The sequence below is a fragment of the Streptomyces sp. NPDC058221 genome, from assembly GCF_042882365.1.
Taxonomy (GTDB): domain Bacteria; phylum Actinomycetota; class Actinomycetes; order Streptomycetales; family Streptomycetaceae; genus Streptomyces.
This window is the reverse complement of the sequence record NZ_JBHVWF010000006.1, coordinates 51,069-108,739: the sequence shown is the minus strand read 5'-3', so window position 1 is coordinate 108,739 and position 57,671 is coordinate 51,069. Positions and strand designations below refer to the sequence as shown.

At 69.2% G+C, this 57,671-nt stretch carries 45 protein-coding genes, 1 tRNA gene, 1 pseudogene and 1 riboswitch (1 of these 48 only partly in view); of the genes and pseudogenes, 23 read left to right on the top strand and 24 right to left on the bottom strand.

Annotation, left to right across the window (positions count from 1 at the left end; genetic code table 11):
• Together ACFVW8_RS04015 and ACFVW8_RS04010 are read left to right on the top strand one after the other, a co-directional pair.
• Positions 1-1,614: the 3' portion of a beta-galactosidase gene (locus ACFVW8_RS04015; RefSeq protein ID WP_389685996.1), read on the top strand. 363 nt of this gene lie to the left of the window's left edge; only the last 1,614 of its 1,977 coding nucleotides appear in the window; its start codon lies off the left edge, out of view; it ends in the stop codon at positions 1,612-1,614.
• Positions 1,611-3,863, top strand: coding sequence for a glycoside hydrolase N-terminal domain-containing protein (locus ACFVW8_RS04010; RefSeq protein WP_389685995.1), 2,253 nt, complete (start codon positions 1,611-1,613; stop codon positions 3,861-3,863). Before ACFVW8_RS04015 ends, ACFVW8_RS04010 begins: the two co-directional genes overlap by 4 nt.
• 287 nt (positions 3,864-4,150) lie before the next feature.
• Here ACFVW8_RS04010 and ACFVW8_RS04005 read toward each other — a convergent pair whose 3' ends face one another.
• Positions 4,151-5,158 (bottom strand): LacI family DNA-binding transcriptional regulator, encoded by a 1,008-nt coding sequence (locus ACFVW8_RS04005; RefSeq protein ID WP_389685994.1) that lies wholly within the window; start codon positions 5,156-5,158, stop codon positions 4,151-4,153.
• A gap of 375 nt (positions 5,159-5,533) precedes the next feature.
• The gene (locus ACFVW8_RS04000) at positions 5,534-5,689 is read right to left on the bottom strand and encodes a hypothetical protein (RefSeq protein ID WP_389685993.1); all 156 of its coding nucleotides are present in this window, start codon (positions 5,687-5,689) and stop codon (positions 5,534-5,536) included.
• A 123-nt stretch (positions 5,690-5,812) separates the two neighbouring features.
• On the opposite strand from ACFVW8_RS04000, the gene ACFVW8_RS03995 reads away from it, so the two are divergent.
• Together ACFVW8_RS03995 and ACFVW8_RS03990 are read left to right on the top strand one after the other, a co-directional pair.
• Positions 5,813-6,286 (top strand): recombinase family protein, encoded by a 474-nt coding sequence (locus tag ACFVW8_RS03995; RefSeq protein ID WP_389685992.1) that lies wholly within the window; start codon positions 5,813-5,815, stop codon positions 6,284-6,286.
• Between the two features lie 43 nt (positions 6,287-6,329).
• Positions 6,330-8,660, top strand: coding sequence for a protein kinase (locus ACFVW8_RS03990; RefSeq protein WP_389685991.1), 2,331 nt, complete (start codon positions 6,330-6,332; stop codon positions 8,658-8,660).
• 219 nt (positions 8,661-8,879) lie between these two features.
• On the opposite strand, the gene ACFVW8_RS03985 is transcribed toward ACFVW8_RS03990, so the two are convergent.
• The 5 genes from ACFVW8_RS03985 to ACFVW8_RS03965 all read right to left on the bottom strand — a co-directional run bounded on the left by ACFVW8_RS03985 (position 8,880) and on the right by ACFVW8_RS03965 (position 15,352).
• Complete coding sequence (locus ACFVW8_RS03985) at positions 8,880-9,773, bottom strand: TIGR03854 family LLM class F420-dependent oxidoreductase (protein ID WP_389685990.1); 894 nt, start codon at positions 9,771-9,773, stop codon at positions 8,880-8,882.
• 69 nt (positions 9,774-9,842) lie between these two features.
• Positions 9,843-11,099 carry a cytochrome P450 gene (locus tag ACFVW8_RS03980; protein ID WP_389685989.1) on the bottom strand — a complete coding sequence of 419 codons (1,257 nt, stop codon included), beginning with the start codon at positions 11,097-11,099 and terminating at the stop codon, positions 9,843-9,845.
• Complete coding sequence (locus tag ACFVW8_RS03975; protein ID WP_389685988.1) at positions 11,096-12,391, bottom strand: cytochrome P450; 1,296 nt, start codon at positions 12,389-12,391, stop codon at positions 11,096-11,098. The genes ACFVW8_RS03980 and ACFVW8_RS03975 overlap by 4 nt, the downstream gene beginning before the upstream one ends.
• Positions 12,392-12,592: 201 nt before the next feature.
• A complete protein-coding gene (locus ACFVW8_RS03970; RefSeq protein ID WP_389685987.1) occupies positions 12,593-12,985 on the bottom strand; it encodes a hypothetical protein in 393 nt (130 codons plus the stop codon).
• Positions 12,986-13,035: 50 nt separating this feature from the next.
• A riboswitch (SAM riboswitch) is annotated at positions 13,036-13,145 on the bottom strand.
• Between the two features lie 140 nt (positions 13,146-13,285).
• Positions 13,286-15,352 carry a phosphocholine-specific phospholipase C gene (locus tag ACFVW8_RS03965; protein WP_389685986.1) on the bottom strand — a complete coding sequence of 689 codons (2,067 nt, stop codon included), beginning with the start codon at positions 15,350-15,352 and terminating at the stop codon, positions 13,286-13,288.
• A 443-nt stretch (positions 15,353-15,795) separates the two neighbouring features.
• On the opposite strand from ACFVW8_RS03965, the gene ACFVW8_RS03960 reads away from it, so the two are divergent.
• The 4 genes from ACFVW8_RS03960 to ACFVW8_RS03945 all read left to right on the top strand — a co-directional run bounded on the left by ACFVW8_RS03960 (position 15,796) and on the right by ACFVW8_RS03945 (position 19,705).
• A complete protein-coding gene (locus ACFVW8_RS03960) occupies positions 15,796-16,380 on the top strand; it encodes a hypothetical protein (RefSeq protein ID WP_389685985.1) in 585 nt (194 codons plus the stop codon).
• 65 nt (positions 16,381-16,445) lie between these two features.
• Entirely contained in the window at positions 16,446-17,063 is a 618-nt protein-coding gene (locus ACFVW8_RS03955) for a hypothetical protein (protein WP_389685984.1), read from the top strand.
• 239 nt (positions 17,064-17,302) lie between these two features.
• Positions 17,303-17,782 (top strand): hypothetical protein, encoded by a 480-nt coding sequence (locus tag ACFVW8_RS03950; RefSeq protein WP_389685983.1) that lies wholly within the window; start codon positions 17,303-17,305, stop codon positions 17,780-17,782.
• Positions 17,783-18,331: 549 nt separating this feature from the next.
• Positions 18,332-19,705, top strand: coding sequence for a hypothetical protein (locus ACFVW8_RS03945; RefSeq protein ID WP_389685982.1), 1,374 nt, complete (start codon positions 18,332-18,334; stop codon positions 19,703-19,705).
• Between the two features lie 53 nt (positions 19,706-19,758).
• Here the strand turns inward: ACFVW8_RS03945 and ACFVW8_RS03940 are convergent, their stop codons facing one another.
• Complete coding sequence (locus tag ACFVW8_RS03940) at positions 19,759-21,918, bottom strand: tetratricopeptide repeat protein (RefSeq protein WP_389685981.1); 2,160 nt, start codon at positions 21,916-21,918, stop codon at positions 19,759-19,761.
• A gap of 215 nt (positions 21,919-22,133) precedes the next feature.
• Here ACFVW8_RS03940 and ACFVW8_RS03935 point away from each other — a divergent pair, with 215 nt between their 5' ends.
• From ACFVW8_RS03935 to ACFVW8_RS03910, 6 genes and pseudogenes are all read left to right on the top strand, one after another.
• Positions 22,134-23,933, top strand: coding sequence for an AAA family ATPase (locus ACFVW8_RS03935; protein WP_389685980.1), 1,800 nt, complete (start codon positions 22,134-22,136; stop codon positions 23,931-23,933).
• A gap of 163 nt (positions 23,934-24,096) precedes the next feature.
• The gene (locus ACFVW8_RS03930; RefSeq protein ID WP_389685979.1) at positions 24,097-24,822 is read left to right on the top strand and encodes a response regulator transcription factor; all 726 of its coding nucleotides are present in this window, start codon (positions 24,097-24,099) and stop codon (positions 24,820-24,822) included.
• Positions 24,809-27,013, top strand: coding sequence for a sensor histidine kinase (locus ACFVW8_RS03925; RefSeq protein ID WP_389685978.1), 2,205 nt, complete (start codon positions 24,809-24,811; stop codon positions 27,011-27,013). Before ACFVW8_RS03930 ends, ACFVW8_RS03925 begins: the two co-directional genes overlap by 14 nt.
• A gap of 125 nt (positions 27,014-27,138) precedes the next feature.
• The gene (locus ACFVW8_RS03920; protein WP_389685977.1) at positions 27,139-27,513 is read left to right on the top strand and encodes a sortase-dependent protein; all 375 of its coding nucleotides are present in this window, start codon (positions 27,139-27,141) and stop codon (positions 27,511-27,513) included.
• A 102-nt stretch (positions 27,514-27,615) separates the two neighbouring features.
• Entirely contained in the window at positions 27,616-28,257 is a 642-nt protein-coding gene (locus tag ACFVW8_RS03915) for a class F sortase (protein WP_389685976.1), read from the top strand.
• Between the two features lie 175 nt (positions 28,258-28,432).
• Positions 28,433-28,585: pseudogene (locus ACFVW8_RS03910) on the top strand (sphingomyelin phosphodiesterase); the annotation flags it as partial.
• Positions 28,586-28,996: 411 nt separating this feature from the next.
• On the opposite strand, the gene ACFVW8_RS03905 reads toward ACFVW8_RS03910, so the two are convergent.
• The 6 genes from ACFVW8_RS03905 to ACFVW8_RS03880 all read right to left on the bottom strand — a co-directional run bounded on the left by ACFVW8_RS03905 (position 28,997) and on the right by ACFVW8_RS03880 (position 36,971).
• Positions 28,997-29,194 carry a hypothetical protein gene (locus ACFVW8_RS03905; RefSeq protein ID WP_389685975.1) on the bottom strand — a complete coding sequence of 66 codons (198 nt, stop codon included), beginning with the start codon at positions 29,192-29,194 and terminating at the stop codon, positions 28,997-28,999.
• 87 nt (positions 29,195-29,281) lie between these two features.
• Positions 29,282-30,487, bottom strand: a complete 1,206-nt coding sequence (locus tag ACFVW8_RS03900) for a helix-turn-helix domain-containing protein (protein ID WP_389685974.1) — start codon at positions 30,485-30,487, stop codon at positions 29,282-29,284.
• Positions 30,488-30,816: 329 nt separating this feature from the next.
• On the bottom strand, positions 30,817-35,241 hold the full coding sequence (locus tag ACFVW8_RS03895; protein ID WP_389685973.1) for a hypothetical protein: 4,425 nt from the start codon (positions 35,239-35,241) through the stop codon (positions 30,817-30,819).
• Complete coding sequence (locus ACFVW8_RS03890; protein WP_389685972.1) at positions 35,241-35,441, bottom strand: hypothetical protein; 201 nt, start codon at positions 35,439-35,441, stop codon at positions 35,241-35,243. Before ACFVW8_RS03890 ends, ACFVW8_RS03895 begins: the two co-directional genes overlap by 1 nt.
• 150 nt (positions 35,442-35,591) lie before the next feature.
• Positions 35,592-35,948: a hypothetical protein gene (locus ACFVW8_RS03885; protein WP_389685971.1), complete on the bottom strand. Its 357-nt coding sequence runs from the start codon at positions 35,946-35,948 to the stop codon at positions 35,592-35,594.
• Positions 35,949-36,653: 705 nt separating this feature from the next.
• A complete protein-coding gene (locus ACFVW8_RS03880; RefSeq protein ID WP_389685970.1) occupies positions 36,654-36,971 on the bottom strand; it encodes an HNH endonuclease in 318 nt (105 codons plus the stop codon).
• Between the two features lie 51 nt (positions 36,972-37,022).
• On the opposite strand from ACFVW8_RS03880, the gene ACFVW8_RS03875 reads away from it, so the two are divergent.
• Positions 37,023-37,283, top strand: coding sequence for a hypothetical protein (locus ACFVW8_RS03875; RefSeq protein WP_389685969.1), 261 nt, complete (start codon positions 37,023-37,025; stop codon positions 37,281-37,283).
• Positions 37,284-37,316: 33 nt separating this feature from the next.
• On the opposite strand, the gene ACFVW8_RS03870 is transcribed toward ACFVW8_RS03875, so the two are convergent.
• From ACFVW8_RS03870 to ACFVW8_RS03850, 5 genes are all read right to left on the bottom strand, one after another.
• A complete protein-coding gene (locus ACFVW8_RS03870; protein WP_389685968.1) occupies positions 37,317-37,556 on the bottom strand; it encodes a hypothetical protein in 240 nt (79 codons plus the stop codon).
• Positions 37,553-37,930: a hypothetical protein gene (locus ACFVW8_RS03865; RefSeq protein ID WP_389685967.1), complete on the bottom strand. Its 378-nt coding sequence runs from the start codon at positions 37,928-37,930 to the stop codon at positions 37,553-37,555. Before ACFVW8_RS03865 ends, ACFVW8_RS03870 begins: the two co-directional genes overlap by 4 nt.
• Before the next feature lie 14 nt (positions 37,931-37,944).
• On the bottom strand, positions 37,945-38,829 hold the full coding sequence (locus tag ACFVW8_RS03860) for a hypothetical protein (protein WP_389685966.1): 885 nt from the start codon (positions 38,827-38,829) through the stop codon (positions 37,945-37,947).
• Positions 38,830-38,908: 79 nt separating this feature from the next.
• Positions 38,909-39,169, bottom strand: coding sequence for a hypothetical protein (locus tag ACFVW8_RS03855; RefSeq protein WP_389685965.1), 261 nt, complete (start codon positions 39,167-39,169; stop codon positions 38,909-38,911).
• A gap of 990 nt (positions 39,170-40,159) precedes the next feature.
• Positions 40,160-40,804 carry a hypothetical protein gene (locus tag ACFVW8_RS03850; protein ID WP_389685964.1) on the bottom strand — a complete coding sequence of 215 codons (645 nt, stop codon included), beginning with the start codon at positions 40,802-40,804 and terminating at the stop codon, positions 40,160-40,162.
• Positions 40,805-40,951: 147 nt separating this feature from the next.
• Here ACFVW8_RS03850 and ACFVW8_RS03845 point away from each other — a divergent pair, with 147 nt between their 5' ends.
• Complete coding sequence (locus ACFVW8_RS03845; RefSeq protein WP_389685963.1) at positions 40,952-41,149, top strand: hypothetical protein; 198 nt, start codon at positions 40,952-40,954, stop codon at positions 41,147-41,149.
• A gap of 58 nt (positions 41,150-41,207) precedes the next feature.
• Here the strand turns inward: ACFVW8_RS03845 and ACFVW8_RS03840 are convergent, their stop codons facing one another.
• Entirely contained in the window at positions 41,208-42,785 is a 1,578-nt protein-coding gene (locus ACFVW8_RS03840) for a recombinase family protein (protein ID WP_389685962.1), read from the bottom strand.
• Positions 42,786-42,822: 37 nt separating this feature from the next.
• Here ACFVW8_RS03840 and sph point away from each other — a divergent pair, with 37 nt between their 5' ends.
• A complete protein-coding gene (sph, locus tag ACFVW8_RS03835) occupies positions 42,823-43,662 on the top strand; it encodes a sphingomyelin phosphodiesterase (protein ID WP_389685961.1) in 840 nt (279 codons plus the stop codon).
• A 212-nt stretch (positions 43,663-43,874) separates the two neighbouring features.
• On the top strand, positions 43,875-45,440 hold the full coding sequence (locus ACFVW8_RS03830) for a hypothetical protein (protein ID WP_389685960.1): 1,566 nt from the start codon (positions 43,875-43,877) through the stop codon (positions 45,438-45,440).
• An 80-nt stretch (positions 45,441-45,520) separates the two neighbouring features.
• On the opposite strand, the gene ACFVW8_RS03825 is transcribed toward ACFVW8_RS03830, so the two are convergent.
• Positions 45,521-45,608 (bottom strand) — tRNA-Leu (locus tag ACFVW8_RS03825).
• A 247-nt stretch (positions 45,609-45,855) separates the two neighbouring features.
• Between ACFVW8_RS03825 and ACFVW8_RS03820 the strand changes: the two genes are divergently transcribed.
• Complete coding sequence (locus ACFVW8_RS03820; protein ID WP_389685959.1) at positions 45,856-47,160, top strand: DUF2254 domain-containing protein; 1,305 nt, start codon at positions 45,856-45,858, stop codon at positions 47,158-47,160.
• A 17-nt stretch (positions 47,161-47,177) separates the two neighbouring features.
• Here the strand turns inward: ACFVW8_RS03820 and ACFVW8_RS03815 are convergent, their stop codons facing one another.
• The 3 genes from ACFVW8_RS03815 to sucC form a co-directional block, all read right to left on the bottom strand.
• Positions 47,178-48,722, bottom strand: coding sequence for an aldehyde dehydrogenase family protein (locus tag ACFVW8_RS03815; RefSeq protein ID WP_389685958.1), 1,545 nt, complete (start codon positions 48,720-48,722; stop codon positions 47,178-47,180).
• A gap of 145 nt (positions 48,723-48,867) precedes the next feature.
• The gene (gene sucD / locus ACFVW8_RS03810; protein WP_389685957.1) at positions 48,868-49,779 is read right to left on the bottom strand and encodes a succinate--CoA ligase subunit alpha; all 912 of its coding nucleotides are present in this window, start codon (positions 49,777-49,779) and stop codon (positions 48,868-48,870) included.
• 11 nt (positions 49,780-49,790) lie between these two features.
• Positions 49,791-50,924, bottom strand: coding sequence for an ADP-forming succinate--CoA ligase subunit beta (sucC, locus tag ACFVW8_RS03805; RefSeq protein ID WP_389685956.1), 1,134 nt, complete (start codon positions 50,922-50,924; stop codon positions 49,791-49,793).
• 166 nt (positions 50,925-51,090) lie between these two features.
• Here sucC and ACFVW8_RS03800 point away from each other — a divergent pair, with 166 nt between their 5' ends.
• The 4 genes from ACFVW8_RS03800 (at position 51,091) to ACFVW8_RS03785 (ending at position 57,624) form a co-directional block, all read left to right on the top strand.
• Positions 51,091-52,773 (top strand): thiamine pyrophosphate-binding protein, encoded by a 1,683-nt coding sequence (locus tag ACFVW8_RS03800; protein WP_389685955.1) that lies wholly within the window; start codon positions 51,091-51,093, stop codon positions 52,771-52,773.
• Positions 52,774-52,789: 16 nt separating this feature from the next.
• Entirely contained in the window at positions 52,790-54,019 is a 1,230-nt protein-coding gene (gene frc / locus ACFVW8_RS03795) for a formyl-CoA transferase (RefSeq protein WP_389685954.1), read from the top strand.
• 2 nt (positions 54,020-54,021) lie between these two features.
• Positions 54,022-56,160, top strand: a complete 2,139-nt coding sequence (locus ACFVW8_RS03790; protein ID WP_389685953.1) for an acetate--CoA ligase family protein — start codon at positions 54,022-54,024, stop codon at positions 56,158-56,160.
• 69 nt (positions 56,161-56,229) lie between these two features.
• Complete coding sequence (locus tag ACFVW8_RS03785; protein ID WP_389685952.1) at positions 56,230-57,624, top strand: OFA family MFS transporter; 1,395 nt, start codon at positions 56,230-56,232, stop codon at positions 57,622-57,624.
• Positions 57,625-57,671 lie beyond the last annotated feature (47 nt).

The window sequence follows — 57,671 nt, the reverse complement described above, 5'->3', positions numbered from 1 at the left end:
CCCGTCTACCGGCGCTACGCCGCCGCCCTCACCGAGGACCTCGCGGCACGGTACGCGAACCATCCGGCGCTCACCGTGTGGCACATCAACAACGAGTACTGCACCCACTGCTGGTGCGACGGGACGGCCGCCCACTTCCGGCGCTGGCTGCGGAGCCGGTACGGCACGGTCGGCGCGCTCAACGAGGCCTGGGGCACGGCGTTCTGGAGCCAGCGCTACGACGCCTGGACGGAGATCCTGCCGCCGCGCAAGGCGCAGTACATGAAGAACCCGGTGCAGGTCCTGGACTTCAAGCGGTTCACCTCGGACGCGCTGATGGAGTGTTACGTCGCCGAGCGGGACATCGTCGCCCGGCACACCCCGCACATCCCGGTGACGACCAACTTCATGCCGCTGTGGTCGGGGCAGGACGCCTGGGCCTGGTCGGCCCAGGAGGACATCGTCTCCGTCGACATCTATCCGGATCCGAGGGACCCGCAGGGCGGCCAGTACAACGCGATGCTCGCCGACATGACGCGCTCACAGGCCGCCGGGCCGTGGATGCTCATGGAACAGGCGGCAGGTCCGGTCAACTGGCGGGGGGTCAACCACCCCAAGCCCGCAGGGCTGAACCGGCTCTGGTCGCTCCAGTCGGTGGCGCGCGGGGCGGACGCCGTCTGCTACTTCCAGTGGCGCCAGTCCCGGCAGGGCTCGGAGAAATTCCACTCCGGGATGCTCACGCACGCCGGTGAACAGGGCCGTACCTTCCGGGAGATCAAGCGCATCGGGGCCGAACTGGCCATGATCGGCGCGGCCGTCAGCGGCAGCGACGTGCCCGCCGATGTGGCGATCCTGCACGACTGGGGCTCCTGGTGGGCGGGCGCGCAGGAGGGCCGGCCGTCCACGCTGCTGGACTACACCGAAGTGGTGCAGAGCTGGCACCGGGCCCTGTGGGAGAACGGCGTGGTCACGGAGTTCGCCCGGCCCGATGCCGATCTCGGCCGCTTCAAGGCGGTCGCCGTGCCGCACCTGTATCTGCTCGACGACACCGCGATCGACAACCTGGTCGCGTACGTGTGCGGCGGGGGCAGGCTGGTCTGCGGCTTCTTCAGCGGGGTCGCGGACACGGACGACCGGATCAGGCCGGGCGGCATGGACGTGCGGCTGCGCGAGCTCTTCGGCATCCGCACGCTCCACGAGTGGTGGCCGCTCGACGCGGGCACGGCGGTGGAGTGCGACGGTTTCCGGGGCGGTCTCTGGTCGGAGGAACTGGAGGCGGAGCCGGGCACCGAGGTGGTGGCCGCCTACCGCGACGGTGAGCTGGCCGGGCTGCCCGCGGTGCTGCGCCGGGGCCGGGCCTGGTATCTGTCGACACTGCCCGAACCGGACGCGCTGCGCGCGCTGCTCGGCGAGGTGGTGCGGGAGGCCGGGGCGGAGCCGGTGCTGGAGGGGCTGCCCGCCGGTGTGGAGGCGGTCCGCCGGGGCGAGCTGCTCTTCCTGCTCAACCACGGGCGGGCCGCCGTCGGCGTGCCCGTGCCCGGCGACCGGGAGGACCTGCTGACCGGAAATGCGGTGCGCGGCCGCGTGGAGCTGGGCCGGCACGGTGTGGCCGTACTGCGAAGAGCCACGCCATGACCGGCCGCGCACACATCGACGGCACCTGGGAGCCGCGTCCCGCCACCCGCTGGGAGGACGCCTTCCTCGGCGGGAACGGCCGGCACGGGGCCATGGTGTACGGGGATCCGGCCGACGACCGGGTCATCGTCAACCACCACACCCTGGTGCGGCCCAACGGCAGCGAGCACACCCGTCCGCCCGAGCTGGCGGACCGGCTGGACCGGCTGCGGGACTCGCTGCTGGCCGGGGACGCCACGGCCGGTGAGCAGTTCGGCGCGGAGCGGCCGCTGGTGTGGGTACAGCCCTTCCACCCGGCGTTCCAGACCAGGATCCGGACGGCCCCCGCCTCGGCCACTGCCCCCGATGACGAGGCGCCGCCCACCGGCTACCGCCGCTCGGTCGACTTCGCCACGGGTGAGATCACGGCCGTCTGCGAGGGCAGGCGCAGCCAGGTCTTCGTATCCCGCGCGGACGACGTGATCGTCCAGTGCGTCACCGGCCCCGGGCTCGGGGTGGATCTGAGCCTGGACCACACCCTGCCCGGAGCGCCGCCCCGGCTGGCCATCGGCCGCAGCACCGTGCTCACCCCGGGCGGCGGCCGGCTGACGCTGCGGGTGGGCTACCCGGACAGCGAGACGGCGTACACAGGGATGACGGTCGTCCGGGCGGACGGCGGCAGGATGTCGGTGTCAGGTGAGGGCATCCGCGTCGAGGGCGCGCGGAGCCTGCTGCTGATCACCCGGGTGCGCCGCCATGCGGGCGGTCTCGACCTCGCTGCAGAGTGCGCCGCGCTGCCGCGGGGCGACTACCCGACGCTGCTGGCCCGCCATCTCCCACTGCACCGGCCCGCCTTCGAGCGAGCATCTCTGACGCTGGACGCGGATCCGGCCGAACGCGCCCTGTGCGGAAGCGATTTGCTCCGACGGCCGGGTAGCCCGGCACTCCTGGAGCGACTGTTCGCGGCCGGCCGCTACCACCTGCTCTCCGCCTCCGGGATGCTGCCGCCCCGGCTGACGGGGCTGTGGACGGGCGACTGGAACACCGCCTGGTCGGGAGCGTTCACCACCAACGCCAATCTCAACCTCCAGATCGCCTCGGCAGCGGCGGCGGCGCTACCGGAGGTCTCCGAGGCCCACGCCGCTCTGGTGTACGGACAGCTCAGCGACTGGCGGGACAACGCGCGCGCGATCTTCGGGGCGCGCGGGATCGTCGCCCCGTCCCACACCGACGGCGAGTCCGGCCACACCCGCCACTTCCAGCGCGCGTACCCGCTGCATCTGTGGACGGCCGGTGCGGACTGGCTCCTGGAGCCGCTGCTCGATCACGCCGAGACCAGCGGCGTGATCGACCCGCGGCTGGCCGGCGCACTGCATGAAGCCGCCCTGTTCTACGAGGACTTCCTGACTCGGACCGCGCCTGACGGAACCGTCCCCTTCGTGCCCTCGTACTCGCCGGAGAACAGGCCCGCCAACGCGAGCTGGGTCACGGTGAACGCGACGATGGACCTGGCCGCCGCCCGGCATGCGCTGACCGCATCGGCCGACCGCTCCCCCGCCCGTCCGGCGTCCGCCCGCCGGCGCGCCCTGGCGGACCGGCTGCCCGGGTACGTCGTCAACGAGGACGGCGCGCTCACGGAATGGGCCTGGCCGGGACTGCTGGAGAACTACGACCACCGCCATCTCAGCCATCTCTACCCCGTGTGGCCACTGGACGCGATCAACCCGTACGACACCCCGGAGCTGTCGGCCGCCGCGCATCGCGCACTGGAGCTGCGCGGACCGGAGAACGACTCCGCCCACGGTCATCTGCACCATGCGCTGATCGCCGCGCGGCTGCGGGACGGCGGACGGGCATCCGCGGCACTGGAGGCTGTGCTGGCGGGCGACTTCTTCCACAACTCCCTGATGAGCGCGCACTATCCGGGCCGCGACGTCTACAACGCGGACGCCGCGCATGCGCTGCCCGCGGCGGTGATCGAGTCACTCGTCCAGTCGGCCCCGCGACGGCTGGTCCTGCTGCCCGCGCCACTCACCGGCTGTACCGGCGGTGAACTGCGCGGCATACGAACCCGGTTCGGCGCCGGTCTCGACCTGTCCTGGTCCGCCGACGGCACCGCGACCGCGATGCTGTACCCCACGCGTGACGTCCGCGTCGATGTCCGCACCGGGGACGACAGGGCACTCACCGATTCCTCCGCCGGAACCACCGAGGCTCCACTGGAGCTCACGGCCGGCGTGGACCGCGTCCTGCATCTTGGGCCGCGGTAGCACTCCCCCCACCCTCAGCAGGTTCGCAACGGCACCGGCGGCATCAAGTCCTGCCCCAACGCCAAGAAAGTCGTCGGCATCCTGCCCATCCTCAAGTGGATCAAGGACACCAAGGACTGGTGGGCGACGAGACCATCGGCGACGTCCAGTCCGGCTACGAGATCACCTCGTCGGCGGGTGGCCTGGGCTTCGCGACGAACAGGTTCGGTGTCTCCGCGAGCTGAGCCGGACGCACAAGGAGCCGGCCCCGCGCGGGGGCCGGCCCGTCCGCATGCCGCCGCCAGGGTTCACCTCGGTGCGGGGCCGGTGCTCTCCCGTACCGTCAGCTCCGGTGCCAGCAGCTCCACTTCGTCCGTGCCGCGGCCGGAGAGCTTGGCGACGACGTGTTCGACCGAGCGGCGTCCCATCTCCTGCGCGGGTATGGCCACCGAGGTCAGCCGCACCGAGGCCTGGGCGGCCACCTGCTCCGGACAGATCGCGACCACGGACACGTCCTCGGGCACGGCCCGGCCCTGCTGCCGCAGCAGGTTGAGCAGCGGCTCCACCGCCGACTCGTTCTGCACGATGAACCCGGTCGTGCCGGGGCGCTCGTCGAATATCCGCGACAGGGTCTGGGCCATCGCCGGATAGCCGCCCTCGCAGGGCCGGTGCAGGACCCGCACACCGGTCTCCCGCGCCTTGGCCCGCACCCCGTCGACGGTCCGCTCGGCGAATCCGGTGTGCCGCTCGTACACCGCCGCCGCTTCGCCGATCACCGCGACCTCGCGGTGCCCGAGGTCTGCGAGGTGCTCCACACAGAGCGCCCCGGTCGCCTCGAAGTCCAGGTCCACACACGTGAGTCCATCGGTGTCGGCGGGCAGCCCGATGAGTACGGCCGCACGGTCGCTCTCGCGCAGCAGCGGCAGACGTTCGTCGTGCAGCTCGACGTCCATGAGGATCATGGCGTCGGCGAGCGAGCTCCCGGCGATGCGGCGTACCGCGGCGGGGCCCTCCTCACCGGTCAGCAGCAGGACGTCGTATCCGTGGGTGCGGGCCGTGGTGGCGACCGCGATGGCGATCTCCATCATCACGGGGACATACATGTCGGTGCGCAGCGGCACCATCAGGGCGATGATGTTGGACCGGCTGCTGGCGAGCGCCCGTGCACCGGCGTTGGGGTGGTAGCCGAGCTGCTTGATGCTCCGTTCCACCCGCTCCCGGGTGGGCACCGAGATGGACCGCTTCCCACTGAGGACGTAGCTCACCGTGCTTGCGGAGACTCCGGCGTGCTGTGCGACCTCGGCAAGGGTGACCATTCAGCTCTCCATCACAGGACGACGGCGGACACCGGCACACACCGGCCTGCACCAGCAGTCACGAGCAGATGCGGCGAAGCGCTTCGACTTCCCTCATCTGCCTGTGACATGCACGGATAATGCCAGCCTAGACCCGCACGCACAGCGTGTCCATAGTCCAGTCGAAGCGCTTCGACTCACCATCCCGGCCGCCGTCCGAGCCGCTTCCGGCCTTGGCGGCCGCCCGTACGGCTACCGCCACGATATGCCGGACAGCCGGCCCGGAACATCAGCGGGACCGGTGCGTCCGCGGTTCGGGAGGCCGCGGGGGTCCAGTCGCCCAGCCAGTCGGCGATCCCCTGCCCGGCATCCTGGGAAGCCGTGAGCTGCGGCCGGTCACTGCTCTCCGATCCCGCACCCGGCCCGCGGCAGGTTGCGGGTCATCGCCCGCGGAGTGGGTCGTGCGGCGCCGGCGTGGAAGCGCCCGGAGGGCAGGTGGGCCAGGGCGGAGGCCTTGCTGTCCGCGATGACGATGACCTGCTCGATGACCACGTGGTGGCGGTGTTCCCGCTCGGCCTGCGACGTTTCGGCGGGCTGGCCGGTGAAGGACGGGTGGTAGCGCCGGAATACTCGCGCATACTCCCGCGCGGAGCCGAATTCCGGTAGGGTCCGGCAATGACAGCCGAGTGCCACCCCGCGGCCGGCCTCGCACTCGCTTGCGCCCGGGGCTCCACTGCTGAACAGGGCCTGAAACGTCGGCTCGACGCACTGAGTGGCGCGGGCATCCCCGATGCGCAGGTCTACGTCGACGAGAAGAGCGGCGTTGCCGTGGAACACGTCGGCCTTGATGACCTGCTCGCCGCCGCCCGCCCCGGGGACACCACCGACGGAGGTACCGGCCGCATCGCCTTCCTGCTGTTGGCTGACGCATCACCAGCCCTGTTCGCCGAGATGGAACGCACCTTCACCACTGAAGGCGCCGCCCGTACCCACGCCGCCGCCGGTCGCCGCATGGGCCGCCCCCTCGCCCACCCCGCCGACAAGATCGAGTACGCCGGGCGCCTCAAGGAGCAGGGCAGCAGCCTCGGCCGGATCACGACCGAAACCGGCGTCCCCAAGACCTCCCGGCACCGCTACCTTCAGGGGTGATCGTCGTGGTGCAGGAGCAAGCCGGAGTCGACGGGGGTGAACCATGCAACGCGGCGAACTGATCGCGGGCCGGTACGAGTTGGGAAAGCGGCTCGGCCGGGGCGGTATGGGCGAAGTGTGGTCGGCACGGGACCGCAGCCTCCACCGCGACGTCGCACTCAAACTGCTCGACCTCGACCGGGCCGCCCACCCGGAGCTGCCTCAGCGGTTTGAACGCGAGGCGGTGGCCGCCGCACAGATCAACCATCCGAACGTGGCAGCCCTCTACGACCGGGGCATCCACGAGGACATGCTGTTCCTGGTCATGGAGAAGGTCGAGGGAGCTACGCTCACCGAACACATCCGTGCCGAGAGCCCTATGCCCTTGGCGCGAGCCCTGGAGATCACCAGCGGGATCTGCACAGCCCTGGCCGCCGCCCACCGGGCCCATATCGTCCACTACGACATCAAGCCGCACAACGTGATGCTCACCCCCGACGGGGACGTGAAGGTCGTCGACTTCGGGATCGCGGGGTTCGTCCAGTCCACGTTCTCCGTGGCGCGCTCCTCGCAGCTCTCCCCGGCCGGCACCCCGGAATACGGCGCGCCGGAACAGTTCCTCACCGAACGCGGCGACGAACGCTCCGACCTGTACGCGCTCGGTGGCGTGCTGTTCACCCTTCTCGCAGGCCGGCCGCCGTTCACCGGCAACAACGGGCTCGCGGTCATGCGGCGCAAACTCGACGAAGAAGCGCCACACCTCGATGTGCTCCGCCCCGGCCTGCCGCCCGCGGCGACGGCCCTCGTAGCCGAGCTGCTTCAGCGCGATCGCGAACGGCGCCCCCGGTCGGCACAGCAGGTCGACGAACGCCTCCAGCAACTCCGATCAGCTCTCGGCTCGAGCAGTACAAGTGCAGCGACCGTGCCGACCGTGCCGACCGTGCCGACCGTGCCGACCGTGCCGACCGTGCCGACCGTGCCGACCGTGCCGACCGTGCCGACCAGAGTGGAGCAGCCTCCAACGGCGAACACAACAGCGGGCGACACGCAGCAGCCGACCAAACGGGCAGTTCCCTTCGCCATCTCGTGGACGGGGAAGGCTCCCCTGTCCACCTACACCGATTCCTCGAACAAAGGCTGCCTCGCCGGCTTGTCCAAGACAGCGCTGGTGCTGACGCCGCCGGGCATCGTTGTGCCGTTACTGCTGCACCGCACCGAGTTCGGAGAGCAGGGCGAAGGCTGGACGGCCTGGTTCGTTCTGTCAATCGTCTTCGGGCTGTTCGCGCTCGGGACTCTTCTCTGGCTCTCCACGGTGACTTACCGCCTCAGGACATCAGACTGGTCCCTGCGTATTGAGCCGCAGGGCATCACAACCACCGGCTCCGGCGGCAGACGTGCATACCGATGGGACCAGGTTCACGGGGTCACCATCGAAGAGATCGATGCCCCCGTAACGTACCTCCAAGGCAGTTTCAACATCTATCAGTACACCGGCCTGTACGTTCAGTTCGCCATCGACGCGGCGCGCTCGGCACCATCTCGCCCGGCCGGGTGGCCCCCATCGCACCCAGGAAAGATCGCCGTCCGCAAGAACGGGCTGATCCCGGCCTGCGTCCTCGGACCGATGACGGGCGATCAGCGCGACGAACTGCGGACGGCGCTGAAGACGCATGCCGGGAACCGGTATCACGAGGTGCCGACACAGCCGATGCCGAACCTCGTCAGCGTAGTTGGCGGGGGACACATCTTGGCAGTGGACCGGTCGGGGAATCTATGGAGGTACTCGGCGCCGAACTACTACGGTTCCGAGAAGACTCAGGTCGGCACCGGCTGGGGCGTGATGAAGAAGCTTGTCCCCATCGGGGACTCAGCCGACGACATCCTGGCGATCGACAGTTCCGGGAACATGTACCGCTACCGCGGCCCGAAATACCACGGTTCCCAGAGGTACCAGGTCGGCACGGGCTGGAATTCCATGAGCCAGGTCACCGCTGCCGGCGACGGCACTGGCGACATCTTCGCCGTCGATGGCTCGGGCAACCTGTTCCGCTACTACGCACCCCGCTATCACGGGTCGCAGCGCAAGCAGATCGGCACCGGCTGGAACAGCATGAAGGCCGTCGTCGGCATCGGCGACATCTCCGGCAATGGCACCGCCGACATCCTCGCCGTCGACGGGTCGGGCGGCCTGTTCCGCTACTACGCGCCGCACTATCACGGGTCGCAGCGCAAGCAGATCGGCACCGGCTGGAACAGCATGGCCAACCTCGTCCCGATTCCCGGCACCGGCACTACCGACCTGCTCGCCACCCATGTCACCAGTGAGATCTTGTACCGCTACGCCGGCCCCGCCTACTCCGGCACGCAGCGCAAGCAGATCAGCATCAACTGGTAACACAGCGTCGGCGACGACAAGGGGCGCCGGTGCCCATGGCGCAGATCGCCGCGGTGTTCGCCACCGCCTCGCCCCATACCATCTGCCGCCGTAGGTGAGGCACCTGGCGGGTAGCCACCTCCATTACCGATGATCCGCAGGTGGGGGCCAGGTGCGCTGTCGAAGCCCGGTTCGGGACTCGACACGGCGCTGGTCCTGCGCACGTCGGCCCCGCGGTGCTCAGTTCTGCCGGGGCAGCAGTTCCGTCTCGAACCGGGCCAGGAAGGAATCGAAGGGCTGGGCCCCGGCCCCGGCCCCGGCGGGATAGATCACGAACTTGCTGAGGCCCGCCTCGATATAGCCGTCCAGCAGCCGGTGGAGTTCCGGCCATCCGTCGGCGACGAGATCCCGCGGATCGCTCTGCGGGGCGCGCCGGTGAACCGCCCGGGCCAGCTCCTGAGGGATGCCGTCCTCCGCCACGGTGAGACTGATCCCGAAGTGGTCGGACTCGATCTCCCGTCCGGCTTCCCCGGCCGCCGCCTGGATCGTCTCGCGGGCCCGACCCGCCGCTTCGGGCGTGAGGAAGGACCCCAGCCAGCCGTCCCCGTACCGCCCGACCCTGCGGAGGCCTGCGGGTGCGCTTCCCCCGAGCCAGATGTCCAGGGGCCTGGCGGGCAGCGGCGCGATCCGCGCGGACCCGACCGCGAGGTACTCCCCGTCGAACCCGGCGACCTCCCCGCCCAGCGAGGCCCGCAGCAGCTCCAGGGACTCGTCGAACAGCGCACCGCGGCGGCCCTCCGGCGCGGGGAACAGTTCCCGTTCGTCGGGCCGGGCCGGCTGCAGCCCGAACACCGGCAGCACGCGACGTGGTGCCAGACCGGCCAGCGAGACCAGCTGCTTCGCGACCAGCACCGGATGGCGGCCCGGCAGCACCGCGACCGAGGTGCCCACCTTGAGCCGGGTCGTGCGGGACAGGGCGTGGGCCATTCCGATGAAGGGGTCCACGGCGTCCGAGTAGATGTGCTCGGACAGCCAGAGCGAATCCACGCCGTCACTCTCGAGACGGTCGACGATCCGGCTGAAATCCGACAGGGACGAACCGGCGCCGAGCCCCACTCCGAAGCGGATCTTCATGCCCACCACAGTACGCGCGCCACCGGCCGGCCGGGCGCGGCTACCGGCCTGCGTCCGGCCGGCCCGAGCTCACGCTTCGAGCAGTACGGGGAAGGCCTCCATGTCGTTCTGGGTCATCACCGGAAGCTTGCGGATCTCCGCGTCCGGCACCGCGAGCCGCAGCCCGGGGAAGCGCGCGAAGAGGGCGGGCAGGGCTATCCCCGCCTCGACCCGGGACAGCGCGGCGCCGGGGCAGATGTGCGGGCCGTGGCCGAAGGTCATGTGCCGGATGGGGGTGGGGCGGGTGACGTCGAAGGCGTCCGCGTCCGCGCCGTGCTGCTCGACGTCACGGCCGATCACCCGGTAGGAGATGACCACGCCCTCGCCCTTGGCGATGACGTCGTCGCCCACCTGGATGTCCTCGGTGGCGAACCGCATCAGCAGATGGGTGGTCGGGGTGTCCCACCGCAGTGTCTCCTCGATCACGGTGTCCCAGGAGACCTCCCCGTCGAGGACCATCCGCAACTGGTCCGGGTGGGCCAGCAGGGCCCGTACGGCATTGAGGATGAGCCCGATGGTGGTCTCGTGCCCGGCCGCGACCATCGCCTTGAGGTTGCCCACCACCTCCTCCTCGGTGAGCGGCTCGCCGCCCTCGTCGGCCAGGATGAGCCCGGAGGTGATGTCGTCGGTGGGACGTGCGGCCTTCTCGCGGACCAGCCCGGCGTAGAAGACGTCCAGCTCGGCCAGCAGGGCGAGGCGTTCGTCCTGCGGGGTGAGCATCGAGAAGAAGGCCTTGTACTGCTTGGTCAGCATGGCGTTCTCCGCGGGGTCCACGCCCATCAGCATGCCGACGACCCGCATGGGCAGCGGCTGCGCGAACACCGACTTGAGGTCGACGACCGCCCCCTCCCTGCCGCCTTCGGCGAGGGCGTCCAGCAGCTCGTCGGTGAACTTCTCGATGTCGGGCCTGATGGCCTCCAGCCGGCGGGGGGTGAGTGCCTGGGAGGTCTTGGTGCGCAGCCGGCGGTGCTCGGCGCCGTCCACGGTGAACATGGAACGCCCGGCGTCGACCATCCCGATGAGCGGCCAGGCGTGCGTCACCTCGCCGCTCTGCCACAGCCCCCACGCGTCGAGGTCCTTCACCAGCCGGGGGTCCACCAGGAGCTGGCGTGCGTCTGCGTGCCGGGTGATCGTCCAGGCGGGTACGCCGAGCAGCTCGATCCGCGCGAGCCGGCCGGCCCCGCGCAGTCTTTCCGTCTCCCCGTCCAGGTCCTGGACCATGGGGTCGATGACGACGGTCCCGGCGTCCGGGGCTGCTGCGCGCGCGGCGGCGTGAGGGCAGTTCACGAGAGGTCTCCTGTCGTACGAACGGGGGTGAACCGGACGGGGAGCGAGGTGGTCCCGCGCAGAAAGGCGGAGGGCCGCCGTACGAGGTCGGCGACGGCCACACCGAGCTCAAGGTCGGGCAACCGGTCGAGCAGCACCTCGATGCCGGTACGGGCGATGATCTCGGCGATCTCCTGGGCGGGGAAGGGGCACCGGTACTCGCCGTGACTGAAGGCCAGATGCGCGCCGTTGCCGCCTTGGGCCGAGGCGCCGCCGCCCGACAGGTTCTGCCGGATCAGCGGGTCGGTGTTGGCGGCGCCGAGTCCGAGCAGCAGCATGTCACCCGCCTTGATCCGCTGCCCGCCGAGCTGGGTGTCCCTGGCGGCCCAGCGTCCGGCGAGGATCTGGGTCGGACCGTCCTCCCAGAGCACCTCGTTCATGGCCTCCGCCACGCTGCGCCGGCCACCGGCCATCGAGTCGGCGAACTCGTCCTCGGTGAGCATCAGCCGCAGCGAGTTGCTGATCCAGTCGGCGGTGGTGAGGTGCCCGGCGGCCGTGATGGCCATCAGGTCGAGCATGTACTCCTCGTCGGTGAAGGCCTCGGGAAAGGCCAGCATCCGGGAGGTCACGTCGTCCCCGGGCTCGGCGCGCCTGGCTGCCACCAGCCGCTGCATGTGCTCCCCGAAGCGCAGATGAGCCTCCTGCGCACCCGGGCCGCCGTCGGCCAGGTCCTTCAACACCTGGGCGATGTCCGCGCCTTCGTCATCGGGGAACCCGACCAGACGCGCGAGGACGAGCACGGGAAGGGGCTCACAGAACTCGGCGACGAGGTCCGCGGTACCCCGGCTGCACACGCTGTCGATCAGCCGGTCGGCCAACTGCTCGCAGTGGCTGCGGATCTCGAACGGGTCGGCCCCTTCCAGCGCGGGACCGACCATCCTCGCGTGCCGCCGGTGCTCCTCCCCCGCACTGAAGTAGATGGACGGCAGGGGCCGTCCCACCATGGGCAGCAGGGGCCAGTCCTCGGGTATGTACTCCCACTGGTTCCACAGGCCGACATCGCGCGGGAACAGCTCGCCGTCGCTGGTGACGTGGTGCAGTTCGCGGTACCCGATGACCAGCCAGGCAGGGAATCCGCCGGCCAGCTCCACGGGGACGACCGGCCCGTGATCACGCCGCATCGCGCGATAGACGGCGCGCGGCTCGGTCTGGAAGGAGGGGCCGCTGAGCGGCACGGCGCCCGGCCCCACGTGCGCGGGGCACTCCGAAGGGGGCGAGGCGGGCGCGGGCTCTGCGGAGGATGGGCGCGTCATCGTCCTGACTCCTGTGGCGGAAGCTTCACGCGTCACGATCATGCGATCAACGCACGTTCACTATAAGGATTTTATGTGACGCCACATCGGTCAACACCGATCAAATCTGCAAGCCCAGCCAAGCAGTCCGGCGCAACTGCCTGACATCTCGCCATAATTGACCATCGCCTCGCCTCACAACCACGCCCGCCGGGCCCCGGGCTACTCCCGCCCGGAGCCGGATACGCCGCACAACTCCCCGCCCTCGAACGCGACGTTGACAAGCCCTGCGACCCGGCTGTCGCCGACCACGAGCTTCAGCGCATGCCACCGGGGCAGCCAGTACACGCGTCCGCGATGACCGGAGAGCGCCTCCCGCAGCACATCCGGGGCATGGGTCCACACCGGCGGGAGGTCACCCGCGTAGTCGAAGGCGGCACGCAGTTCCACCCACCCGCCGTCACTGACGTCGCCGGCCGTCAAGAGGATCTCGACGGCCTGCCCCGGCTCCTGGCGGCACTTCTTGGCGTGGATCCAGTGCACCTGATGGCCCGCGGCGTAACGGTCGCAGCCGTCGCTCCGGACGGAACCGTTCTCGGTGAGGTGACGCAGCATGGTGAGGTCTCGCCTTCCGGGGATGATGGACCCCGAGCGCTCTGCACCGCGGTCCGCTGTTCCCCGCACCTCGCGCACGGGGCAGGTCGTCACCCGGAGCACCCGCAGCGGAGCGGGGTGCCGTCCAGCCAGCCGGGGCTACACGCTGGAACTCATGACCCGGCGAAAACTCTAACGCACACTCTGACGCACGGGGGCGCAGCCCCCACGAGCGGCACCGCACAGCGGACGGACGGTCAGGGGTGCACAGGGCCGGGCCCCGTGCACCCCTGACACCGCGCCATCCCGGCGTCGGTCCGGTCAGGCGGTGACGAGGCCCGGGTCGCTGGAACCGGCCTCGCCCGTCTCGACATGCCCGGCGAACCGGCGAAGAAACGTCTCGTCCGTGTCGGAGACCACCGTGACGTCGTACCAGCGCTTGCCGGCCCGCAGGTCGACTGTGTGCTTCACGGTCGCGCCCGCACGGACCGCGAAGGTCTGCACCCCTCCTCCGTAGGCGTCGGCGCTGCGCACGGTCAGCTGCACCGTCCCGGCCGCCGCATTGGTGAAGGTCAGCTCAAGCCCCCCGCTCACGGCATCATGACGTGCCGTCACCTCCGGCCCCGCCGCCTTGCCGGGCCCCCGGAACGCACGCAGGAAGCCGTTCGGGCCGTGCACCGCGAGGTCGGTCGTCTCCCCGGAGTAGTCCGTGTTCCAACTGTCCGAGAGTGATTTGCCCGCCTCGGTGGTGTACGTCCACGGCCCGTCGGTGCGGTTCGCGGACGTCACGAGGAACTGCGCACCGGCCGCGTCGCCACCGCTGAAGGTGAGCTGGTACTTCCCGGTGGCCGGGTCGGCCACCCCATCCACGAGGGGCGCGTACCGCAGCGGCCGGGTGGGCCGCCCGCCCGGCTCCTGCTTCGGCACACTGCCGGTGGCCGGCGGCACCGGTACGTAGTCGGGATGCCGGTCGGCGTCCGGCGGCGCGTACCCGTCCGTGGAAGGCAGCGAGACCGGCTCGATGTCCGAACGGCCGAAGTCGAAGGCCGAGGTCAGATCGCCGCAGACGGCGCGGCGCCAGGGCGAGATGTTGGGCTCGTGCACGCCGAAGCGTTCCTCCATGAACCGGATGACGGAGGTGTGGTCGAAGACCTCCGAACACGAGAAGCCGCCGGTGCTCCACGGGGACACGACGGTCATGGGCACACGCTGGCCGAGCCCGTACGGCCCGGCGCCGTTGCCGATGTCGCCGGGGAAGTAGTCGGCGGAGGTGTCCACTGTGGACAGCCCCTGCGCGGCCCCGGACGGCACGAACGGCGGCACGACATGATCGAAGAAGCCGTCGTTCTCGTCGTAGGTGACGAAGAGGGCGGTACGCCCCCACACCTCGGGGTCGGATGTCAGCGCGTCCAGCACCTGTGAGATGTACCAGGCCCCGTAGTTGGCAGGCCAGTTGGGGTGCTCGCTGTATGCCTCGGGAGACACCACCCACGAGATCTTGGGCAGCGTCCCGGCCTGGACGTCCGCCTTCAGATCGTCGAGGAGCCCGTCGCCGTTCTTGACATCGGTGCCGGTGCGCGCCTTGTCGAAGAGCGGGTCGCCGGGTTTGGCATCGCGGTAACTGTTGAAATAAAGCAGCGAGTTGTCGCCGTAAGTCCCCCGGTAGGCGTCATCGATCCATCCCCAGGACCCGGCGGCGTCGAGTCCGTCACCGATGTCCTGGTAGACCTTCCACGACACCCCTGCCTGCTCCAGCCGCTCGGGGTAGGTGGTCCAGCCGTACCCTGCCTCGGCGTTTCCGAGCACAGGACCGCCACCGGTGCCGTCGTTGCCGGTGTACCCGCTCCACAGGTAGTACCGGTTCGGGTCGGTCGAGCCGAGGAACGAGCAGTGGTACGCGTCGCAGACGGTGAACGCGTCGGCGAGCGCGTAGTGGAACGGGATGTCCTCCCGGGTGAGATGGGCCATCGTCGTCGCCGTCTTGGCGGGCACCCACTGGTCGTACGCACCCTTGTTCAAAGCGCGGTGCCCACCGGCCCAGTCGTGGTTCAGATCCTGGAGGAACTGCAGCCCGAGATCATCGGCCGGCGGCCGGAACGGCAGCACCTCCTTGCCGAGCCCGTCCTTCTGGTGCCAGACCGGCTTCCCGCCGGGCAGCGTCACCGGACGAGGGTCACCGAAACCCCGCACACCCTTCATGGTGCCGAAGTAGTGATCGAAGGAACGATTCTCCTGCATCAGCACGACGATGTGCTCGACATCCTGGATCGTGCCGGTGCTGCCCTTCGCGGGAAGCGACGCGGCACGGGCGATGCTGCTCGACAACCCGGAGAAGGCGACTGCGCCTCCGGCGAGCTGCAGGAGGCGGCGACGGTTCAGTTCTGCCATGAGTGGGGGCCTCTGTGGGGTGAGGGGACATGGGGTCGAAAGCGACTGGAGTGTTCCAGAACGGGCGGGTGGTACGGAAGACCCTTGCAGTGTGCACGCGATGGCCTTCGGCCGAACAGCCGGCGACGGGGCGGGTCGAGAACCCGGCCCGCGACCGCGGAATGAGCTGCACATGGACCGGAGGTGACCGGTCCCCTCCGGTCCGCACTGCTCGCATCCCTGACATTTCGCTCCGATCCTGTACTGGCCCCGGTGGGTGAGCCGCCGGGCCCAAAGGCGGGCTGCCTGCGGTCAACGATCCACGCACGGGTGAGTCCCTCTCCATCGCCCCCTTCTTTCACTCCGTGAAATCAAGTGGAAGAGGGGCTTCACGGCCGGTTTGCCGTGAGCGATTCCGGACAGGGGCGGAGAGCCAACTGCCTCTCTGGAGAGTGATGTTGCCTATGCGCGCAAGATCTGTACGTACCTCAGGCATCCTGACCGCGGCACTGCTGCTCTCGGCCGCCGCCGTCGCCCCGTCGGCCGGTGCGGCCGACCGGGACACGGCCGGGCCACCGGCCGGTGACGGCAGCGCCCAGCACTGCACAGTGAACGCGACGTCGGGCACCGAGAGCTGCTACCGGACGTTCACCGAGGCCATCGAGGCCGCCAGCGGAGGCCGGATCACCGGCGCACCGCCCACCGCGACCGAGGCGGTACGCAGTGACACGTTCAACGCACAGATGACCGCCCAGGCGCAGGACGGTGCCATCCAGGGGACCTTCTTCGACGACGAGCAGTACGGAGGGGACTCCCTGACCGTCTGGGGCGCCGAGCCGTGTGTGAAGGACGGCTGGGTCAACTTCCAGTTCGACCTCGGCGACGACTGGAAGAACCGCATCTCCTCCGTGCAGCCATGGGGCGGCTGCGCACTCTGGCTCTACCCCGAGCCGGGACTGAACGGCGACCGGGACGGGCCGTTCGAGGAGAACAGCCCATCCATCGGGTCGTTCATGAACGACCGCACCCAGTCCATCGGCTTCAGCTGACAGCCGTCCCCACGGCCACTGACGCTCTCCCCAACAGACACGATCACCCCCCACGGAGATCACCCATGACAGTAAAGATCCGGCTCCCCCTGCTTCTTGCGGCGCTCGTGACGGCGGGCAGCGCCGTCCTGATCGCTCCGGGTACCGCGCTCGCCGAGGACCAGCCCACCATTCGCGAACTGCTCGACAAGTGCGACAACGGGACCGACAGCTGCGTCTTCCACCCCGACGGGGCAGCCGAGATATCGATGGGCGAGGCCCATCAGGTGGGCGACTCCGCCTTCAACTGCACCCCGGACAGCCAGACCTCCACCGTCGGCTGGTCGGACACCACAGGCGAGTCCAACAGCGTCGGCGTCTCGCTGACCGCGGAGTACGGCTTCTCGCTCGTGTTCAAGATGAGCATCACGGCCACCTACGGGCACACCTGGGAGAGTTCGCACACCGAGTCGGAGCTGACGGCCGTGAACGTCCGGCCGGGCGAGGTCGGCTGGGTGACCCGCGAGGCCCAGATGCAGCACGTCAACGGTACGTACGAGCTGCACTTCCCGGACCGCTTCTACGGGCATTACTACTGGTACGTGCCCTTCGACGCGACCGGCCCGATGCCGGACGCACCGAGCACCAAAACGCAGCACACCCGGGCGATGACCGATGAGGAGAAGGCGGACCACTGCGGCTGAGCCCGCCCGTGGCGGTGCGTGAGTACCCTCCTGCAGCCGTCCGGTAGCCCCGCAACCCCTTCAAGCGCCAAGCACGCCGGGTGCGCGCGGTGGGGGTTGTCCCCCAGGCCCCTGAGGCCCCCTCGGGGACAACCCCCAGAAAGATCGGGGAGAAAACCGGGTCGTCCGGGGGACGCCGAGTCCGTAGGTTCTGGGGTGGAATCTTCGTACCGCTCCACACAATCCTCCGGAGGCATCTCGTGACCGCCCCTGCCCCTCGCACGACACGCGGGCCCCACCCGCTTGTCGCGGCCTTCGTGCGCTTCGTGGTCTGCGGCGGCGGGGTCGGGGTCGCGTCCAGCGGGGTGCTGGTCCTGCTGCACGGCACGATGCCGTTGGCTGTGGCGAACGCGCTGGTCACCGTGGTGTCCACGGTCATCGCGACCGAGCTGCACAGCCGGGTGTCGTTCCGGAGCGGGCGCCGGGGGTGGGGGGTCCATCTGCAGTCGGGGCTGACCGTGGCCGTGAGCTACGCGTTCACCACGGGAGCCCTGCTCTGCCTGTACGCGGTTCGGTCCGAGCCGTCGGCGCTGGTCGAGCAGAGCGTGTACCTGTCGGCGTCGGCCCTCGCCGGGGTCGGGCGGTTCGCCCTGCTCCGGGTGGTGGTCTTCGGGGAGCGGAAGGCCGGCCGGGCTCGCGGTGAAGTACTCGGCCGGACGTCCGTTGCCATGGCCGCCTGACACGGACGGAAGGGCCGCCGGCCTCGGTCGCGCCTGCCGTCGGCGCCGATTGGATATCGTGGCTGATCGGCCGGGCAGCTGCGCGGCCCGTGAGTCGAGTGGGCGGGGTGCAGGTGGCACAGGAGCGGGCCGGGTGGGTGCGGGTGCCGGTCGGGGACGGTGCCGTGCGGTGGGCCACGCGGGGGAAGTGCCTGCGGGTGCTGGTCGTCGTGCACAACGTGACCTCCGCCACGCGGCTCCTCGACGTGCTGCCGCTCTTCGACGGCGATCTGCGGATCCAGCTCCTCGCCACCTGCCCGGAGTCCTCCGCGTTCTCGGCCGGGACCGCCGAGCTGCTTGGCGCTACCGGAGTGCCGGTGCTGCCCTGGGAGCAGGCCGTCAAGACGCCGGTGGACCTGGCCGTCTCCGCCAGCTTCGGCGGTCAACTTGAGCTTGTTTGCGGGAAGTTGGCAGTTCTCTCGCATGGCGTTGGGTACACTAAGAGGCTGGCAACACCGGACACCGGACACCGGACCGGGGGCGGGATCGGGATCGTCCGGTGCTGCGCCCGTGTTCGGGCAGGCTCCCCAATGGGTACTGTCCAACGGCGTACCCATCGCGGATGCCCTCGTCCTCTCCCATCCGGAACAGTGCGACCGGCTGCGCGCCGCGTGTCCCGAGGCCGCGCCGACTGCCGTACTGGCCGGCGATCCCTGCTTCGACCGCGTGCTGGCCGCTCGCCCCTACCGCGAGCGGTTCCGCCGCGCGCTCGGCGTGGGGGCGGGACAGCGGCTGATCGTTCTCAACTCCACCTGGAACCCGGAGTCCTTCTTCGGGGACGGTGATACGGAGGGCGACGATCTGCTGCCGGCGCTGTTGCCCCGGCTCGCGCGGGAGTTCCCCGTGGACGAGTACCGCTTCGCCGCCGTTCTGCACCCCAACATCTGGCACGGCCACGGCCCCGGCCAGGTCCGGGCCTGGCTCGACCGGGCTCGGCGCTGCGGGCTGGTGCTGATCGATCCGCTGGAGGGGTGGCGACAGGCGCTGGTGGCGGCCGACGCGCTGGTCGGGGACCACGGGTCGGTCACCTTCTACGCTGCGGCGCTCGGCACTCCGGTGCTGCTGGCAGCGGCTCCGCTGCATGAACTCGATCCCGATGCGCCGATCTCCGACTTCATGCGGGAGGCGCCGCAGCTCGATCCCCGTGCGTCTCTGCGGGAGCAGATCGACCGGCTCGTCGATCACCACCGGCCGCTGATCGGGCCTGCCGAGTACACGACCTCCGTGCCGGGCGAGGCCGCGGTCCGGTTGCGCACGTTGTTCTACTCGATGATGGGCGTGCCGGAGCCGGAGTGGGCCGCCTCGCTGGAGCCGTTGCCCCTGCCCGGTCATGAGCCGGTATCCGTCACGGTTCCCCTGCAGGTACTGACGCGGGTTCTCCGTCCTGGCGAGATCTCGGTGACCCGTTGGGCCGGTGCCCCGCCCGCCACTGAGTGCCTCGACGGGGAACTGCACGTCGCCGTGCACGAGGACACCCGGGATGTGGACCGTCTGGGCCTGGCCGATGTCATCTTCCGGGACGGGCGGGCCGACGATCCTCGATTCGGGTCGCCGGCGGTCTGGACCGCCGAGGTCCTGCAGCGCCATCCGGGCTGTGCGCTCGCCGCGTTTGCCGTCGGGCCCCATGAGTGCGTCGTCCGCGTGCGGGGCGGGGCCCTTCTGCGTCTGACGTCCGGGCCCGGAGAAGGGTCCGGTCCCGAGGCCGTGGTCGATCCCGGCGCAGCCGCCTCCGCCCTGCATGCGTTGCTGGGGGCCGTGAGCGGCGGGGGCACCCGCACCCCCACCGCTCAGCGGCTTGCGGAACTGGTGGACGTCGGCGGGTTCTCCGTCCGTATCGGGTCCCGGTCCGGGCGGGTCGGAGTCGTCGGCCTCCCCGTCGGGTGAGCCGGCCCGGCCTCGCCATCCGGTGAAGCGCGTCACCGCCGGAAGACGCGCGTTCAGCCGGTACCGCCCGCCTCCGTCTCGCAGCGCTCGCGCATGGCTCGCAGATGAGCCACGTGGTACTCGGCGCCCTGGCCGCTCAGCGTGGTGAGCGCCGCCTCGATCAGGGGACGGGCAGCCGTGGTGTCCGATGCGTCCAGCCATGTCTCGGCCAGGTCGGTCAGGGTCCGGGCGGTGTTGTACGTATCGCCGTTCGCCCGGAAGTGGTCCAGGGCCGTGCCCAGCCGGTCGCGGGACTCCTCCAGCCTGCCGAGGCCGCGCAGCGCCCGGCCCCGGTGGCGTTCCAGCAGGGCGCGTGCGCGGGGGACGTCGGCGGTTCCCTCGTCCTCGGCCCGCATCGCCTGCAGGACGGCGTCGGCCTCGTCGAAGCACTCGTAGGCCTCGCCGAAACGCCACTGCCGCAGCCGCAGCAGCCCGAGGAACTCCGTCGCCGACGCGTGGCCCCGCTTGTGGCCCGCCGATTCCTCGGCCCGCGCGGCCGCGACGGCCTCCGTCTCCGCCTCGTCCCAGAGGCGCAGCTCGGTGAGGGTGTGTGCCAGTTGGGCGTGGAGTGCTCCCGCCTCGGCGGCTCCGGGCAGGTGGGTGTCGGCGAGCCGTGCTCCGATACGCAGGGCGGGCAGCAGCATCTCGTGGTGGCCTGCCTTGAGTTGCAGCGGCCACAGGGAGCGGCAGAGCCGTACCGCAGAGACGAAGTCGCCCGATTCCTCGGCGCAGTGCACTGCCTGAACCAGGTTGCCGGACTCCGCGATCAGCGCGTCGAGTGCCTCGCCCCGGCTCTCGAAGGTCGGGGCGAAGGTCCGGCCCCGATGGGTCGTGGAGGGTGCGGGGACCCGCCAGCTCTCCGGCAGTGACTGATGGGCCACGGACGTCGACAGGTCGACATACCAATGCAGGGCCCGGGCCAGCGCGGCCGAGCAGGCGGCGATGCCGTCCTCCTGTACGGCTGCGGCCTCGGCGTGTCCGCGTACCGCGGGGCGGTAGTGGTAGCGGGCGTGGCCGTCGGCGGTGGCGTTGCGCTCCAGAAGGAGCCCTTCGGCCAGTTCGTCCAGCCGTTCCGCCGCCTCCTCGGGCGTCGTACCGGCCACGTGGGCGGCCAGCCCGGCGTCGAGGGACGGCCAGTCGCGCAGGGCCAGCAGGCGGTACAGCCGCGCCGTCGCCGGATCGAGCAGGCGGTAGGTGTCCTGCGCCGCTCCCCGTACCGGGTCGGCTTCGACCGCCGTGCCGGATGTGGGTTCGGTGAGGCGGGGTGCCGCCGCGCGCAGTGCGTACGGAGATCCGCCGCACCTCGCCAGGACGGCGGGCAGCGTGGCGCGGGCCGCGGCGACGGCGGGCTTGTCCAGGAGCTGGGTCAGCAGCCGTACCGCGTCCCTGTCCGTCAGGGGGCCGACGGGAACGCGTACCGCGTCGAGGCCGGGGAACGGGTTGCGGGCCACCACGATCGTGAACACGGCGGGCGCGGAGGTGAGGAGCGGCCGGATCTGGGCGGCCGAGCGCACGTGGTCGAGGACGATCAGCAGCTTCCGGTCCGCCACGCAGCGGCGGAAGAACTCGCCGAGCTCGTCGGCCGACGTCGGCATATCCTCGTCCCGTACGCCGAGTTGGCGCAGCAGGATGCGCAGCACCGTCCCCGTCTCGCGCGCGGCAGCGGTGCCGCCGGCCAGATCCGCGTAGAGCTGCCCGTCGGGGAACATGCCAGCCTGGCGTGCTCCCCAGTGCACCGCCAGTGTGCTGCTGCCCATGCCCTCGGCGCCGTGCACCAGTGCCAGTCTCGGGGTTCCGTCCGCGCGGCGGGAGGCCTCACGGTCGAGGCTCTTCAGTGCTTCCTTGCGGTCGGTGAAGAACCTTATCGAGGCGGGGAGGGCCGGTTGCCCCGCGCCGGGGCCGAAGGCCGCTCCTCGCGCACCGCTGGTCGTGCGGCTCGCGAAAGCGGTCCAGGAGGCGGCGAGCCGGGGGTCCTGGCGGAGCCGGTCGGACACCATGCGGGCCACGGCGTCCAGTTCGCCCGGTGCCGTGGGCGCCGGGATCTCGCGGCCTGCGACGCGGCGGACGAAGCCGCCCGTCGACTCCCACGCCCACTTCCCGGCCTCGTTGGCCATTCCCGAGCCGACCGCACCGAGCACTGCCGTAACGGCCGTCAGCGAGATGGGATCCAGCATGTCGCGCACTCCCCGTTCCCGGTGTTCCGCGCGATGCACCCTCCCCGGCACCGCCGCTGCCACCGTGCGACTGCAATCTACCGAGTTGGGCGGCGCCCCGTGCGCACACCGCGCAGCACGGCCGGGTTGGCTATCCTGGCGGACGTTCCAGCTGATCACGGTGGGCCGTGCAGGCCGCCGGCGCGGGCTGCGCGCCCGTCGAGGGGGAGAGACACGTGCAGGGTGCAGCCGCGAGCCGGGGGTCGGTCAGAAAATCCGAACAGGCCTGGCAGCAGGCCATGCTGTTGATGCAGCGCGGGGACACCACGGGTGCGTCCGCGCAGTTCGCGCTCTCCGCGTCGCACGACCCCTCTGCCGCCGACGCCTGGCTGGGGCTGCATGCGACCGGGCAGCGCAAGCAGGAAGCGCTGGACGCGATGCTCAGGAGCTCCGCGGCGTTCGGCGCGCTGCGTACGAAGTTCGGGCTGCCGCTGCGGTCGACGTTCCAGATCGGCCATTACGTCACGTTCAGGCTGGAGAACGCCCGTGATCTGTGGCTGGCGGCCATGACCTCCCTGCTGGACAGCGGGCGGCTGGACGAGGCCTGGGCCGGGCTGTCCACCGCACAGCTGGACTGTGACGAGACGCGGTTCGTCTGCTCGCGGTACGCGTTCCTCAAGGAGGACTGGGCCCTGGTGCTGAGGTTCGCCACCGGTATCGGCGACGCGTTCCTGCTCGACGAGGCACAGTTGTACGTCGGTGCGTCGCTCTTCGCCCAGGGCGTGTACCACGAGGCGCTGAACGTACTCGCGCCTCTTCCCGGGAGGCTGGAGAAGGGGAGCAAGTTCGACGCCGAGTGCGCGTACTTCATGGGTCGGTCTCTGGAGGAGCTGGGGCGGAAGGAAGAGGCCCTGAAGCGGTACCAGTACGCGTTCCGGTGCTCCCCGGGGCTCTTCGACGTCGAGACCCGCGCGCAGGCCCGGCCGAAGCCCCCACCGCCTGTCCCGGTCGCCTCGGTCGTCCCCGAACCGGCTCCCACCCCACCGGCACCGCCCGTCGCGCCGCCCCCGGCCGCGGTCAAACCGCCCCGCACCGGTACAGGAGCCGCGGAGCCCGACACCGAAGGGCCGTCCGCCGAGGAGCGGGCGCGGCTGCTCGCCGAGGCTCAGGAATCGCTGGACGCCATGATCGGGCTCCAGCCCGTGAAGCGCCAAGTACTCACCCTCATGGCGCAGTTGCGGATGTCCGCACTGCGCGAGGAACAGGGTCTTCCCAGCGGCGCCCGGCCCCGCCACTTCGTCTTCGCGGGGCCGCCCGGCACCGGAAAGACCACCGTGGCCCGGATCATCGGCAAGGTCTTCGCCGGGCTCGGGCTGCTGAGTTCGGGCCATGTGATCGAGGCCCAGCGCGTCGATCTCGTCGGGCAGCACCTCGGGTCGACGGCCCTCAAGACCAGCGGGGTCATCGACTCGGCGCTGAACGGGGTGCTGTTCATCGACGAGGCGTACGCCCTGTCCAACAGCGGGTACAGCGGCGGCGACGCGTTCGGCGACGAGGCCCTGCAGGTGCTCCTGAAGCGGGCCGAGGACGACCGGGACCGACTCGTCGTCGTACTCGCCGGGTACCGCGCCGAGATGGCCGAGCTGCTCGCGAGCAACCCCGGTCTGGTCTCCCGTTTCAATACGCGCGTCGACTTCCCCTCGTACTCCTGCGATGAACTCGTCCTCATCGCCCGGTCCGTGCTGGCCTCCCAGGGCGACGAGCCCGATGCCGGGGCCGTCGACGTCCTCGGTTCCCTGTGCGCGGCGATCGTGGACGGGGGGATGGCCGACACCGTGGGCAACGCCCGGTTCGCACGCGAGCTCTGTCAGAAGGCCTCCGCGCAACGGGACCTGCGGCTGTACGCGGCACACGCCGACAGCACACCCACCCGGGAGGAGATGATCACCGTCCTCGCGTCGGACGTGGTCGCCGCCCACGACGAGCTCATGGAGTCCCACGGTCTCGCGGGTGAGGCCGAGGGGGCAGGCAGGTGAGGGGGCAGGTGACAGCGCCGGATAGCCGGTGCCGGCCTGCCGTCGTCCAGCCGGCGGTTCCTGCCTCTTAACTGCGGATACAGGAGCGGCGCGCGGGCCCGGCGGGCAAGAGGTCTGGCAGGAGGTCGGCACCCACCGTTCGAACCCCTCTACGATCGGGCGCGTGTGTGCAAACGTGATCGTCGCTGAAGACGACGAGAAGCAGGCCGAACTCCTCCGTCGCTACCTCGAACGGGAGGGCCACTCCGTCACGCTCGTCGGCGACGGACTCGCGGCCCTCGACCAGGTCAGGCACCGGGAGCCGGATCTGCTCGTCCTCGATGTGATGATGCCGCGCGCCGACGGTCTGGACGTGGTGCGTGTCCTGCGCGCCGAGTGCCGGGAGCTGCCGGTGCTGATGCTGACGGCCCGCACGACCGAGGACGATCTGCTGCTCGGGCTCGATCTCGGTGCGGACGACTACGTGACCAAGCCGTACAGCCCGCGTGAGCTGATGGCCCGGGTGCGTACGCTGCTGCGCCGCAGCCGGCGGACGGCCGGAGCCGAGCCGGCCGACACGTCCCTGCTGACAGTCGGTGCGCTTGTCATCGATCCGGCCCGGCACGTGGTGTCGGTCGACGGCGAGGCAGTCGAGTGCACGCCGGGTGAGTTCAGGATCCTGGCCGCGCTCGCGGCCGAGCCAGACCGGGTCTTCTCCCGGCAGCAGCTGCTCGCGGAACTGCACGGATTCGACCGGTACATCAGTGACCGCACGGTCGACGTACACATCATGAACCTGCGCAAGAAGATAGAGCCTGCCCCACGACGGCCGGCCCGGCTGCTCACCGTCTTCGGTGTCGGTTACAAGCTGACGGACCCGGCGAAGGCGGCGGCACGTGCGTCGTCGTAGCGGAAGGGACCTCCAGGGCCGGGCCGGCAGCGCGTCCTCCGGTACGGAGGGGCGGGCACGTCTGCCGTTGCGCAAGAGCCTCTTCGCCCGGCTGTTGGCCGTGTCGGCCCTCGTGGCGGCCTGCTCGGTGGCCGCCACCGCCTGGCTCGCCGTGCAGACCACATCCGGAGCGATCAGGCAGGAGCAGGGGCAGAACCTCACCGCCGATGCCGGGATCTACCGCAGCCTGCTCGGTTACGCGGCGGCTCATGCCACCTGGGACGGCGTCGAGAAGACGGTACGTGACCTGGCCGAGCAGTCCGGCCGGCGGATCGCGCTGACGACGGAGCGCCGCTCACCGCTCGCCGACTCGGCCGAGCCCTCGTCGGCGGCGTTGCCGGCCCAGGCCTCGGCGGTCGTCGACCCGCTGTCGGTGGACACCGCACTGGCGGCGGAGAACGCCGACACCTCCGGCGCCCCGGCCGACCGGGTCGATCCGCGGGCGGTCGGGCCGTTCCGGCTGCCGGCCTCGGAGCGTACGGAACTGCAGCAGGTCGCCGAGCGGAACGTGGCCTGCCTCAGCTCGTCCGGGATCGCCTCGGACGTGGTCCGCAGCGCAAGCGGGCGCCCCCGGATCCAGGTGGTGGGAAACGACCCCGACCGGCTGCAGGGCTCCCGTTGCGCCACCGACGCCCTGGACACTCCGACGACGACCGAGAAGAAGGCCCTCGATGCCCTCAACCAGCTGGCCGACGCCTGCCTGAAACGCCAGGGTCGCAGCGGCGTACAGCTGAAGCTCGATCTGTCCTGGGGGCAGGCGTCGGAGCCGACGCCTGCGGAGGCGGCACCCAGCATGGCGCCGAGGCCGATGCCCACCAGAGTGCCGCTCCCCGGAGTCAGTGCCGTGCCCAGTGCCTCGCCGACGTTCGCGCCCACGGAAGCTCTCGGCAACGGCGAGGACGACCGGGCCATCGCCTCGTGTGTCGGCACGGCCCGTCGTGAACAGCTCAGTTCGTACGTCGCCTCGCCCGCGCTGCTGTTCATCAGCGACACCGGCGGAACCACGGTGCCCGGTTTCGATCTCTCACCGGCCAACACCGCCAGGATCGCGGGCACGGCCGCTCTCGTCCTGGCGCTCACCGTCGGCGCTTCGGTGCTCGTGGGAGCACGGCTCGTACGCCCGCTGCGCGCGCTGACCGGTGCCGCCCAGCGGATGCGGGACGGCGAGGACAGCGTGCCGGTGCTGGTCACCGCGGACAACGAGATCGGTCGGCTCGCCGCCACCTTCAACGACATGTCCGCCCACCGCGCCCGGCTGGAGGCGCAGCGCAAGGCGATGGTCAGCGATGTCGCCCATGAGCTGCGCACGCCGCTGAGCAATATCCGCGGCTGGCTGGAGGCGGCGCAGGACGGGGTGGCCGACCCGGACCCGGCGTTCATCGCCTCCCTGCACGAGGAGGCGGTGCAGTTGCAGCACATCATCGACGACCTCCAGGACCTCGCCCAGGCCGATGCGGGCGCGCTTCGGCTGCACCCCGAACCGGTACGGATCGAGGAGCTGCTGACCCAGGTCGCCGCCGCGCACCAGGCCCGCGCCGAGACCGCCGGGGTGACGCTGACGGTGCTGCCCGCGCCACCGGACCGCCCGGTGCCGGGACTGACGGCCGATCCGGTCCGGCTGCGCCAGGCCATCGGCAATCTGGTGTCGAACGCGGTCCGTCACACCCCGGCAGGCGGGAAGGTCACTTTGCGCCCGTCGGGTTCCGGTACGCCACACCCGGGTTCCGGCTCCGCATCAGGCGCGGGGCCCGCCGCCCCTTCTGGCTCCGGCTCCGGCTCCGGAGAAACGGTGCTGGTGAACGTCACCGACACAGGCAGCGGCATCGCGCCCGAGGAGCTCGGCCATGTATTCGACCGCTTCTGGCGCGGTGAGAAGTCCCGCAGCCGCCGCACGGGAGGCAGCGGTCTCGGCCTGGCGATCGTCCGGAAGCTTGCGGAGGCACACGGCGGGACCGTCTCGGCGGTGAGCGTGCCGGGCGAGGGTTCGGTGTTCACGCTCCGCCTCCCCGCCGACCGCAGGAGCCTCCGCACGACCACGGCGCCGGACGAACACACCTCCCCCGCAACCGGCCCGGACGACGCCCCCTCCGCCACGGCCGGGCCCGGCCCCGCATCCGAACCCCCGACCGGCTCCGGCTCCGCACAGCCCTGATGCGATGACCACAGCGTTCTGACAGCTTCTTCATAACTTCGGGACAGCCTGTCGGCACGCCTCGCGCCGCGGTGCGAATCCGCACCGCGGCGCCGTCGAGGCCGACCTGGAACGGAGCCAAATCCATGTCCCTGCGCTCGTCCGTGCGTACTGCCGTACTCGCCGCTGTCGTGGCCGGTGCGGTATGCGTCCCCGCCACCTCGGCATTCGCCGACTCCTCCGCCGCCCCCTCGCCGGCGCCCACGAAGCGGAGCGCCGAACCCTCCGCCGTGCCCTCCGAGGCGCCCTCCACCGCCGCACCGTCCAAGATGGCGGAAGACCGCGCGGCCGCCGCCCGCGGCCAGGCGCCGCGCGGCGGAGTCGCCGCCGGCGAGCGTCCGGCAGGCACATCGGGTGACAACACCGCAGCCGTCACCGGCTCCGCGGTGGCGGCCCTGCTGGTCGCCGGCGCCGGAACGGTCGTCCTGCGCCGCCGTTCCACCGGCCGCCGCAACGGCTGACCCTCCCTCAGCCGAAGAGCCGGCAGTGGCGCCGTCCCGCACCGGGGCGGCGCCACTGCCGTCGGCCGCCGAACCCACCCTCCCTCCCTGGAGTCCGCCCTCATGCCCCGCACGACCCACCTCCGCCTGCGCACGGCGCTGCCGGTGTACGCCTGTCTCGCGCTGGCCGCACTGACCACGCTGACCGGCTGCTCCGACGCCTCCTCCGCGAAGCCCGCGGCCGCGGCTTCGGCCGCCACGGCCGGAACTCCCGCACCCGGCCCGGGAACCGAGTCATCTCCGTCCGGCTCCGAGAAGTCCGCGCCGCCGCCCGCCCGTATCGCCATTCCCTCCCTCGGGATCAACAGCGCGGTCATGCGCCTCGGGCTCAACGCCGACCGCACGGTCGAGGTACCGCCCGCCGACAAGGGGATGACAGCCGGCTGGTACACCGGGAGCTCCGCGCCCGGCCGGCCCGGCGCCGCCGTACTGATCGGCCACAACGACACCCGGTTCGGCAAGGCCGTCTTCCACGACCTCAAGAAGATCAAGAAAGGTGCGGACATCGCCGTCCGCGACGAACGCGGCACCGAGGTCCACTTCAAGGTCACGAGCCGCGAGACGGCGAGCAAAAAGGAATTCCCGACCGAGCGCGTCTACGGGCACACCGACACCCGTGCCCTGCGGCTGATCACCTGCGACGGATCGTTCGACGCCGAGGGACACCCTGTCGACAACCTCATCGTGTACGCCGAGCGGACGTGACGGGCACCCGGGACAGACGCGCTCGCGGCGGACACCCGGGGGCGGAGCGCACCTGATGGACGGCCGCGGGCAGGGATCCCGGCACCTGCCGTCTACCGATGGGTAACTCCCCCTGCTTTCATGGGGTCAGGACGCGACCACCCCCCAACTGCAGCAGCAGAATCAGGAGCCCCCTGTGCCGCACTCCGCGCTCCGCCGCATCTCCGGCGTCACCCTGTCCGCAACGCTCGCCGCCGTCACACTGGCCGTCGGCTCCCCACAGGCGTCGGCCGCCGCCGTCCCGTCGCTGCGCGTGCTCACGTACAACACGTTCCTGATCAGCAGGACTGGCTAACTGTAGTGTCGGATGGCAGCACAAAGCCCCCGCTCCCAGAGGGAACGAGGGCGCATCACGTTTGTGGGAGGAGGCGAAGCCGCCGGGTGGAACCACTCCGCCCCCTCCTGCCGTGGCCGTCGGCGACCACGGCCCGCACCTATCCGCTTGTCGGCGTGGGGGACGCCTGAGCGGGCGGTACGGGGTCTTCGCCGGCACGTATGACGAACGCATAGCCCGTCACGGTGCGCCGGAACTGTCGGTGGTTGCTGCGCCCCGTATGGACCAGGCATCCGGTGTCAACCTCGTCGCAGGATGCCGCCGGCGTGGCGGTCCACGAGCAGCTGAGGCACGACGCCTCCCACGTGACCGTGTCCGGGTTCTGGACAATGGTGTGCACCACGTTGCGGATCAGCGTCCGGGCGCTCATTTGCCGGCCTCGTGCGGGTGGCGCCGGATTTCAACGTTCGCGTCGATGACTGACGCCATGTCGCCGATGCTGCGGGCTAACTCCCGCTGCTTCCCCAGTGCCGCACAGACGTTGCAGCCGAAGTTGGGTACCGGTTCGAGCGGCTGCACCGGGTCGCTCAAGTGGACCGGCCCCGCCATCAATGTCTTGTTCATTCCCCGCACCTCCGCCGTGAGTGATGGCACGAGCATTTCTCTACGGCAGCCGGCTAGACAGGGACGGAACGTCCTACTTCGGGGACGCTATTTCTCCACGCCCAGAAACTCGGCCAGCTTCCGCAGACCCGCGGGGTGCGTCGGCAGCTCCCACAGGTCGCTGACAATGGCCACAGCAAGCGTGTGATGCCGCATCCACGTCGGGGCGACTCGACGAAGGCTCTCAAGGGCCTTTACGGCTCCCTCTGCGTCACCTAGGTCAGTGTGTGCGCGGGCGACGTCCAGGAGCAGCCATGTGCGCCACGAGGGCGGCGTGTCCTTGCTCAGCCGCATTCCCTTGGCCAGTCGGAGCGCCTCCTCCGGCCGGCCGTGCTGCACGGCCAGGCGTACGCGCTCGATGCGGACCGACGACTTACTGAAGACGGACAGGAGACGCCCGTCCCCCTCCGTGGGCGGGAGGTTCGCCAGCCGTCCGGCAGCTGTCTCCGCGGCACGCATCATCTCGTCCGCGCGGCTGTAGTCGTCGCGCCTGGCGTACGACGTAGCCGCGGACATCGTCAGCCCGCCCCACACCCGTAGCCCCGCCGCATCGTCAGCGAGGCCGTCTCGCTCCAGTCCGTCAGCGGCGTACAGAGCGATGGCCGTTGCGTCGTCCAGCCGGTTGGAGCGCTGATAGGCCCAAGCCAGGCTATTGCATACCATCGGGACGAGTAGCGGATCCTCCGACGCCTCCGCAGCAGCTATGGCGCGCTCAAGAGCAGCTAGAGCCAAGTCCAGCTTGCCCAGACGGATGCTCAGGTGGCCGGCGAGTTGGAACGCCTTGCCGAGTGCCGCCTGTCCTCCGTCGGATCCCTGTGACGCCGTGAGTCGAGCGTCAGCGAGGATCCCGGGGAGCAGCTTCAGCAGCTGGGGGAACTCTGCCGAGTGATACAACGACCAGCTATCGGCAAGTTCTGCACGCAAGAGGTCAGGCGTAAGCACCTCTGCCTCGTCCGACTCTTGCGGGGGCGCGAACATGAGGGGGTGTACCGCCCGCCGCACAGCCACAAGCTGTGGCGGGTCTGCCTCACCCGTCGACGGGACTCCGGGCGGATCCCCCAGCAACGTCGTCAGTTCGACGCCCAGCCCGCCGGCTAGAGCATGCAGCGTCGGCAGGCGGGCGGACCCCTTGCGCTTCTGCTCCAGCTTGCGGATGACGTCGACGGACACGCCTGCCTTCTCCGCCAGCTCTTCCTGTGTCAGGTCCGACAGCCGGCGAAGGCGGGAAAGCTTGTCTCCGAGATGCTCACTCACAGCTAAGACGGTACGCCGCCCCGGGCTACAGGGTTAGGAAGTCGGGCTACAGCCAGCCGGCGGACCGCATGCGGGTGCGCCACGACCGGCCGTGCGAGGGGTTGCAGAACTGCTTGATACGTCCACGGCCAGGCACCTGCGCTACCTCGGCACCGCACTGCGGGCAGGAAACGGGCTGGTTCTTCGCGGGCTCACAGTGGTTCATGGGGTTGCCTCTCTTGATGTCTGGGGAGCCGCCCAGGGGCCATGTCGGCCTCTCTGGGCGGCAGTTGGGGAGTTGCTAGGGTGCCGCTCTTCCATGGCGGGAGAGCGGCTTGTGTGGGTGTGGGTTAGACGTAGCGGCCGGACGTCAGCGCCTGGCCTGTCTCTGCGTCGTGCAGGGTGATGCGGTGGTCCACGTAGCCGCCGATTTCGCGGCCGTCCAGGTAGGTCTTGGCCTCCACCCGGATATCGGGTACGCGGGCTGGCTCGCTGCCGCCCGATGCCGCCTGGCGGAACAGTGCGCGTGAGTCCTGGTTGCTCGTCACCTGCGTGGGTGAGGCGAACTGGAGGAGTTCAGGGCCCTGCTCACCCACGATGGACCAGTCACCGGGCACGGGGAACCCACCCTGTGCGTAGCCCTTCGGCTGCGGCACCTTGATGGCGGGCTTGAACCCGTAGTGCGACGTGAAGAGGCGGTCATTCCAGCCGCGGGCCTGTCGCCCTACGACTACTCCGCGCCCTCCACGGCTTTCAACGTTCACGCCGGCGAGAGTTCCGGCTGTGTGGCCTACCCCCGCGTTTGTGATTCCCACCATGAAAGGCGAACGCAAGTTACGCACCCACCCTGCGGGAGCGGTATTCCCGTTGAAGCTGTGCGTCGACCACAGTCGACCCCGGGGATTCTGACCAAGTATGACCTTCTGGATTGCGGCCATGTAGCCAGAGCAGTCCCAACTTGGGTTTCCACCGCCGGCCCATTGGTACGGCAAACCCGCTTGCGACTTGGCCCATGCGAGAGCACGTCCGACACCGCCGCTCGCAGCGACGCCGGATCCGTCCTCACCCCCGAACCCAAGGATGGAGTTCGCCATCTGCTTGATGAACGCGATCGGGATCTTAGTGACCGTCTCGCCCCACTTCGAGTTGGCGAACTGTTTCATCGAGTCCTTGACCCAACTGGACGCCTTCTCGAACACCTTGTCAGGGTTCGTCAGGAACTCCGCGGCATCCACAACGCCGTTCTTGATGGTGTTGCCGACGTTCTTGATTCCGCCCCAGAGGTTGCCGACGACGCCACCATTGGCGAACGCCGGTGTTCCGTTGGCGATTGCGGCCTGAACGGCTCCAACGCCACCGTTGCGGGCGGCGTGGTTAAGGGCGTGAATGGAGCTTGCCCCGACGGCCCGGGTGACCTCAGGTCGGAGGATGCTTTCGCCTCCGCCAACGGCGATCAAATGGTTATCGACGCCCGGGGTGTAGCCGGGAATGATTCCACCCGTTGCGTAGCCATCGAGCTTGAGGGGCTTCAGATCCTTGGCGCCGGTAACCGCCGCCACCTTGTTCCAGAGCTTAACCAAGCCGTCGTTGTAGACGTGCGACACCACCCACTTCACGGGGTCGGCCGCAATCTTCTTGATGGCATCCCAGGACTTCTTGATGTTCTTCTTGCCGGTCTCGAACGAGGCCGAGACGAGTTTCATCGCAGCCTTGATCGAGTCGAAGGCAGGCTTGATTCCCTTCTGGTAGAGCCAGTCCGCCCGATCACCGATCCAGCCGAACACGGGCTTCACGACCGACGACCACAGCCAGCGGGCAGTTGCTGCGAAGCCGTTCAATGCCAGCTTCGATCCCGCCATGGCCGGCTTGATGGCCTTGTCGTAGACCCACTTGGCCAGCGCACCAATCGCGCTGAACGCAGGCTTGAAGCTCTTCGACCAAAGCCACGTTGCAGCCTCGCCGATGCCCCTGAACGTTGGGCCCAGAGCCATTTTCCACAACCACTTCCCGATCGCTCCGAGAGCCTTGAACGTCAGGATCGCAGGCGTCAGGAGGATCACGACGAGCGCCGTGAACAACACCTTTGCAGCTGCTGCGATGAACCCGAATGCTGGGCGAAGTGCGTTTACCCAGAGCCAAGTTGCAGCCGCACCGACGGCCTTTAGAGCCGTCCAGATGCCATCGAATGTAGGCTTGAGGACGGAGCCCCAGAGGAACAGCGTTGCGACCTTGATGCCGCTCCAGGCTCCCATTACTGCCGCATGGAACCAGCCGACGTTCTTGAAGGCCCAGATGATGCCCGCAACGAGCGCCGCAACGGCCACAACAATGACCATGATCAGGGCGCCGATTCCCGTTGTCGCCAACGCCGCGCTAAACGTGAACGTTTCCAGCGTCGCGAGAGCCATGATGGTGGAATAGACGCCCGTTGCGACGCCCATTGCAATCATCCCGAGGCGAACAACCTTCGAAACGGTGTAGAGCGTCCAAAGGGTCTGCACCAGTCCGGGCATGTTCGTCGACAGCCACGTAATCGCGTCGAAGAGCGGTCCGACGATCGCGAACATTGCCGTCGACAACGGCGCGATGGCTTTCGAGAAGTCCAGCATCGACGTCATGATCTTGCCGAGGAACTCCGCCAGTCCGGGGCCTGTGGATTTCACGTAGGTCAAGAACTTCTCGAACTGCGGGCTACCCTTGAGACTGCTGCCCCACTTCGCGAACCGGGCCGTGATCCGGTCGCTTTCGGATGCGATCCCTCGCATATGCGGCAGGAAGGCCCCGATGACGCCCGCCATCCCCTTCAGCATGTTGCCGAAAGCGACACCGAGCCCGACTACCGCAGGCTTTACGCTCGTCGTCAGATCCTTCTTGAAGCCTCGCCAGAAGGGGTTCTTGAGTTCCCCACTGGCCTTGCCCTGAAGCACGCCGATAGCCGACGCTGCACCGAGGACGAGAGGCGTTAGACCGGGCAGTGCCGCCTTCGCCCCGTTCACCATTCGCGTGAACAGCGGGAGTACGGCCGGCTGGAGGCTCGTACTCCACGCTTTGAAGGCGGTTGTCAGCCCGTTGGGACCGGCAATCGCGTTGAACAGGCCGCGCCCTGCCGGCGTGAGCTTGTCCAGTGCGGCTTTGTACTTGTCCGCAGCGCTCGCCGACTTGGCGGTTGCCGTCGACGAGGAGAGCTGAGCGGAGGCAAGTCCGCGTTGCGCGTTCGCCACCGACTCCGCGGCGGATACCCGCGCTTCGGCGGCCTGACGCTCAGCGTCGGTGACGCGCTGCTGCGCGTCGGCAACTCCCTGAGCGCCGTCCCGGGCTGCCTTGTCGGCCGCCTGACGGGCTTTCGCGAGAGCCTCGGTGTTGTCCCCGACGGTCCGCTGTGCATCGCTCAGGCGCGCCTGTGCGGCCGTGACGGCGTCGGATCCCTCTACGCCCGCCTTCCGCTGCTTGTCAGCAGCCTTCTGAAGGTCGGCGTAGTCCTGCTTCTGTTCCTTGGCGCCCTGCTTGGCACGGTCAAGGGCGAGTTGCGCGGCGTCGATGTCCAGCTGTGAGCCCTTACCGGTCCGCGCACGGTCGATCGCCTCGTTCAGCGACTCCTGTGCCTGCTGGACGCGAAGAGTCGCCTCACGCTGGTCCAGCATCCCGTCAAGCAGCTGGTCATTCAGGTCCCGCAGCTGCTGAGCCGCCGTCTGACGCGCCTGCGTCAGATCGTCCTCAGCCTGTCGCGCGGAGCGTTGAGCGTCGGAGAGCTGCCTCTCAGCACGTTCCACGGCCTCCGCGGCGTTGCGCCTGGCGTCGGCTGCGGACTGCACAGCCGTCGCTACCGCACGCTCGGCGGTCTCGACCTGTCGGTTAGCCGTGACGATGGCGTTCGCAGCGTTGCGGTGGGCTGATGCCAGGGCAGCCTGTGCTCCGGCTGCACTCAGGGCCTGCCGTGCGGCCGACGTGTTGGATGCGGCGCCACGGTCTGTGGCTGACGTCGCCTCGTCCTCCGCGGCCTTCTTCGCGGTGAGCGCCTCAGAGATGCCTTTAACGGCCGGGATGGCGACGAGTGCCAGGGCCCCTACGCCGGCGCCGGCTGCTGTGGCAGCAGCTGCTACGCCGCCTAGGCCGGCCGCGAGGATGGGACCGAGAGGGATGGCGGTAAGTGCCAGGATCTGGATCCCGAGGCCCATGAGGGCGCTGGAGGCTCCGGAGGTGTTGATCTTGACGTCGATATCGACGTCCTTGCCGTCAACCGCCGCTATATCGGCACGAATTGCGGCCAGGGCGGCGCGAGCGGTAGCGGTGTCTGCGCGGACGTCCACGTCGGCGTGCTGTGCGCCTAGGCGCTTCAGCTCCGCATCGATCTTGATGATTTCGCGTTCGGCGTCAGCCGTGGTGACGTCGACACCGATGGTCTTGTTCCTGAGTGTCTCCATCCGCGCTCGGAGACGGTTCAGCTGTGCGTCAACGCCGGTGTCGCTCAGTCGGATGTCCAGCTTCGGCATTGCCTTGAACGCCGCTTCGAGCTTCCGGCGGATGGAGCGCGCGAACGCCCCGCCCGCATCCCCGCCCTGTGACCCTGCCGCTCTCGTCGCTGCTCGTCCGCCGCGGAGAACGGCGTCAGGAATCGCGATGACGACGTTGCGACTGAAGGCGTCGCTGAAGTTGTCGCCGGCCTGCTGCCCAACGCGTGTCGCGGCAGGGAGAGCAGCGGCTGCTAGACGGCGGTGGAAGTTCTCCGTCGATGGCAGTACCTCAACGGCTGCCGTTCCGACTACGTTCGTGGCCATCAGACGCCGCCCGTCAGGTCAACGGGCTCTGAGCGGGCGTCGAGCATCGTCGACAAGACGTCGAGGCGGTGTGCCTGGTGTTCGACGTCGGGCGACCAGTCAGCCCGTGCCGTCTTCAGCGCCGACTCTGTCCACTGAGCACAAGCCAGCGAGCAGAAATCGAGGAACCCAAACCCGCCTCCGTCGTCGAAGGCGAGCATCCTGGAGAACCTGCACCCGGGGCGGAAGCATGTTGAGGGGTTGGGGCCCCGTTGTTGTACTTGCATGAGCAGCCTTTCGGGCATGCGAGACAGGCCCTTAGCGGGTCGCTAAGGGCCTGTCAGTGGTCTAGTGGGGTGTTTGCGCGGGGGTTAGCGGAACTTCGACGAGACGGCGTCTATGGCCTTCGTGAGAGTTGCGTGACGAGGCGTGCTGTTCTTCCCGCCTCCGTGCTCTACCACCAAAGCGTGGGGGCTGGAGTTGAGAACCCTCGCGCCCCGTCGCTGGTAGGGCACCCCTCGCCATGGGACGGTGCCGACGAAGGGTTCAACGCTGAACGAGGCCTTATACAGCCCGCTATGCCGGTCCGTCTCCGGGTTGCCGACGGGGGCCGTCGCCTGCGCAACGTGCATGATCTCAACTGCCGCGTCACGACAGACAAGTTGCACCCCAGGGAGCCGGAGCAGCTTGCCGATTCCGTCGAAGTTCCCGGTGTAGCGCGCCGCCACTACGCCGCCCTCCGGTGTCGGAGCGTCGACGAACGCGCTCCCGTGTGCACGATCCAGCGGCCGGCAACCACTTGAATCCCGCGTACCGGGTCGCCTCCGGACTTCCGGGCGTCAAGGATGGCTGCCGCCTCCAGCAGCGTTGCGGCCTGCCGCTCGTTGCCGCCGTGGGCAACCTGGCGGGCTGCGACGTCCCAATGCCTACACCAGGAAGAACACCACGCGGTGTAGAACTTCCGCCCCTTGTCGTCATACCGGTGCCAGCACGTCAGCTTGCATCCCGCGCGGGGGCACTTGGGTTCGTTGGTCATTCGCCCTCCAGGGGCATGCAGAGCAGCGCCGACGTGTGCGCCGGCGCTGAAGGTAAAGGAAAGGCAAAGACGGGAGATATTCACTGCTTACCTGAGAGCAAATCTGTCACGGTTACAACCACGCTCACCAGCAGTTGCACTGATTCACGCCCGGGAACCCTGCAACCGATCGGCGCCTACGCCCCTGCCGCCCGTCGGGCGCGATCCACCGTGCGGAGCCGGCCGGAGGGGCTCAGAATGGGCCCTGAGGGGGCGGAAAAGGCCCATTTCAGGGCCGTAAAGCCATATCCCCAGAGTCGTACGCCCCGCGAGGCTCAGCCCACTTACGAGCGGCGTGATGATCGTTTGGGGTATATCGGGTGGGTTGATCATGAGATCGCCACAGGTCAGAGCATGATCAATCGTCAAGCGCGGGATGCGTCGACGTCGGACGTTGGATGCTCTTGCGCTTGAGGGCAGCTGCTGTTCCGCCTTCGCTGCTGCTCTTCTGAGCGTGGTGCCATGTACAGATCAGAGCCAGGTTGTCCATGTCATCCGAGCCTCCGAGCGAGTCAGGGATGATGTGGTCGACGTCGACACCTGGCAGCTCACACCGTCTGCCGTCGCTATACCTAGCCGTGCACTGACCACCGTCACGGCGGATCACCCGTCGCCGCAGGGCAGCCCAATTGCGTGGCAGCCGTTGCTTGCGCGTGCTGTTACTCCAGCCGCTCATAGTTCCTCCCATCTGCCACGCTGCATGGGGCGACGTGGCTACGGTGTCCCCATGGGGATACGGGACAAGGTCGCGTCAGCACGCATCGACACCGCTGCACAGGCGCGCATGAAGGCGGGGCACAAGGTGTTCGCCTACCGCCTCCAGGTGCCACAGCTGCCCGACAACAACATGGTGGCACTGGCCGACGCCATCGAAGCCGTAGAGGCCGTTGGATGGCGACTGGAGACGATGCAGCCAGACACGTTCGTCGGCCACAGTGCGATAGGCGTCAACACCTCGTGGATGCTGGTGTTCAGGGCCGCCATCTAGGCCCGCGCGAGTCGCTCCACGCGGGCCCGGGGCTCAGCCCTGCCCGATGGCTGCGACGGCGTCAAGGCGGACGGTGTACGCCTTCGTCTCCACGGTGACAGTGAGCACGTTCGGGTACTGCTTGGTGGCCTGTGGACCATCAACCAGGGCGTACGAGAGCGTCCCCGTCAGGGCCTTGCCGCTCAGCAGCTCCACCACAACGGCCGTGCCGCTCAGTTCGATGGCGCGGTTCTTCATGGGCTGCGTGTACTCGTCGAACAGGAGGGTGGTCATCGGTGGCTCCATGTGGCTCGGTTCTCAACGAACGGGTTTCGTCCGTCGGTCGGCAGGGGTTTGGGCTCCGGCCGGTTGCCGTTCTCGTCCAGGCCGACGCGCTGCCTGTAGCGGGCTGCACCGCCTGCGACGGTTCCTGCGGTGCCCTGGACGTCAGGGCCACGGGCGCCGCCCGCACGAGGCGCCTGCGGGGCGGGGTTGGCTGCGGACAGTTCCGACGCGAACGAGGTTGCGTCAGCGGTGAGGGCTGCCTCGTCGGCGCCCTGGAGCCGCGCGGACTGCTCCACCGTCAGGCCAGCAGCCAGGCCGGCACGGAGCTTTGCTAGTTCGAGCACGGGGCCCGTGAGGGGCTCCGGAGTGATCGCTTCGGGCATGTTGGTTACCTCTCTTAGTTCCTCTGGCGGGCGCGGGAGACTGCCTCACGCTCGCCGTTGGTGTCGGTCCCGCGGTTCGGCTGACGCGGGGTGCGGTGCGGCGCGACACGCGGGCTGATGTCCAGGGGCCGCACATCGTCGGGGGTGGAATGCCGTCCGTCGAACGCCTCCTGCGCCGCTAGGACTTCGTCGACGTCGGCAGGGACGTACGCCGTGCCCAGCTGCGCGATGTACACGAGGTGCTCCAGGTCGTATGACTGGCGCCTCATCACCTCACGCTCACGGAACGGCGTGTCATCGGAGATGCCCTGGAGATCGCCAAAGCCGGAGGTCTTGGCGAGGGTCCAACGGCTCATGGGGCCGCCCTCTTCGCCAGCGCCAAGCGCCACCCACTGAGCCGCCCTGATGTCCGTCAGCTGCGCGACGAGCGGGCGCATCGATGCGTAGGCCGCGGACGCCTTCGCGCCTGCGTCGATCGCCTGATCTGCGGTGCGGACGTCGCCCAGGTCGGCGATGTGCTTGCGCGCCTCCTCCAGGAGTGCGCTCAGCTGTGTGCCGAGGTTGGTCAGGATTTCGTCCCTGTTCGCCTCGTAGAGCGACCGGAGCGACGCCCCGGAGATGAACTCCCGATGCATTACCGACAGGCGCGTACGGACCGCGTGGGCGCCTACAGCGGCCGTGTAAGCCGCCTGTGCACGCTCGTTGGTGCTCTCGTCCCACGCCCCCGACGTCAGGTAGTCGCTGACGGCGTCGTCAGCGATCTTCTGCGCCGCCGCCTCGGGTGCGTCAACGATGGGGAGGGACGTGAGCAGATCCGCGACGCGCTTGCGACGGGCGTGGTACTCGGCGATCTCCGGAACGGCGAGGTACGCCGCATCGAGAGCTTGGTTCTCGGTCATTCGGTGCCTCTCGGGTCATGCGTGAGCCCCTGCCGTTCGACAGGGGCTGCGGTAGGGCTTGAGGGTGGCTGAGCGGTCATCAGGCGGCCTCGTAGCGGCCGGTCGACTCGAAGTACGCCCGACGCTCTGCACGTCGCTCACGGCGCACCCTGGCGCGGTAAGGGGCCTCCAGGTGGTACCGGTCGCGCTCAGCTTCGTTGCGGCACTCGGCGCACTTGCGGGTGTACCCGTCCGCGCACATCGGGTCTCGGTGGAAGCTCTCGCCGTCGACGACGAGCACGCGCAGGCATCCGGGGCACTGCCGCTCAGTGCGGTCCGGGACATCGCTGGTTCCATACATGGGCTACTCCTGGGGGTGTCCTGTCGGTCAGGGGATCGGGCTGTCTGCATGGTCGGGCAAATGAAAAACGCCGGCCGTGGCCAGCGTCGCGAAGCAGAGGTCTAAGGCCAGGCGGAGCGACGTCGAGTGGCGGGAGCTGAGCTCTCCGACGTCGCTCTACGCCTGGCCGTCCAGCCCAACATCGAGAAAGGCGATCGACGGAGCTGGAGTGCACACGGAACCAGGACGAGGCCAAGAGCCTTCCGCCGCAGGTCCCGCGGTCTTGGGGATCGCGCGTACGCGTGCGCGTGAGAAAAAGCCTTCTACCTTAGTTATGGGGCGCATGTGACGCGACATACTGCACATACAGGAACTTATCGGCCATAACGGCGTCACACTGTTACGAGATCCGGACACTCGAATCATCGACTTCGGCCGGCCGCGATGCGTGACCCCGGGCGTACATACGGAGCGTGATCTTCGTCCGCCTCCACCCCCGCGCGTTGCCCTGCGGCTCTGTACGCCGCCCTAACGGCCTACCGCACTCCGAATCACTCCAAGTACCAGAGAGGGGCGCTCAGGCGCTCACGGGGGCCGTCAGGGGCCGTGGAGACGTCAGGATGCCTCCCACGCCTCCCCCGGGTGCGGTTTCGACGTCAGCGAGGGGTCGGAAGGGGGTGCGGACAGTTTGGAGACAGAATGACAAACTAAATAGCTTTTCCAAGAGGGTCTTGACACGTAGAGGGTTAAAGGAATCTGGGCCCCCATTCTGTCAATCTAGCCAAAACCGCAGGTCAGCGACGTGCGGTTTGTCATCGGATTGGCAGGGTTCGACGGGGAAGCGTGACCCACGCCACACAGGGCACCCTAACTTACACAGCTGTCTACGCTCATCTGAGCGCGGAACGTCGCTCTCCGCTTCATCGGAGAGGGCGGAGGACGTCGACGAGGAACGCGCGGAGGGCCCGACCGCCGGAGCAGCCGAGCCCTTCCAGGTTACGCAGGGTGACGTCAGGCCGTAGCGAACTTCTCTCCAGGCTGCGACCGACGGGCCTCCGCGAGGCATGTGGTGTGTACCGGGTGGAACGTGGCGCCCTCTTCGACGAGGGTCAGTTCCTCCGCGTCGCCGTACTCCCCGCAGTGCGCACAGCCCATCGTCAGTCCGAGGCATTCATGACGCACGATGTCGCCGTGACGATCGCGCAGAACCCGAACCGACTGGACCAGCCCGCACCCGCAGCGACCAGCCTCTTGCGGGTGCGACGCGTCGTAGACCGGGATCCCTGCTGCCAGCGCCTCCGCGATGAGCACGAGCGTTGCGCAGTCCCGCAGTTCCGCGGCGTTCCCGAGGACGTACATCGCTCCGAAGTCCGTCACGCTGTAGTCCGTGTGGAGTGCGTACGTCGCGATGGTCCCGGTCTGCGCCGCCACGTCGACCGCATGGCCGCGGAGGAAGTCCCGATCGTCAGCCGTCTCGATCGGTCCGACGACGAGGGCGGTGTCATGCGCGTCGTCCGCCGGCTGAACGTTGCAGGAGCGGTGCGCGAACAGCTGGTTTCCCTCGTGGTGTCCGACGGGGATCATCGTCCCGCTCTCGTCGTCGCAAACGATGCAGGCGACGCCGTCCAGCTGTGCGGGGGTGAGGTGTGAGAACATGGTCGGGCTCCTTAGCTGGAGTTTCACGGCCCCGCTCTTCCGCCAAGTCGACGCGGGGCTGTGGTGTTTCCGGGGAGGTTCCCGGGGTGTGTCCACACCTTACGCACAACCGGGCGGGTGTGTCCACACCTCTGCTACGGTCGTCGCATGCCCAACCAACCGAAGACCCCCGCCAGCCGCTTTCGCATCGACGCTGAGCTGTGGCAAGCATTCGGAGAGGCCGTGCCGGACGACACGGACCGGTCTGACGTCCTGCGACGCTTCGTCTCCTACTACTGCCGCAGGCCCGGATCCAAGCTCCCGGAGCGTCCGCCCGCCGGCCCGTGGAGCACGCCCGCAGAGTGAGCAGCGCAGCACGGAGCCCCCACCGGCACCGATGGGGGCTCTTCGTGTGCTCCGGCGACTATGCAGGCACCGCCTGCGCGCGTCGGAGACGGCTCTCCGCGCCCTCGTCGGGGCTCTCGCCAGCGACGACAGGCAGCCATCGTGGGGTATTCCCTTCCGGCCACACCCGTACGGTGACGTCAAACTCGTGCAGGAGCTGCCGACGTGCGCCATTGTCGGCCGCAGCCTTCCACGTTGACTCAACCGTCGCGCCGGTCGGACGAGTCACCATGCCGGCAGGGCGGATGGGCACGGCCCGTAGGCGCTTGATGGCGGCTGTCAGTTCGCTGTACCGAGTGCGGTACCACTCTGCGTCGTCCTCGTCCTCATACAGCCCCGCTGCCCGGTCGTCGCGCAGGCGGTTCCGAGCTGCCAGCACCTCGCCTAGCGCCTCTTCGGCGCCGTTGCCAGGGTCGTAGACCGTCTCCATGAACTGGTGCTCCCCAAACGTCTCCAGGAACCATCCTGTGAGGCTCGCCTCCAGGATGGACACCTGAATGGTGGGGGACGGCTTGCACTCCGACTGCCCGAACGCGCGAGACTTGCACGTCATCGCCACGGGGCTCCCCGTGCGGTAGAGCCGGTAGCCGCAGACGCCGCACACTGCGACGGAGGACAGCAGATGGTTGCCGGACTGAGCGCGCTTCTGTCTCGGCACCTTCGGCCCAAGCTTCTTGCTCAGCGCGTGATGCGTTGCCAGGTTCCACAGCGGGGGAGCCACATTCACCGGCATGCCCTTGTCGTCGATGACTGGACGTTCGCGGTGCAGGAGGTAGCCGAGGGCCGCTTCTGACAGAAGCATCTTCCGCAGAGCCGCCCCGTTCCAGGGGCCCCCGCGTGCCTCCCGTCCGCTAATGACGCGCTCATGGTCCGCGGGTGAGTAGACGCCGGCGCGGGTTAGCCTGGCAGCTTCGCTGTACTCCGTGACTTCGCCTGTCTCGTCGGCCAGGATGCGGCGTGCGACGTCGCGCATGATCTCGCAGGCATTCTCACGCTCCCGGACGTCGGGAGGCATCTCCTCCCCCCGGTCCAACGCCACATGGTCGATTCCTGCCTTCGGGTGGAGGCGGACGTATCGATACCCGTAGGCGTGCTTACCGCGCTTTCGCCCTTGCGTGCGGGCCTTCACCGTCTCGTCCCGGTTCCGACCCTGCGTGGCGCGCAACTCCATCTGTGCGCCCCATGCCTCCATGGTGAACCGGTTCTCGTCTACCGGGTCATTCAGGTCCCACGGTCCAGCGTGCCCGTATGTGACGAGGAGCTTCCCCTCGTCCCTCATGCGGTAGCCCGTGTTCAGGGTGTCCGGGAGGCTGCGCCCGATGCGGTCGACGGACGCACCCGCGATGCCGTCGTATGGTCCGCTCTCGCCGCGCAGCCAGGGGCCCAGCTGCGGGCGCTTCATGGGGTCGGTGGCGCCGCTCACCTCGAAGTCATCAGCCCACGCGATGACATGACCGCCCACGCTCTTGACAGCGGCTAGAACGTTGGTTCGCTGCCGCGCGGGCGACCATGTTGCGTCGGACTTGCGGGACAATCGGCGCACGCCGACAAGACACTTCCCACATCCGTCGTACGGCCGCTCTTCAGCTCCACGCATTCCGCCCCCATCGCAGTACAGTTAGCCCATAGTACAGATGAGCACGAACCTCTACCCCAACTGGGGCCAGTCGCACCGGGCTGCGGAGATCCCGAAGGCCGGCTTCTTCCAGGGCAATGACGTCGTCGTGCTGGAGGAGGCCTTCGACAACTCCGCATCGGACGCACTGACGCGCAACGCCTCCGCCCAGTACCCCTTCCACACACCGGTGGTCGGCCGCGGCACCAGCGGCTGGGACGCCACCAGCGGGTCCTACTCCGCCACGACCCCCGAGGACGGTGGCGTGACCCTCCTGAGCAAGTGGCCGATCGTCCGGCAGGAGCAGCACATCTACGAGGACGCCTGCGGCAGCGACTGGTGGTCCAACAAGGGTTTCGCCTATGCGGAATTGAACGTCAACGGCGCTCTGGTGCATGTCGTGGGCACTCACACGCAGTCGACCGACCCCGGGTGCGGCGCGGGTGAGGCGGCACAGATCCGCGGCCGGCAGTTCCGGCAGATCGACGCGTTCCTCGCCGCCAAGAACATCCCGGCATCCGAAGAGGTCGTCGTGGCCGGTGACTTCAACGTCGACTCCCGCTCCCCCGAGTACGCGTCGATGCTCATGGACGCCGGGCTCACGAGTACGGACGCCCGCACCGGGCATCCGTACTCGTTCGACACGCAGGACAACTCGATCGCCGCCGACCGGTATCCCGACGACCCCCGTGAGGACCTCGACCACGTCCTCCACCGCACCGGCCACGCGAGGCCTGCCGGGTGGACGAACGAGGTGGTCAAGGAGGAGAGCGCGCCGTGGACCGTCTCCAGCTGGGGCACGGACCACACCTACACGAATCTCTCGGACCACTACCCGGTCGTCGCGGCTGCGCAGTAGCCGGACAGACGGTTCCGTACCTGCACCACCGGCAGGGGCAGCGCATCCGAATCCCCGTGGCATGCGGCCAGGCCTTCGCGGCGCTGTCCACCGGTCGAACCCGCCACAAGGCGTTCTGCGGCATCCGTGAAGGGTCTCCCTGCTGTACCCCTTCTGTTGGCCACGCCTGGCTACTCTCCACTCGCCCGGTCCGGCACAGGAGAGGTACGTCCATGAGCACCCCGGTCCACCGCACCTCGGCCCGGCCGGCCGTTGCCGTCGCAGCGCCCGCCCGGCAGGGCCGGGTCCGGAGCCGGGGTACGTCCACCGGTCCGACGGGGCACGGCCTCCTCGGGATCCGGCCCAGCGTCGGCAACCGGGCCGCAACCACGGCGGTGCAGCGTGCCAGAGGCGCGGATCAGGGGAACGCGCCGGAGATCGGCAGGCCGCCGGCGGGGGCGAAGAGTTATCGCGACCGGATCGCCGCGGCCCTCGACAAGGTCAAGAAGAATCTCGAATTCATCGACACCTTCGTCAAGGGCGTCCACGTCCCCGCCAACGCGGGCTTCTCCCAGCAGGCCTCCGCGACGGGGAGCGAGGCCCTGAAGCACTCGGCAGGCTCCTCGGGGACCGCCGCCGCTTCGGAGAACCTCGTCACGGTGGCCGCAGGCGCCGTACTGAGTGGCATGGACGCGGCCAAGGCCAGGCAGGACGCCGGGAAGCACCGGAGCGGGGCCGCCTTCCACGGAGCGGACAAGAAGGCCAACACCAAGACGGCCGACGCGGTCATCGGCGCCGCCGGGGCCGGGAACTACACGCTGGGAATCGCCAAGGAGCTGACCAAGGCACAGATGGTGGCACACGCCGCTACCGCTTCCGAGGTGAGCGGTATCGGCTCCAGCGTTGTCGGTGCGGCGAAAGGCGCCCGTGCGGCGACCCGCTTCGGGCTGACGGCACGCAAATACCGCGCTTTGAAGGAGCTCGGGACGGCCGGCCGCACCGACGAGGGCGCACTGGCCCGGCTGAACCTGGAGCGGCAGAACACCGAAGCGGCCTCGGACGAGGCGTATGGCGCGCTGGACGCCCATTGGGACCACGAGGGCGAGGACCGGATGGAGCGCGTCTCCGAGGCCATCGATGCGGCCTGGGCGGCGATGGGCAGAACCCGTGACGCCGCCATGGAAGTCCGGCGCGCTGAAGACATGAACACGATGAACGCGGTGCACACGTACGCGCTCGGCAAGCAGCGCAACAAGATGGGCAAGCAGGCGTTCACCGCCGTGGGCGAGTCCGCCAAGGCCGCGGGCGGCATCGTGACGGCCGTCGCCGCCACGACGGGAGGTGCCGCGCTGGCGAGCAACCCGGTCGGCTGGGGCCTCGCCGCGGGTGCGGCCGGCCTCATCCTCGGCGTCACTGCGTACAAGGCCGGCCGTGCGGGCGCGAAGCGCTACGCCGGGGCCCGTCACCCGGAACGCTGGGCGGAGGGAGAGGCTCCGGCGGAGCCCGCCTCCCGCGGGGATGCGCTGAAGGAGGCCCTGAAGTTCTGGAAGAAAGTGGAGAACGGTGAGCGCCAGGCCATGGCCCGTAAGATCTACGGACTCGCGGCGGGCACGGACATCAAGGGCAGTGGCGACACAGCGGCCGACATGCGGGACTCGGCCAGAGCCCTTCTCACCGCTCTCAAATCAGGCCCGGCCCATCACCGGCAGACCCCGGACGAGTGGGCGGAATCCCTCAACGACCCGGCGAAGAGCGCCGCTTGGGTCAAAGAGATAGCGGAACAGCTGTCCTCGGCCTGACCGGGAAGCGCGGCCCGGGCCACCCGAGCTCGGCTCAGCCCCGGAAAGCAAGAAGACCCCTGGTGAACAGGGGTCTCAGCTGGTGTCCGAGGGGGGACTTGAACCCCCACGCCCGATAAAGGGCACTAGCACCTCAAGCTAGCGCGTCTGCCATTCCGCCACCCGGACCGGGTGATCAGCCGCAGTCTCCCGCGGCGACAAAGAAAACAATACCAGGGGTTTGGGGTCCGCCTCACCTGCATTTCCGGTGGTCAGTGCCCTGGTCAGCGGGATGCGCGTACATCCGGGCGGTGCCCAGGACAGCCGAGCCCCACCTGTGCGTACGCTCCGTCATCGGGCACGTACGCACGGTGTGACCGGAGGGTCGGCGCCGGGGTCCACGGTGGCGCGGTCGGGGCGGGTTACGTTCGCCGGCATGAGTGATCGCGGATATCGGCCACCCCGTGCGCTGTCACCGTTGCGTGAGCATCTGCGCGAGACCTTCTGGTTCGCCCCGACCCTGACTCTGGTGTGCGCCTGCGTGCTCTGGCTGGGCGCTTCGGCGCTCGACGAGCAGCTCGTGACCCTGCTCCAGCGTGAGCGGGCGTACGACGAGATCCGGGACCTGGTCTCGGTCGCCGACGACACGAAGCAAATCGTCGTCACGGTCAGCTCGGCGATGATGACCTTCATCGGTGTGGTTTTCAGCATCTCGCTGGTCGCCGTGCAGATGGCGAGCGGGCAGCTCACGCCCCGAGTGGTGCGGATCTTCGTGCGGAGCCGGATCAGCAAGCTCACGCTGTCGGTGTTCCTGGCGACGTTCGTCTTCTCGCTGCTGGTCCTGAGCTCGTACGAGAGCGAGACGGATCCGCGCCGGGTCACGTCCGTGCCGTTCGTGCAGAGCGTGCTGACCGCCGTGCTCGTCGGGCTCAGCCTGCTGCTCTTCATCGCCTATGTGAGCTCCACGCTGCGCCTCATGCAGATCGGGCCCGTCGTCGACCGCATCACCCGGGACTCCTTCCGGGTGCTGGGGCGGATGCCGGCCGGCCGGCCGCAGGAAGGACCGCTCGCGGCCGAGACCGTACAGCTCGTGCATGAGGGACGGGCCGGGGTGCTGCGGGACGTGAACGTGGCACGGCTGGTGCGGGCCGCGCGGCGCCAGGGAGTCGTCCTGCGGCTGATTCCCCGGCTCGGGGATTTCGTCGTGCCGGGGACGCCGGTGCTGGCGGTGCACGGCGGGGCCGCCCCGCCCCGGCACGCGCTGCGGTACACGGTGTCCGTCGGTGTCGAGCGCACGCTGCACCAGGATCTGGCGTTCGGGCTGCGTCAGCTCTCGGACATCGCACTGCGCGCCCTCTCGACGGCCGTGAACGACCCCACCACCGCTGTGCAGTGCCTGGACCGCATCGTGCAGTTCCTCGCTGCCGTCGTGGAACTGCCTCTCGGCGCGGTCCACCACCGGGACCGCAAGGGGGCCGTGCGCCTGGTGCAGGACGTGCCGGGGTGGGCGGATCTGGTGGATCTCGGGTTCGAGGAGGTCCGAAGGTGCGCCGCGGACACCCCGCAGGTCACCCGGCGGCTGCTGGCCGGAATCGACGATCTTGTCCTGCTGGCGGCACCCGAGCGGCAGAAGCCGCTGGTCAGGCACCGTGCGCTGCTGATCCAGGCGGTGGAGCGCACGGTGCCGGACGCGGCCGAGCGGGAGTTCGCGCTGCTTCCCGACCGGCAGGGGATCGGCTGAGGGGCGGCGCGGTCCCGCTACGGCCTCAGGTGGTGGTCCGGGAAGTTGCCCGGCAGGCGCTCGTCCGGCGGGCCCTCGGTCACGGCCCGCACCAGGAGTTCACCCCCGACGAAGGCGCCGTGCCAGGAGGCGCCGAAGCCGCCGAAGAGCTCCTCCCGGTCGCCCCGGGAGCGGGGTTTGCCGTGGCCGACCTTGAAGGCGCGGATCTGGGGCGCCAGCCTGGCGTACGTCGCGGGGTCGTCCGTCGAGAGGGTGGCGACCAGGGCCCCGTTCGAGGCGTTCATGGCGGCGAGGAGTTCCGCCTCCGTGTCCACCAGGACGATCGTGTCGACCGGGCCGAAGGGCTCCGCGTGGTGGAGCGGGGAGGACGGCGGTGGGTTGAGGAGTGTGACCGGGTGGAGGTACGCGGCGGTGTCCTGGCCCGGGAGGAAGTGCCCGTCGGCCGCCGGGGCGCGGTGCAGCGGGACCGCGCCCCGGTCGATCGCCTCGGCCACCTGGTCACCCAGCTCCTTGGCCTTGGCCGCGTTGATCAGTGGGCCGAAGTCCAGGGCGGGAAGCGGATCGCCCGGGTCGGCCACGGCGAGGGGGTGGCCCACGCGCAGGGAACGGACCGCCGGGAGGTACGCGCGAAGGAACGCGTCGAACGCGCTGCGCTGCACGACGAAACGGGGGTAGGCGGTACAGCGCTGTTTGCCGTAGTCGAAGAGCTTCGGGATGACGGCGCCGAGCGCGTCCCAGTCCGTGTGGTTCCAGATGCCCCAGGTGTTGAGTCCCTCCTGTTCGAGGATGTGCCGCTTGCCGAGGTCGGCCACAGCGGTGGCGATACGGGCTCCGGTGTCGCGGCCGCCGACGAACGAGACGCAGCCGATCTCCGGTGAGCGGACCAGCGCCTCGGAGAGTTCGCCGCCGCTGCCGCTGACCAGGGTGAGGGGCACGCCTTCGCGGGCGGCGAGCGCGCAGGCCAGGGTCAGGCACGCCACGCCGCCGTCGGTGGGGGCCTTGGCGATCACGGCATTGCCGGCGAGCGCCTGCACGAGCATCGCGTGGACCAGCACGGACATGGGGTAGTTCCAGCTGGCTATGTTGGAGACGGGGCCCGGGAGCGGGGTGCGGTCGGTGAGTATCCGGTCGATGTTCTCGACGTACCACCGCACGCCGTCGATCGCCCGGTCCACGTCCGCCAGGGCGAGGCGCCAGGGTTTGCCGATCTCCCAGACGAGGAGGAGGGCCAGCAGTTCGCGGTGCTCGGTCAGGGCGTCGAGGGTGGCCCCGATGCGGGCGCTGCGCTCGTTGAGGGGGATGTGGCGCCAGGCGCGGTGCTGGTCGAGGGCGGCGCGGACCGCGCGGGTGGCGGTGGGGGCGTCGAGCCGGGGCGGTCCTGCGATGGGGGTGCCGTCCACGGGTGTGGTGGCGGGGATGGCCCGGCCGTCGCGTTGCCAGGTGGCTGCCCAGAGGTTCAGGACGCGGTCGTCCTGGAAGGCCTCGGGGGCGGTGGTGAGGCAGCGGTGCCAGGCGTCCTGCCAGGCCGTGCCGGGTTTGAGGGTGAGGGTGTTGGGGGTCATGGGCTTCTCCGCTCTCGGTGCGCGGTCGGGGCGGGTGGTGAGGTGCGGGGCCGGGTGGCCGGTCGGTGCGGGTGGCGCCTGCGGCGGGCCATCTCCCCTGCCCGCCCCCTTCCCGTAACCGGGGCTCCGCCCCGGACCCCGCTCCTCAAACGCCGGAGGGGCTGGAATGGGCAGACCCGCCCCATAGGCGCGCCCTTGCCAGAGCGGCCGTCTCCGTGGGGGTCGCGCCGACCGCCACCCCTGCCGCCTCCAGCGCTGTCTTCTTCGCCTCCGCCGTGCCGGCCGCGCCCGAGACGATCGCGCCCGCGTGGCCCATCGTCTTGCCCTCGGGGGCCGTGAAGCCTGCGATGTAGCCGATCACCGGCTTGGTGATGTGCCGGGCTATGTGGGCCGCGGCTCGTTCCTCCGCGTCGCCGCCTATCTCGCCGATGAGGACGATCAGTTCGGTGTCGGGGTCCTGTTCGAAGGCCGTCAGGCAGTCGATGTGGGTGGTGCCGATGACCGGGTCGCCGCCGATGCCGACCGCCGAGGAGAAGCCGATCTCGCGGAGCTCGTGCATCAGCTGGTAGGTGAGCGTGCCCGATTTGGAGACCAGGCCGATACGGCCCGGGGCCGGGGCGATGTCGGAGGGGATGATGCCCGCGTTGGAGTGGCCCGGGCTGATCACGCCCGGGCAGTTCGGGCCGATGATGCGGGTGGTGCCGGCTCTGGCGTGGGCGTGGAAGGCGACTGCGTCGTGGACCGGGATGCCCTCGGTGATGACGACCGCGAGGGCGATACCGGCGTCGACCGCCTCGATGACGGCCGCCTTGGCGAAGGGGGGTGGGACGAAGACGACCGTGACGTCGGCGCCCGTGGCCGTCATGCCGTCCTCGACCGAGCCGAAGACCGGGACCGGGGTGCCGTCGACGTCCACGGTCCGGCCCGCCTTGCGCGGGTTGACGCCGCCGACGACACGGGTGCCGGCAGCGAGCATCCGGCGGGTGTGCTTCATACCCTCGGCGCCGGTCATGCCCTGGACGAGGACCCTGCTCTCCTTGGTGAGGAAGATGGCCATGTCCGCACTCCTTATGCTGCGTGGGCGAGTTGGGCGGCGCGGTGCGCGGCGCCGTCCATGGTGGGGACCTGCTGGACCAGCGGGTGCGCACGGGCGTCGAGGATCGCGCGGCCGCGTGCGGCGTTGTTGCCGTCGAGGCGGACCACGAGCGGTTTGGTCAGCCGTACGCTCTCCAGCGCCTGCACGATGCCGTCGGCTACCGCGTCGCAGGCCGTGATGCCGCCGAAGACGTTCACCAGGACCGACTTCACGTCGGGGTCGGAGAGAATGACGGACAGCCCGTCGGCCATCACGCCGGACGAGGCACCGCCGCCGATGTCGAGGAAGTTGGCGGGGCGGGCGCCGCAGCCTGCGACCACGTCGAGGGTGGACATGACCAGCCCGGCGCCGTTGCCGATGATGCCGACCTCGCCGTCGAGCTTGACGTAGTTGAGTCCCCTGGCCGCGGCGTCGGCCTCCAGCGGGTCGCCGTGCGGGTCGTCGGCCTCCGCACCCCAACGGGACTGGCGGAAGCGGGCGTTGTCGTCGAGGGTGACCTTGCCGTCCAGGGCGAGGATCCTGCCGTCGGTGGTGCGCACCAGCGGGTTCACCTCGACCAGGAGGGCGTCCTCACGGATGAGGACCCGCCAGAGCCGGATCAGGACCGGGGCCGCTTCCGGCGGCAGTCCGGCCGCCTCGGCGATACGCTGCGCCACCCCCTCGGTGACTCCCTCCTCCGGGTCGACGGGGATCCGGGCCACCGCCTCCGGGCGGCTCGCGGCCACCTCCTCGATCTCCATGCCGCCCTCGGCCGAGGCGATGGCCAGGAAGGCACCGGCAGCCCGGTCGAGTACGTATCCGACGTAGAACTCGTCCTGGATGTCGACCGGTTCGGCGAGCATCACCTTGCGGACCAGGTGGCCCTTGATGTCCATTCCGAGGATCTGACGTGCCGTGAGGGCGGCCGCCGCCGCGTCCGCGGCGAGTTTCACCCCGCCCGCCTTGCCCCGCCCACCGGTCTTGACCTGCGCCTTCACGACGACGCGGCCACCCAGCCGTAGGGCTGCCCGCTCGGCCGCGCCCGCGCTTTCGACGACCTCGGCGCGCGGTACCGCTATGCCGTGCTCTGCGAAGAGTTGCCGTGCCTGGTGCTCGTACAGATCCATAGCCACTCCCGATCGTGCCGATTGTGAAAGTGCCGCACGCCCCCTGGACACCACCCACCGGATGCGGGATAACAAGGTTCATACAGTATTCGTCGACTGTATGCAATGTACCGCGGGAGCACTGGATCGGCTCCCCGCACTCCCCTACGAAGGGACAGGGATCTTCATGCCCGAGGACAGCCAGGACCTCATTTCCGGTGGGCACTTGGTCGCGAAGGCGCTGAAGGCCGAGGGGGTGGAGCGCATCTACACCCTCTGCGGCGGCCACATCATCGACATCTACGACGGCTGTGTCGACGAGGGCATCGAGGTCGTCGACGTACGTCATGAGCAGGTCGCCGCCCATGCCGCCGACGGCTACGCGCGGATCACCGGCAAACCCGGCTGCGCCGTCGTCACCGCCGGTCCGGGTACGACGGACGCGGTGACGGGCGTCGCGAACGCGTTCCGTGCCGAGTCGCCCATGCTGCTGATCGGTGGTCAGGGAGCGCACAGCCAGCACAAGATGGGCTCCCTGCAGGACCTGCCGCACGTCGAGATGATGTCGCCGATCTCGAAGTTCGCCGCCACCGTTCCGGACACCGCACGCGCCGCGGACATGGTGTCGATGGCGTTCCGCGAGTGCTATCACGGGGCGCCCGGCCCGTCCTTCCTGGAGATCCCGCGCGATGTGCTGGACGCCAAGGTGCCGGTGTCGAAGGCCCGGGTGCCGGAGGCCGGGCAGTACCGGGCCTCGACCCGTACGGCCGGCGACCCCGCGGCCGTCGAAAAGCTGGCCGACCTGCTCGTGCACGCCGAGAAGCCGGCGATCCTGCTGGGCAGTCAGGTGTGGACCACCAGGGCGACGGACTCCGCGGTCGAGCTCGTCCGCACCCTGAACGTCCCGGCGTACATGAACGGGGCGGGGCGCGGCACCCTGCCGCCCGGCGACCCCCACCACTTCCAGCTGTCGCGCCGCTACGCGTTCTCGAACGCCGATCTCATCATCATCGTGGGCACGCCGTTCGACTTCCGCATGGGCTACGGCAAGCGGCTCTCCCCCGACGCCACCGTCGTGCAGATCGACCTCGACTACCGCACGGTCGGCAAGAACCGCGACATCGACCTCGGCATCGTCGGCGACGCGGGGATGGTCCTGAAGGCCGTGACCGAGGCCGCGAGCGGGCGGTTGAACGGGGGTGCGGTCCGGCGCAAGGCCTGGCTGGAGGAACTCCGCACCGCCGAACAGACCGCGATCGAGAAGCGGTTGCCGAGCCTGCGCTCGGACGCCTCACCGATCCATCCGTACCGGCTGGTCAGCGAGATCAATGACTTCCTCACCGAGGACTCCATCTACATCGGCGACGGCGGCGACATCGTCACCTTCTCCGGTCAGGTCGTGCAGCCGAAGTCGCCCGGCCACTGGATGGACCCGGGGCCGCTCGGCACGCTCGGGGTGGGGGTCCCGTTCGTCCTGGCCGCCAAGCAGGCCAGGCCCGACAAGGAGGTCGTGGCCCTCTTCGGTGACGGCGCCTTCTCCCTGACCGGCTGGGACTTCGAGACGCTGGTGCGCTACAACCTTCCCTTCGTCGGCATCGTCGGCAACAACTCCTCGATGAACCAGATCCGTTACGGCCAGAAGGCCAAGTACGGAGACGAGCGCGAGCGGGTCGGCAACACCCTCGGAGACGTCCACTACGACAAGTTCGCCCAGATGCTGGGCGGTTACGGCGAAGAGGTCCGCGACCCCGCAGAGATCGCGCCCGCGCTGCAACGGGCCCGCGAATCCGGTCTGCCGTCCCTGATCAACGTATGGGTCGATCCGGACGCGTACGCCCCCGGAACCATGAACCAGACCATGTACAAGTAGCAGAGGAGCCGTTGGCATGACCAAAGCTCTTGAGGGCGTGCGCGTCCTCGACATGACGCACGTACAGTCCGGTCCCTCCGCCACCCAGCTGCTCGGCTGGCTCGGTGCGGACGTGGTGAAGCTCGAAGCCCCCAGCGGTGACATCACCCGCAAGCAGCTCCGTGACCTCCCCGACGTCGACTCCCTCTACTTCACGATGCTCAACTGCAACAAGCGGAGCATCACGCTCAACACCAAGAGCGAGCGCGGCAAGGAGATCCTCACCGAGCTCATCCGGCGCAGCGATGTGATGGTGGAGAACTTCGGCCCCGGGGCCGTGGACCGGATGGGATTCACCTGGGAACGCATCCAGGAGATCAACCCGAGGATCGTCTACGCCTCCATCAAGGGCTTCGGCGAGGGCCCCTACACCAACTTCAAGGCGTACGAGGTGGTCGCCCAGGCCATGGGCGGCTCGATGTCCACCACCGGCTTCGAGGACGGCCCGCCCCTGGCGACCGGGGCTCAGATCGGTGACTCCGGCACCGGGATCCACGCCGTCGCCGGCATCCTGGCCGCGCTGTTCCAGCGCGAGAACACGGGGCGGGGGCAGCGCGTCAACGTCGCCATGCAGCACGCCGTGCTCAATCTCTGCCGAGTGAAGCTCCGCGACCAACAGCGCCTGGATCATGGCCCGTTGGCGGAGTATCCGAACGAGGACTTCGGCGACGAGGTGCCCCGCAGCGGTAACGCCAGCGGCGGCGGGCAGCCGGGCTGGGCGGTGCGGTGCGCACCCGGCGGCCCCAATGACTACGTGTACGTGATCGTGCAGCCCGTCGGCTGGCAGCCGCTCGCCTCGCTCATCGGCCGTCCGGAGCTGGTGGCCGACCCCGAGTGGGCGACACCGGAGTCCCGGCTGCCGAAACTCAACAAGATGTTCCAGCTCATCGAGGAGTGGTCGTCCACGCTCCCCAAGTGGGAGGTGCTGGAGCAGCTCAACGCACACAACATCCCGTGCGGCCCCATCCTCTCCACCAAGGAGATCGTGGAGGACGAGTCGCTGGCCGCCAACGAGATGATCGTGCGGGTCGAGCACCCCAGGCGCGGCTCGTTCACCACCGTCGGCAGCCCGCTGAAGCTGTCCGACTCCCCGGTGGATGTGGTGACTTCACCGCTGCTCGGTCAGCACAACGAAGAGGTGTACGTCGGTGAGCTGGGCCTCGGTGACGAGGAACTGCGGCTGCTGAAGACGAACGGAGTCATCTGAGCATGGCCGGATCACAGGATCGCGAACAGGTGAGGCAGTTGCTCGAATCCGTCCGGGCCTCCGGGCGGACGGCGCTCACCGCCCCCGAGGGCAAGATCGTGGCGGACGCGTACGGGATCGCGGTGCCGGGCGAGGAACTGGCCCGGGACATCGACGAGGCGGTGGCCCATGCGGACCGGCTCGGCGGCCGGGTCGTACTGAAGATCGTCTCCCCCGATGTGCTGCACAAGACGGACGCCGGCGGCGTCGTCGTGGGTGTGGAGGGTGCCCCGGCTGTCCGGGAGGCCTTCTGCCGCATCATCGAGAACGTCCGCGCGTACGCGCCGGACGCCCGGATCGACGGCGTACAGGTGCAGCAGCTGGTGCCGCCGGGCCAGGAGGTCATCATCGGCGCGGTGACCGACCCGACGTTCGGGAAGGTGGTCGCCTTCGGTCTGGGCGGCGTGCTCGTCGAGGTGCTGAAGGACATCACCTTCCGGCTGGCACCGGTCACGGCGGACGAGGCCCGGTCGATGCTCGACTCGATCGGCGCGGCGGAGATCCTGCGCGGTGTGCGCGGCGCACCGGCGGTGGACCGGTGGGCGCTGGCCGAACAGATCCGGCGGGTCTCCCAGCTGGTCACGGACTTCCCGGAGATCGCGGAGGTCGACCTGAATCCGGTGATCGCCGCCCCGGAGGGGGCGGTTGCCGCCGACATCCGGATCCTGCTGGCGACCGAGGCCGTCAAGGAGCGCCGGAAGTACGGCCGCGAGGAGATCCTCACCTCGATGAGGCGGCTGATGGAGCCGCGCTCGGTCGCGGTGATCGGGGCCTCCAACGAGGCGGGAAAGATCGGCAATTCGGTGATGCGCAATCTCATCGACGGCGGGTTCTCCGGGGAGATACATCCGGTGAACCCCCGGGCCGATGACATTCTGGGCCGCAAGGCGTACAAGAGTGTCACGGACGTTCCCGGTGAGGTGGATGTGGCGGTCTTCGCGATCCCGGCCAAGTTCGTGGCGTCGGCGCTGGAGGAGGTGGGCCGCAAGGGCATCGCCAACGCGGTTCTCATCCCGTCCGGTTTCGCCGAGACCGGTGAACAGGCCCTGCAGGACGAGATCGTGGCGATCGGCGAGCGGTACGGAGTGCGGCTGCTCGGGCCGAACATCTACGGCTACTACTCGACGTGGCAGGACCTCTGCGCCACGTTCTGTACTCCGTACGACGTGAAGGGCGGGGTCGCGCTGACCTCCCAGTCCGGTGGCATCGGCATGGCGATCCTCGGCTTCGCGCGTTCGACGAAGACCGGTGTCTCGGCGATCGTCGGGCTCGGCAACAAGTCGGATCTCGACGAGGACGATCTGCTGACGTGGTTCGGCGAGGACCCGCACACCGAGTGCATCGCGATGCACCTGGAGGACCTCAAGGACGGACGCGCCTTCGTGGAGGCGGCGCGGGCGACCGTGCCCAAGAAGCCGATCGTGGTGCTCAAGGCGGGCCGTACGAGTGCGGGGGCGAAGGCGGCCGGTTCGCACACCGGTGCGCTGGCCGGCGACGACGCGGTGTACGACGACATCCTGCGGCAGGCGGGGGTGATCCGGGCGCCGGGCCTGAACGAGATGCTGGAGTACGCGCGGGCGCTCCCGGTACTGCCGGCGCCGAAGGGCGACAACGTCGTCATCATCACCGGCGCGGGCGGCTCGGGTGTGCTGCTCTCCGACGCGATCGTGGACAACGGCCTGTCGCTGATGGAGATCCCACCGGACCTGGACGCGGCGTTCAAGGCCTTCATTCCGCCGTTCGGTGCGGCCGGCAACCCCATCGACATCACGGGTGGCGAGCCGCCGTCGACGTACGAGGCGACGATCCGGCTCGGCATGGAGGACCCGCGCATCCACGCGCTGGTCCTGGGCTACTGGCACACGATCGTCACCCCGCCGATGGTCTTCGCCGAACTGACCGCCCGGGTGGTCCAGGAGTTCCGGGACCGCGGCATCGAGAAGCCGGTGGTGGCGTCGCTGGCCGGTGACACAGAGGTCGAGGAGGCCTGCGCGTATCTCTTCGAGCGCGGCGTCGTCGCCTACCCCTATACCACCGAGAAGCCGGTCGCGGCGCTCGGTGCGAAGTACCGCTGGGCAAGGGCCGCGGGGCTGCTGACCTGACCCTTCCCAGGCACGAAGAGTTTGGACAGGGGGCGCTGGCCAGGTTCTTTCGAAGCCAAGGGGAGTTTCATGAGCACAGACGGACAACCGGGCGCGTCAGCCGTCGCGTACCGGGAAGTAACGGACGGCAAGGGCCGCGTCTACCGGGTCGGTGAGTCGGACCGCAGCATTCTCGGCCACAGCCGCAAGTTCATGGTGTACATGCCGTGGATCGCGATGATGGCCATCAGTGTGTCCGAGTACGCCTACGGCTCCGCGGAGGACACTCTCTCCGAAGCCCATGGCTGGACCCAGAGCAACACCTTCTGGATTCTGAGCGTCTGGGTCTTCTTCCAGGCCGGAATCGCCTTCCCGGCCGGGTGGTTGCGCGAGAAGGGGATACTCACCGCACGCCGGGCGATGTACATCGGCGCGGCGCTCTGCCTGGTCGGCTTTCTCGCGCTCTCGCACCTGGACAACGTCTTCGCCGCGATCTGCGGGTTCGGCGTCATCGGCGGTCTGGGTTCCGGACTCATCTACGCCACCTGCATCAACATGGTCGGCAAGTGGTTCCCCGAGCGGCGCGGCGCGAAGACGGGTTTCGTCAACGGCGGTTTCGCCTATGGTTCGTTGCCCTTCATCTTCATCTTCAACTACGCGTTCGACACCGGTAACTACAACGAGGTGCTCGACCTCATCGGCATCTACGTCCTGATCGTCGTGGCCATCTGTGCCTGGTTCTTCAAGGACCCGCCGAAGAACTGGTGGCCGGCGGAGATCGATCCGCTGAACTACTCGGGCAACAAGAAGAGTGCGGCGAGTCTGGCGAAGAACCCTCCGGCGTCGAAGCAGTACACGCCGAAGGAGGCCATCAGGACCGGGATGCTGCCACTCATGTGGATCACCATCGTCCTGACGGCCGGGGTGTCCATCTTCGGGATCTCGTTCCAGGTGGACTACGCCAAGGAGGTCGGGTTCGGCCCGCTGGTCGCGGCATCCTCCATGGGTGTCATGGCGGTGATCAACGGCGTGGGGCGGGCCGTCGTCGGCTGGCTCTCCGACATCTGGGGCCGCAAGCTGACGCTGGTGTTCGTCATCCTCGTGCTGGGCCTCGCCCAGTTCGGTGTGATCTGGGCCGGCAATATGCACAGCGAGTGGCTGTTCCTGTTCTTCGCCTTCCTCTCCGGCTTCGGTGGCGGCGCGTTCTACCCGATGTTCGCCGCCCTGACCCCGGACTACTTCGGGGAGAACTACAACGCCACCAACTACGGTCTCGTCTACAGCGGCAAGCTGGTCAGCGGGCTGTTCGGTGGTGGTCTCGGTTCGATGGTGGTCGACTCCTGGGGCTACAACGGCGCCTATGCGCTGGCCGGAGCGATCTCCATGGTGGCGGCCTGCATCGCTCTGATGCTGCGGCAGCCGGGCCGGCCGCGGGTACGGGACATCGCCCCGAATCCACAGCCGATCAGCCGGGAAGTGGTCTAGCGGCGACGCTGTCCGCACCACCACGTCGGGCCTCCCCGCAACTGTGC

Coding starts and splice junctions, on each gene's coding strand:
- ACFVW8_RS04010 (WP_389685995.1), top strand. CDS start 1,611: ATGACCGGCCGCGCACACATCGACGGCACCTGGGAGCCGCGTCCCGCC.
- ACFVW8_RS04005 (WP_389685994.1), bottom strand. CDS start 5,158: ATGGTCACCCTTGCCGAGGTCGCACAGCACGCCGGAGTCTCCGCAAGC.
- ACFVW8_RS03995 (WP_389685992.1), top strand. CDS start 5,813: ATGACAGCCGAGTGCCACCCCGCGGCCGGCCTCGCACTCGCTTGCGCC.
- ACFVW8_RS03990 (WP_389685991.1), top strand. CDS start 6,330: ATGCAACGCGGCGAACTGATCGCGGGCCGGTACGAGTTGGGAAAGCGG.
- ACFVW8_RS03985 (WP_389685990.1), bottom strand. CDS start 9,773: ATGAAGATCCGCTTCGGAGTGGGGCTCGGCGCCGGTTCGTCCCTGTCG.
- ACFVW8_RS03975 (WP_389685988.1), bottom strand. CDS start 12,391: ATGACGCGCCCATCCTCCGCAGAGCCCGCGCCCGCCTCGCCCCCTTCG.
- ACFVW8_RS03970 (WP_389685987.1), bottom strand. CDS start 12,985: ATGCTGCGTCACCTCACCGAGAACGGTTCCGTCCGGAGCGACGGCTGC.
- ACFVW8_RS03965 (WP_389685986.1), bottom strand. CDS start 15,352: ATGGCAGAACTGAACCGTCGCCGCCTCCTGCAGCTCGCCGGAGGCGCA.
- ACFVW8_RS03960 (WP_389685985.1), top strand. CDS start 15,796: ATGCGCGCAAGATCTGTACGTACCTCAGGCATCCTGACCGCGGCACTG.
- ACFVW8_RS03955 (WP_389685984.1), top strand. CDS start 16,446: ATGACAGTAAAGATCCGGCTCCCCCTGCTTCTTGCGGCGCTCGTGACG.
- ACFVW8_RS03940 (WP_389685981.1), bottom strand. CDS start 21,918: ATGCTGGATCCCATCTCGCTGACGGCCGTTACGGCAGTGCTCGGTGCG.
- ACFVW8_RS03920 (WP_389685977.1), top strand. CDS start 27,139: ATGTCCCTGCGCTCGTCCGTGCGTACTGCCGTACTCGCCGCTGTCGTG.
- ACFVW8_RS03915 (WP_389685976.1), top strand. CDS start 27,616: ATGCCCCGCACGACCCACCTCCGCCTGCGCACGGCGCTGCCGGTGTAC.
- ACFVW8_RS03905 (WP_389685975.1), bottom strand. CDS start 29,194: ATGAACAAGACATTGATGGCGGGGCCGGTCCACTTGAGCGACCCGGTG.
- ACFVW8_RS03895 (WP_389685973.1), bottom strand. CDS start 35,241: ATGGCCACGAACGTAGTCGGAACGGCAGCCGTTGAGGTACTGCCATCG.
- ACFVW8_RS03890 (WP_389685972.1), bottom strand. CDS start 35,441: ATGCTCGCCTTCGACGACGGAGGCGGGTTTGGGTTCCTCGATTTCTGC.
- ACFVW8_RS03880 (WP_389685970.1), bottom strand. CDS start 36,971: ATGAGCGGCTGGAGTAACAGCACGCGCAAGCAACGGCTGCCACGCAAT.
- ACFVW8_RS03875 (WP_389685969.1), top strand. CDS start 37,023: ATGGGGATACGGGACAAGGTCGCGTCAGCACGCATCGACACCGCTGCA.
- ACFVW8_RS03870 (WP_389685968.1), bottom strand. CDS start 37,556: ATGACCACCCTCCTGTTCGACGAGTACACGCAGCCCATGAAGAACCGC.
- ACFVW8_RS03865 (WP_389685967.1), bottom strand. CDS start 37,930: ATGCCCGAAGCGATCACTCCGGAGCCCCTCACGGGCCCCGTGCTCGAA.
- ACFVW8_RS03860 (WP_389685966.1), bottom strand. CDS start 38,829: ATGACCGAGAACCAAGCTCTCGATGCGGCGTACCTCGCCGTTCCGGAG.
- ACFVW8_RS03855 (WP_389685965.1), bottom strand. CDS start 39,169: ATGTATGGAACCAGCGATGTCCCGGACCGCACTGAGCGGCAGTGCCCC.
- ACFVW8_RS03850 (WP_389685964.1), bottom strand. CDS start 40,804: ATGTTCTCACACCTCACCCCCGCACAGCTGGACGGCGTCGCCTGCATC.
- ACFVW8_RS03845 (WP_389685963.1), top strand. CDS start 40,952: ATGCCCAACCAACCGAAGACCCCCGCCAGCCGCTTTCGCATCGACGCT.
- ACFVW8_RS03840 (WP_389685962.1), bottom strand. CDS start 42,785: ATGCGTGGAGCTGAAGAGCGGCCGTACGACGGATGTGGGAAGTGTCTT.
- sph (WP_389685961.1), top strand. CDS start 42,823: ATGAGCACGAACCTCTACCCCAACTGGGGCCAGTCGCACCGGGCTGCG.
- ACFVW8_RS03830 (WP_389685960.1), top strand. CDS start 43,875: ATGAGCACCCCGGTCCACCGCACCTCGGCCCGGCCGGCCGTTGCCGTC.
- ACFVW8_RS03820 (WP_389685959.1), top strand. CDS start 45,856: ATGAGTGATCGCGGATATCGGCCACCCCGTGCGCTGTCACCGTTGCGT.
- ACFVW8_RS03815 (WP_389685958.1), bottom strand. CDS start 48,722: ATGACCCCCAACACCCTCACCCTCAAACCCGGCACGGCCTGGCAGGAC.
- sucD (WP_389685957.1), bottom strand. CDS start 49,779: ATGGCCATCTTCCTCACCAAGGAGAGCAGGGTCCTCGTCCAGGGCATG.
- sucC (WP_389685956.1), bottom strand. CDS start 50,924: ATGGATCTGTACGAGCACCAGGCACGGCAACTCTTCGCAGAGCACGGC.
- ACFVW8_RS03800 (WP_389685955.1), top strand. CDS start 51,091: ATGCCCGAGGACAGCCAGGACCTCATTTCCGGTGGGCACTTGGTCGCG.
- frc (WP_389685954.1), top strand. CDS start 52,790: ATGACCAAAGCTCTTGAGGGCGTGCGCGTCCTCGACATGACGCACGTA.
- ACFVW8_RS03790 (WP_389685953.1), top strand. CDS start 54,022: ATGGCCGGATCACAGGATCGCGAACAGGTGAGGCAGTTGCTCGAATCC.
- ACFVW8_RS03785 (WP_389685952.1), top strand. CDS start 56,230: ATGAGCACAGACGGACAACCGGGCGCGTCAGCCGTCGCGTACCGGGAA.